General features: G+C 59.6%; 49 protein-coding genes (2 of these 49 cut by a window edge). 25 read left to right on the top strand and 24 right to left on the bottom strand.

Translation table 11 applies throughout. The features are described from left to right. On the bottom strand, positions 1-2,098 hold the 5' portion of the coding sequence (locus CKW38_RS23860; RefSeq protein WP_095114033.1) for a hybrid sensor histidine kinase/response regulator. Its footprint begins 257 nt before the window's first position; only the first 2,098 of its 2,355 coding nucleotides appear in the window; the start codon lies at positions 2,096-2,098; its stop codon lies beyond the left edge, outside the window. Positions 2,099-2,445: 347 nt separating this feature from the next. On the opposite strand from CKW38_RS23860, the gene CKW38_RS23855 reads away from it, so the two are divergent. The 4 genes from CKW38_RS23855 (at position 2,446) to CKW38_RS23840 (ending at position 5,964) form a co-directional block, all read left to right on the top strand. Beyond that, entirely contained in the window at positions 2,446-3,243 is a 798-nt protein-coding gene (locus CKW38_RS23855; protein ID WP_007909650.1) for a hydroxymethylpyrimidine/phosphomethylpyrimidine kinase, read from the top strand. An 18-nt stretch (positions 3,244-3,261) separates the two neighbouring features. Next, positions 3,262-3,885: a thiamine phosphate synthase gene (gene thiE, locus CKW38_RS23850; RefSeq protein ID WP_095114032.1), complete on the top strand. Its 624-nt coding sequence runs from the start codon at positions 3,262-3,264 to the stop codon at positions 3,883-3,885. A 15-nt stretch (positions 3,886-3,900) separates the two neighbouring features. Then, complete coding sequence (gene hemL / locus CKW38_RS23845; RefSeq protein ID WP_095114031.1) at positions 3,901-5,184, top strand: glutamate-1-semialdehyde 2,1-aminomutase; 1,284 nt, start codon at positions 3,901-3,903, stop codon at positions 5,182-5,184. 225 nt (positions 5,185-5,409) lie between these two features. Continuing rightward, entirely contained in the window at positions 5,410-5,964 is a 555-nt protein-coding gene (locus CKW38_RS23840; RefSeq protein ID WP_003228518.1) for a tetratricopeptide repeat protein, read from the top strand. Positions 5,965-6,088: 124 nt separating this feature from the next. On the opposite strand, the gene CKW38_RS23835 is transcribed toward CKW38_RS23840, so the two are convergent. Further along, on the bottom strand, positions 6,089-6,418 hold the full coding sequence (locus tag CKW38_RS23835) for a DUF1820 family protein (RefSeq protein ID WP_003185742.1): 330 nt from the start codon (positions 6,416-6,418) through the stop codon (positions 6,089-6,091). A 133-nt stretch (positions 6,419-6,551) separates the two neighbouring features. Here CKW38_RS23835 and miaB point away from each other — a divergent pair, with 133 nt between their 5' ends. The 5 genes from miaB to lnt all read left to right on the top strand — a co-directional run bounded on the left by miaB (position 6,552) and on the right by lnt (position 11,926). Then, complete coding sequence (miaB, locus tag CKW38_RS23830) at positions 6,552-7,880, top strand: tRNA (N6-isopentenyl adenosine(37)-C2)-methylthiotransferase MiaB (RefSeq protein WP_007909647.1); 1,329 nt, start codon at positions 6,552-6,554, stop codon at positions 7,878-7,880. 177 nt (positions 7,881-8,057) lie between these two features. Then, positions 8,058-9,056, top strand: a complete 999-nt coding sequence (locus tag CKW38_RS23825; protein WP_042704951.1) for a PhoH family protein — start codon at positions 8,058-8,060, stop codon at positions 9,054-9,056. Next, positions 9,049-9,543, top strand: coding sequence for an rRNA maturation RNase YbeY (gene ybeY / locus CKW38_RS23820; protein WP_007909643.1), 495 nt, complete (start codon positions 9,049-9,051; stop codon positions 9,541-9,543). The genes CKW38_RS23825 and ybeY overlap by 8 nt, the downstream gene beginning before the upstream one ends. Positions 9,544-9,548: 5 nt before the next feature. Beyond that, positions 9,549-10,388, top strand: coding sequence for an HlyC/CorC family transporter (locus tag CKW38_RS23815; protein ID WP_007909641.1), 840 nt, complete (start codon positions 9,549-9,551; stop codon positions 10,386-10,388). 14 nt (positions 10,389-10,402) lie between these two features. Further along, positions 10,403-11,926 carry an apolipoprotein N-acyltransferase gene (gene lnt / locus CKW38_RS23810; RefSeq protein ID WP_095114030.1) on the top strand — a complete coding sequence of 508 codons (1,524 nt, stop codon included), beginning with the start codon at positions 10,403-10,405 and terminating at the stop codon, positions 11,924-11,926. An 87-nt stretch (positions 11,927-12,013) separates the two neighbouring features. On the opposite strand, the gene CKW38_RS23805 is transcribed toward lnt, so the two are convergent. Continuing rightward, a complete protein-coding gene (locus CKW38_RS23805; protein ID WP_095114029.1) occupies positions 12,014-12,775 on the bottom strand; it encodes a YdcF family protein in 762 nt (253 codons plus the stop codon). 104 nt (positions 12,776-12,879) lie between these two features. Then, the gene (locus CKW38_RS23800) at positions 12,880-13,203 is read right to left on the bottom strand and encodes a hypothetical protein (protein WP_007909621.1); all 324 of its coding nucleotides are present in this window, start codon (positions 13,201-13,203) and stop codon (positions 12,880-12,882) included. 255 nt (positions 13,204-13,458) lie between these two features. On the opposite strand from CKW38_RS23800, the gene leuS reads away from it, so the two are divergent. The 5 genes from leuS to CKW38_RS23775 all read left to right on the top strand — a co-directional run bounded on the left by leuS (position 13,459) and on the right by CKW38_RS23775 (position 19,558). Continuing rightward, positions 13,459-16,065: a leucine--tRNA ligase gene (gene leuS / locus CKW38_RS23795; protein ID WP_095114028.1), complete on the top strand. Its 2,607-nt coding sequence runs from the start codon at positions 13,459-13,461 to the stop codon at positions 16,063-16,065. An 87-nt stretch (positions 16,066-16,152) separates the two neighbouring features. Then, positions 16,153-16,758 (top strand): LPS assembly lipoprotein LptE, encoded by a 606-nt coding sequence (lptE, locus tag CKW38_RS23790; protein ID WP_007909616.1) that lies wholly within the window; start codon positions 16,153-16,155, stop codon positions 16,756-16,758. A 39-nt stretch (positions 16,759-16,797) separates the two neighbouring features. Continuing rightward, on the top strand, positions 16,798-17,835 hold the full coding sequence (holA, locus tag CKW38_RS23785) for a DNA polymerase III subunit delta (RefSeq protein WP_007909614.1): 1,038 nt from the start codon (positions 16,798-16,800) through the stop codon (positions 17,833-17,835). 175 nt (positions 17,836-18,010) lie between these two features. Beyond that, a complete protein-coding gene (arfA, locus tag CKW38_RS23780) occupies positions 18,011-18,175 on the top strand; it encodes an alternative ribosome rescue factor ArfA (protein WP_007909612.1) in 165 nt (54 codons plus the stop codon). A 60-nt stretch (positions 18,176-18,235) separates the two neighbouring features. Next, the gene (locus CKW38_RS23775) at positions 18,236-19,558 is read left to right on the top strand and encodes a lytic murein transglycosylase (RefSeq protein ID WP_007909611.1); all 1,323 of its coding nucleotides are present in this window, start codon (positions 18,236-18,238) and stop codon (positions 19,556-19,558) included. A 103-nt stretch (positions 19,559-19,661) separates the two neighbouring features. On the opposite strand, the gene CKW38_RS23770 is transcribed toward CKW38_RS23775, so the two are convergent. The 13 genes from CKW38_RS23770 to CKW38_RS23710 form a co-directional block, all read right to left on the bottom strand. Next, a complete protein-coding gene (locus CKW38_RS23770) occupies positions 19,662-20,609 on the bottom strand; it encodes an LD-carboxypeptidase (protein ID WP_095114027.1) in 948 nt (315 codons plus the stop codon). 171 nt (positions 20,610-20,780) lie between these two features. Beyond that, complete coding sequence (lipA, locus tag CKW38_RS23765) at positions 20,781-21,779, bottom strand: lipoyl synthase (RefSeq protein WP_162130178.1); 999 nt, start codon at positions 21,777-21,779, stop codon at positions 20,781-20,783. Positions 21,780-21,804: 25 nt separating this feature from the next. Next, positions 21,805-22,452, bottom strand: a complete 648-nt coding sequence (lipB, locus tag CKW38_RS23760) for a lipoyl(octanoyl) transferase LipB (RefSeq protein WP_008087909.1) — start codon at positions 22,450-22,452, stop codon at positions 21,805-21,807. Continuing rightward, on the bottom strand, positions 22,452-22,727 hold the full coding sequence (locus CKW38_RS23755) for a DUF493 domain-containing protein (RefSeq protein WP_007909603.1): 276 nt from the start codon (positions 22,725-22,727) through the stop codon (positions 22,452-22,454). The genes lipB and CKW38_RS23755 overlap by 1 nt, the downstream gene beginning before the upstream one ends. An 85-nt stretch (positions 22,728-22,812) precedes the next feature. Continuing rightward, on the bottom strand, positions 22,813-23,970 hold the full coding sequence (locus CKW38_RS23750; RefSeq protein WP_007909601.1) for a D-alanyl-D-alanine carboxypeptidase family protein: 1,158 nt from the start codon (positions 23,968-23,970) through the stop codon (positions 22,813-22,815). Between the two features lie 187 nt (positions 23,971-24,157). Then, positions 24,158-25,168, bottom strand: coding sequence for a septal ring lytic transglycosylase RlpA family protein (locus CKW38_RS23745; protein WP_095114026.1), 1,011 nt, complete (start codon positions 25,166-25,168; stop codon positions 24,158-24,160). After that, the gene (gene mltB, locus CKW38_RS23740; protein WP_007909597.1) at positions 25,168-26,178 is read right to left on the bottom strand and encodes a lytic murein transglycosylase B; all 1,011 of its coding nucleotides are present in this window, start codon (positions 26,176-26,178) and stop codon (positions 25,168-25,170) included. Before mltB ends, CKW38_RS23745 begins: the two co-directional genes overlap by 1 nt. A gap of 17 nt (positions 26,179-26,195) precedes the next feature. Then, positions 26,196-27,299 carry a rod shape-determining protein RodA gene (gene rodA, locus CKW38_RS23735; RefSeq protein ID WP_042704880.1) on the bottom strand — a complete coding sequence of 368 codons (1,104 nt, stop codon included), beginning with the start codon at positions 27,297-27,299 and terminating at the stop codon, positions 26,196-26,198. A 31-nt stretch (positions 27,300-27,330) separates the two neighbouring features. After that, positions 27,331-29,226 carry a penicillin-binding protein 2 gene (mrdA, locus tag CKW38_RS23730; protein ID WP_095114025.1) on the bottom strand — a complete coding sequence of 632 codons (1,896 nt, stop codon included), beginning with the start codon at positions 29,224-29,226 and terminating at the stop codon, positions 27,331-27,333. A 10-nt stretch (positions 29,227-29,236) separates the two neighbouring features. Continuing rightward, positions 29,237-29,704, bottom strand: coding sequence for a 23S rRNA (pseudouridine(1915)-N(3))-methyltransferase RlmH (gene rlmH / locus CKW38_RS23725; RefSeq protein WP_095114024.1), 468 nt, complete (start codon positions 29,702-29,704; stop codon positions 29,237-29,239). Between the two features lie 9 nt (positions 29,705-29,713). Further along, entirely contained in the window at positions 29,714-30,205 is a 492-nt protein-coding gene (gene rsfS / locus CKW38_RS23720; protein ID WP_007909591.1) for a ribosome silencing factor, read from the bottom strand. 72 nt (positions 30,206-30,277) lie between these two features. After that, a complete protein-coding gene (gene nadD / locus CKW38_RS23715) occupies positions 30,278-31,000 on the bottom strand; it encodes a nicotinate-nucleotide adenylyltransferase (protein WP_007909589.1) in 723 nt (240 codons plus the stop codon). Beyond that, entirely contained in the window at positions 30,969-32,240 is a 1,272-nt protein-coding gene (locus CKW38_RS23710) for a glutamate-5-semialdehyde dehydrogenase (protein WP_095114093.1), read from the bottom strand. The genes nadD and CKW38_RS23710 overlap by 32 nt, the downstream gene beginning before the upstream one ends. Positions 32,241-32,417: 177 nt before the next feature. Here CKW38_RS23710 and CKW38_RS23705 point away from each other — a divergent pair, with 177 nt between their 5' ends. The 6 genes from CKW38_RS23705 (at position 32,418) to CKW38_RS23680 (ending at position 44,498) form a co-directional block, all read left to right on the top strand. Beyond that, the gene (locus tag CKW38_RS23705) at positions 32,418-33,113 is read left to right on the top strand and encodes a DNA-3-methyladenine glycosylase (protein WP_007909587.1); all 696 of its coding nucleotides are present in this window, start codon (positions 32,418-32,420) and stop codon (positions 33,111-33,113) included. Between the two features lie 37 nt (positions 33,114-33,150). Continuing rightward, positions 33,151-34,467: a bifunctional DedA family/phosphatase PAP2 family protein gene (locus CKW38_RS23700; protein ID WP_007909586.1), complete on the top strand. Its 1,317-nt coding sequence runs from the start codon at positions 33,151-33,153 to the stop codon at positions 34,465-34,467. Positions 34,468-34,817: 350 nt separating this feature from the next. Then, a complete protein-coding gene (locus tag CKW38_RS23695; RefSeq protein ID WP_095114023.1) occupies positions 34,818-36,848 on the top strand; it encodes a hypothetical protein in 2,031 nt (676 codons plus the stop codon). A gap of 52 nt (positions 36,849-36,900) precedes the next feature. Next, entirely contained in the window at positions 36,901-40,380 is a 3,480-nt protein-coding gene (locus CKW38_RS23690) for a calcium-binding protein (protein WP_095114022.1), read from the top strand. A gap of 330 nt (positions 40,381-40,710) precedes the next feature. Further along, positions 40,711-42,474 carry a hypothetical protein gene (locus CKW38_RS23685; RefSeq protein WP_256588445.1) on the top strand — a complete coding sequence of 588 codons (1,764 nt, stop codon included), beginning with the start codon at positions 40,711-40,713 and terminating at the stop codon, positions 42,472-42,474. A 155-nt stretch (positions 42,475-42,629) separates the two neighbouring features. Then, the gene (locus CKW38_RS23680) at positions 42,630-44,498 is read left to right on the top strand and encodes a hypothetical protein (RefSeq protein ID WP_256588444.1); all 1,869 of its coding nucleotides are present in this window, start codon (positions 42,630-42,632) and stop codon (positions 44,496-44,498) included. 336 nt (positions 44,499-44,834) lie between these two features. Here CKW38_RS23680 and CKW38_RS23670 read toward each other — a convergent pair whose 3' ends face one another. From CKW38_RS23670 to CKW38_RS23660, 3 genes are read right to left on the bottom strand one after another with little or no spacing between them, the layout of a single operon-like run. Beyond that, on the bottom strand, positions 44,835-45,425 hold the full coding sequence (locus CKW38_RS23670; RefSeq protein ID WP_007909580.1) for an LON peptidase substrate-binding domain-containing protein: 591 nt from the start codon (positions 45,423-45,425) through the stop codon (positions 44,835-44,837). 10 nt (positions 45,426-45,435) lie between these two features. After that, on the bottom strand, positions 45,436-46,152 hold the full coding sequence (locus CKW38_RS23665) for an LrgB family protein (protein WP_007909579.1): 717 nt from the start codon (positions 46,150-46,152) through the stop codon (positions 45,436-45,438). After that, on the bottom strand, positions 46,152-46,514 hold the full coding sequence (locus CKW38_RS23660) for a CidA/LrgA family protein (RefSeq protein WP_007909577.1): 363 nt from the start codon (positions 46,512-46,514) through the stop codon (positions 46,152-46,154). The genes CKW38_RS23665 and CKW38_RS23660 overlap by 1 nt, the downstream gene beginning before the upstream one ends. 194 nt (positions 46,515-46,708) lie before the next feature. Here CKW38_RS23660 and CKW38_RS23655 point away from each other — a divergent pair, with 194 nt between their 5' ends. The 3 genes from CKW38_RS23655 to CKW38_RS23645 all read left to right on the top strand — a co-directional run bounded on the left by CKW38_RS23655 (position 46,709) and on the right by CKW38_RS23645 (position 49,663). Next, positions 46,709-47,164: a MaoC family dehydratase gene (locus tag CKW38_RS23655; RefSeq protein ID WP_007909575.1), complete on the top strand. Its 456-nt coding sequence runs from the start codon at positions 46,709-46,711 to the stop codon at positions 47,162-47,164. Between the two features lie 102 nt (positions 47,165-47,266). Further along, entirely contained in the window at positions 47,267-48,994 is a 1,728-nt protein-coding gene (locus CKW38_RS23650; RefSeq protein ID WP_095114018.1) for a C13 family peptidase, read from the top strand. A gap of 27 nt (positions 48,995-49,021) precedes the next feature. Beyond that, on the top strand, positions 49,022-49,663 hold the full coding sequence (locus tag CKW38_RS23645) for an oxidoreductase (protein ID WP_007909571.1): 642 nt from the start codon (positions 49,022-49,024) through the stop codon (positions 49,661-49,663). A 127-nt stretch (positions 49,664-49,790) separates the two neighbouring features. Here the strand turns inward: CKW38_RS23645 and CKW38_RS23640 are convergent, their stop codons facing one another. The 4 genes from CKW38_RS23640 to CKW38_RS23625 all read right to left on the bottom strand — a co-directional run bounded on the left by CKW38_RS23640 (position 49,791) and on the right by CKW38_RS23625 (position 54,241). Then, positions 49,791-50,075, bottom strand: a complete 285-nt coding sequence (locus tag CKW38_RS23640) for a YceK/YidQ family lipoprotein (protein WP_007909569.1) — start codon at positions 50,073-50,075, stop codon at positions 49,791-49,793. Then, on the bottom strand, positions 50,068-50,715 hold the full coding sequence (ubiX, locus tag CKW38_RS23635) for a flavin prenyltransferase UbiX (protein ID WP_007909567.1): 648 nt from the start codon (positions 50,713-50,715) through the stop codon (positions 50,068-50,070). Before ubiX ends, CKW38_RS23640 begins: the two co-directional genes overlap by 8 nt. Continuing rightward, on the bottom strand, positions 50,712-52,061 hold the full coding sequence (gene mpl, locus CKW38_RS23630; protein ID WP_007909560.1) for a UDP-N-acetylmuramate:L-alanyl-gamma-D-glutamyl-meso-diaminopimelate ligase: 1,350 nt from the start codon (positions 52,059-52,061) through the stop codon (positions 50,712-50,714). Before mpl ends, ubiX begins: the two co-directional genes overlap by 4 nt. Before the next feature lie 266 nt (positions 52,062-52,327). Continuing rightward, a complete protein-coding gene (locus CKW38_RS23625) occupies positions 52,328-54,241 on the bottom strand; it encodes a sigma-54-dependent Fis family transcriptional regulator (protein ID WP_095114017.1) in 1,914 nt (637 codons plus the stop codon). Positions 54,242-54,542: 301 nt separating this feature from the next. On the opposite strand from CKW38_RS23625, the gene CKW38_RS23620 reads away from it, so the two are divergent. Next, positions 54,543-56,063 carry an aldehyde dehydrogenase family protein gene (locus tag CKW38_RS23620; RefSeq protein ID WP_034153748.1) on the top strand — a complete coding sequence of 507 codons (1,521 nt, stop codon included), beginning with the start codon at positions 54,543-54,545 and terminating at the stop codon, positions 56,061-56,063. Positions 56,064-56,241: 178 nt separating this feature from the next. Further along, positions 56,242-57,671, top strand: partial view of an ethanolamine permease gene (eat, locus tag CKW38_RS23615; protein ID WP_095114016.1) — the 5' portion only. The gene runs 22 nt beyond the window's last position; the window shows 1,430 of its 1,452 coding nt (coding positions 1-1,430); the start codon lies at positions 56,242-56,244; its stop codon lies off the right edge, out of view.

Here is a 57,671-nt window from a genome sequence, read left to right as displayed (position 1 = left end):
CGCCGTTATCGGCGGTACGCACGCGGAAGCCGAGCTTGAGCAACATGCCACGCATCACCAGTTGGTTGACGCTGTTATCGTCCACCAGCAACACCGTGCAGTCCTGTGGTGCGCGCACAAAATGGCGCGAAGGCGCCGGGATCGACGCCGGTTCAATTACCGGTAGTTCGAACTCGACATCCAGCTGGAAGCGGCTGCCACGCCCGGGTTCCGAGCGGTGCGTGAGCTTGCCGTCGAGCAGCTCGACCAACTGTCGGCAGATCGCCAGGCCGACGCCCAATCCGCCATATTCGCGGGTCATCGAGCCGTCGAGCTGGAAGAAGCGCTGATACATCGTCGCCTCGCCCAGATCGGTGAAACCGATGCCGGTGTCGATCACCGCAAACGACAGGGCCAAACGATTGCCCGTCGACGGTTTGCCGGTAACCCGCAGTGCCAGACCACCAACGCGGGTGAACTTGATCGCGTTATCCAGCAGGCATTCCAGGCATTGCGCGAGTTTGGCGCTGTCGCCATACAAGCGATCCGGCAAGGTCGGCAGTACTTCAACCTTGAAATCCAGCGACTTGCTCGCCGCGTTGCCGTCGAACTGCACGCGCAATGCTTCGACCACCGCACGCAGGCTGAAACTGCCCGGCGCGGCCTTGAGCTTGCCAGCCTGCAATTCGGTGAGGGTGAGAATGCCATTGACCATGCGCATCATGTCTCGCGCGGAACCGGCGGCGGTTTGCTGATATTGCTCAAGCTCCGGATTCAGATCGACGGTCTGCATCAGTTCCAGCGAACCGATCACACCGTTCATCGGCGTGCGCAGTTCATGCGTCAGGGTCGCGAGGAATTCATCCTTGAGCTTGTTGCTGTGGGCCAGTTGCTGGTTGAGCACTTCGAGTTTCTGCCCGGCGTCGTACAACGTCTGCGCCTGTTGCTCACGCATCGCGTTGATACGGTCGGCCAGCGCCAGCGACAGCAGCGCCACTTCGATGGCCGAACCGATCTGGCTGGCGTACATGGTCAGGAACACGTTCGGCAGCAGGCCGAGCACCATCAGGGTGTTGACGATGCCGCCAAGCAGGAACGCCGACCAGGCAATGATGAAGTAACGTGCCACCCGCAAGCCGCGCCACCAGGCCAGAATCCCGGCGGCGAAAATCACGACCGTAAAGGTCAGCGCCAGTATCGTCGCCAGACGCAGCGACAACGCGTAACTGGTCATCAGCGACAAACCAACCACCAGCGCGCCGAACGCGATCAGCGCAATCAGCAAGCGATCGAGCCAGCGGCTGTGGTTTTTGGTCTGCAGGAAGCTGCGGGCGAACTGACTGCCGAACAGCCCCGCACAGCCGATGAAGAATGGCGTCGCGGCGTTGGCCCACCATGGGTTGTCAGGCCAGAAGTACTCGACTGCAGCACCGTTCACCGACAGTTGATAGAGGCCGAACGAGGCAATATAGAAGATGTAATAGAGATAGCTGGTGTCGCGCACGCTGAGGAAGATGAACAGGTTGTAAACCAGCATCCCCAACAGCACGCCATAAATGATGCCCAGCACATACAGGCGCACCGGCTGGTCTTCGAGGTACGCAGTACTCGACCATAACGTCACCGGTGCCTGAATCGAGCCTTCGCTGGCCAGTCGCAGGTACACGGTTTGCTGTTGATTCGGCGTGAATGAAAGGTCGAACAAATAGTTGTTCTGGCGGATCTCGCGACTGGCGAACGGCAGGGCGTCGCCGGTTTGCCGGACGAGGCGGTAGTCGCCACTGGCGTCAGGCATGTAGAGGTCGAGATGGTCGAGCGGTGGATACGCCAGTTCCAGCAGCCAGGTGCGTTGGGCGGCGGGATTGCTCGGACGGTAATGCAGGTCGATCTTCAGCCAGAACGCCGAGCGCGAGTATCCGGCATTGAGCGTGGCTTTATCGTGAGGTTTGAAATTACCGGCGGCAGCCTGCGCGCGAACATCGGCAATGCTCGCCTGACCACTGGGGTCTTCGAACACCTGCAGTGATCGGCCCAGAGGGAGGCTCTGGGTAAATTCGTCGAATTCGACGGCGCTCGCCATAAAGGGCAAGCAGAACAGCAACATCAGCAAATAGCGCATTGAAGCCCCAGCGTGGCTCGTCCGGTTGTGTCAGGAAGCCCCCCATTCCCTTTGAGTAGACGTAAAACCGGTATTACCTGTTATTGGTTTGGATCCAGACTAGCATAGCCGTTGATGGCCATTGAGCACCATTGAAATTTTTCCTACAAAGGCTCTAGAACGGGCGTTCCAGAGCAAAGCGGCGAGCTAGAGCTGTTGGATCGGTCAGGTAGACAAAAAGATCGCAGACTGCGGCAGCTCCTACACTTGAATGCGCTCCCTAATAGGAGCTGCCGCAGGCTGCGATCTTTTGATCTTGCTGTTCCACCCACACCCGAAAATCAGCTTTGGTGGTAAGCTCGCGCACCATGAATATCTACAGCTCCCGCCCCGTTGTCCTCTGTCTCTCCGGCCACGACCCCAGTGGTGGCGCCGGCTTGCAGGCAGATATCGAAGCCCTGCTCGCGCAGGGTTGCCATGCGGCTCCGGCCGTCACCGCCCTGACCGTGCAAGACACCGTCAACGTCACTGACTTCCGCGTCCTCGACCGTGAGTGGGTACTGGCTCAAGCCAATGCCGTGCTCAACGACTCCGAAGTCGCGGCGGTCAAACTGGGCATGCTCGGTTCGCTGGAAATGGTCGACACTGTTGTCGAACTGCTTTCTGCACACCCGCACTTGCCGGTGGTCTGCGACCCGGTACTGCGCGCCGGTGGCGGCGGTCGCCTGGGCAAGGACGAAGTCGGTTATGCGATGCGCGAGCGTCTGCTGCCGCTGTCGATCATTGCCACCCCCAACCTTCCCGAAGCGCGCATCCTCGCCGAACTGCCCGAAGGCACCGCGGACGAGTGCGCAGAAAAACTCCTGCCGTTCGTCAAAAACCTGCTGATCACCGGCGGCCACGGCGACGAAACTGAAATCCATAACCGCGTGTACAGCCGCGACGGTCTGCGCGAAACCTTTATCTGCCAGCGTCTGCCGGGCAGTTATCACGGTTCCGGTTGTACCTTGGCCAGCGCATTGGCCGGTCGTCTGGCGCAGGGCGAACACCTCGCCAGCGCCGTGCGCAGTGCATTGGATTACACCTGGCGCACCCTGCGCGATGCCGAACAACTGGGCAAAGGCCAGTTCGTCCCGCGTCGCCTGCCGCTGGATTTCTGCTCGTAACGTCGTGAGGTCTGCCCGATGAAACTACGTGGCCTGTATGCCATCACCGACAGCCAACTGCTGGCGGGCAAGTTTCTGTCTTACGTGGAGGCGGCGCTGGAAGGCGGCGTCACCCTGCTGCAATACCGCGACAAGAGCAGCGACGAGGCCCGCCGCTTGCGCGAGGCCGAGGCACTGCGCGATTTGTGCGAGCGCTATAAGACGCAGCTGATCATCAACGATGACGCTGAACTGGCCGCACGCCTCAACGTCGGCGTGCACTTGGGTCAGACCGACGGTCCACTGTCGCCGACCCGCGCCCTGCTCGGTTCGAAAGCGATCATCGGTTCGACCTGCCACGCGCAAATCGCGCTGGCCGAACAAGCGGCCAAAGAAGGCGCGAGTTACGTCGCCTTCGGCCGCTTCTTCAACTCCAACACCAAGCCCGGCGCGCCGACCTGCAGCCTCGATCTGCTGGACGAAGCCAAGCGCACGCTGCATCTGCCGGTCTGCGCGATTGGCGGCATCACCCTCGACAACGCCGCGCCGCTGGTGGCCCATGGAGTCGACTTGCTGGCCGTGGTTCACGGTCTGTTTGGTGCCGAAAGCACCGCCGAAGTGACCCGCCGCGCCCGCGCGTTCAATGAATTACTGAAAGTCTGATTTGAGAGCCCGATCATGTCTCGTTCCGAAACGCTGTTTGCCAATGCCCAGAAACACATTCCCGGAGGCGTGAACTCGCCGGTTCGCGCGTTCAAAAGCGTGGGCGGCACCCCGCTGTTCTTCAAACACGCCGAAGGCGCTTACGTGACCGACGAAGACGACAAGCGTTATGTCGATTACGTCGGCTCGTGGGGTCCGATGATCCTCGGCCACAGCCACCCGGACGTGCTCGACGCGGTGCGCAATCAGCTGCAACACGGCTTGTCGTATGGCGCGCCGACGGCGATGGAAACCGAGATGGCCGACCTGGTCTGCTCGCTGGTGCCCTCGATGGACATGGTGCGCATGGTCAGCTCCGGCACCGAAGCGACCATGAGCGCGATCCGTCTGGCCCGTGGTTACACCGGCCGCGACAGCATCATCAAGTTCGAAGGCTGCTACCACGGTCACTCCGACAGCCTGCTGGTCAAGGCCGGTTCCGGCGCACTGACCCAGGGCGTGCCGAGCTCCGCCGGCGTACCGGCAGCATTCGCCAAACACACCCTGACCCTGCCGTTCAACGACATCGACGCGGTTGAAAAGATGCTCGCTGAAGTTGGCAAGGACGTGGCGTGCATCATCGTTGAACCGGTGGCCGGCAACATGAACTGCGTGCCGCCAGCGCCAGGTTTCCTCGAAGGTCTGCGTTCACTGTGCGACAAGCATGGCGTAGTGCTGATTTTCGACGAAGTGATGACTGGTTTCCGCGTTGCCCTCGGCGGTGCCCAGGCGTACTACGGGGTCAATCCTGACTTGACCACTTTCGGCAAGATCATCGGCGGCGGCATGCCGGTCGGCTGCTTCGGCGGCAAGCGTGAAATCATGGAACGCATCGCGCCGTTGGGTCCGGTGTATCAGGCCGGTACGCTGTCGGGTAACCCGCTGGCCATGGCCGCCGGTTTGACCACGCTGCGTTTGATCAGTCGTCCAGGCTTTCACGCCGAGTTGACCGACTACACCACGCGTCTGCTCGACGGTCTGCAACAACGCGCCGATGCCACGGGCATTCCGTTCGTGACCACTCAGGCCGGCGGCATGTTCGGTCTGTACTTCAGCGGCGCCGATGACATCGTCACCTTTGAAGACGTGATGGCCAGCGACGCTGCCCTGTTCGGTCGCTTCTTCCACCTGATGCTGGAAGGTGGCGTTTACCTGGCACCGAGCGCCTTCGAAGCCGGTTTCACCTCGATCGCCCACGGTGAAGCCGAGTTGCAACTGACGCTGGACGCTGCCGAGCGCGCCTTCGCCGCACTGAAATAATCGCACTGCCGCTGACGTTGGCTATCGCCAGCGTCAGCATTCACCTACATCCGCGCTGTTTTTCCGATGCTCCTGCTAAAAATCTCCCCTAAAGTGGGCGATATATTCCCCGTGCAGCAGAAAAACGAGTAAAGACTTTGTAAGGTTGGCCCTGCTTATTTCATAATGCGCGCTTATTGGATCCCTCGATGGGTCCGCGTGCCCTTCAGAGGTAAGTCGATTCCCATGAACCGCACCGGCCGCACCCTTGCCTTGGGCTGCCTGTTGCTCCTTCAGCCCCTGCTCGCGCATGCACAAGCAGGCGGCAACTCGTTGTTGATCCCGGCGATGGGTCGTTGCACCCTCAATACTCAGCCGCAAGACGTCACGCAGGCACTGGCCGCCTGCCAGAAAGCGGCGGACGAAGGGGATGCGCAAGCGCAATACGAGTTGGGTGAGTTCTACTACGACGGCAAGAATGCGCCGCGCGACCTCAATCAAGCCCTGAGCTACTTCGAAAAGGCCTCGCTGCAAGGCCACGCTCAGGCACAGTTCAAACTCGGCACGATGTTCTTCCACGGTGAAGGCGTGCAAGCCAACAACATTCAGGCGTATATCGTGCTGAAGATGGCGGCGGTCAACGGCGCTGAAGATGCGCTGGACACGGCCGACGAAGTCTCCGAAAAAATGTCCCGCGAAGACCTTGAGACTGCCACTCAGGTGCTTGGGCAAATTTTCCGTAAATACCTGATGGAACTGCAGAGCGCCGATGGGCGTACGCCGTTCTCGCCTCTTCCCTGACCGCCGATAGTTCCCACGCTCTGCGTGGGAACTCATCCCGTTACGCTCCACGTCACCGACGCAGAGCGTCGAAGGCGGCATTCCCACGCAGAGCGTGGGAACGATCAAAAATCCAGATCCGGTTTTACTTCTCAGGCATCGGCATCGGGAACGGCATCACGTTGCCGACCGCGCCACGTGCTTCGCTGATTTTCGGGGTACCCAGACGCTCAACCTCGTCGATGCGCACAATCGAATGCATCGGCACAAAGCTGCGCACCACGCCTTCGAACTGCGCCTTGAGCTTTTCTTCGCTCGGATCGACGACCACTTGCGTGCGCTCGCCAAAGACGAACTCTTCCACTTCCAGAAAACCCCACAGATCACTTTGATAGATCTGCTTGGCGTACATTTCGAACACCTGGCCCTGGTTGAGGAAAATCACCTTATAGATTGGAGCTTCGCGTTTGGTCATGGCGGGGGGATAACATCGGGGATAAAAATGAGGGCGCAAACTATAGCATAGCCTCCGGACGCACAGCGGTAGGAACCTGCGGGCTTGTTCCCTATAATGCCGGGTTCTTTGAATCACGTGACGACACTAATCCATGGCCAAGAAGCTTTACATCGAAACCCACGGTTGCCAGATGAACGAGTACGACAGCTCGCGCATGGTCGATCTGCTGGGTGAACATCAGGCCCTGGAAGTCACCGCTCGCGCGGAGGACGCCGACGTGATTCTGCTCAACACCTGCTCGATCCGCGAGCGCGCCCAGGATCGCGTGTATTCGCAGCTCGGCCGCTGGCGCGAACTGAAACTGGCCAACCCGGAGATGGTGATCGCCGTTGGCGGTTGCGTGGCCAGTCAGGAAGGCGCAGCGATTCGTGATCGCGCCCCATACGTCGATGTCGTGTTCGGCCCGCAGACGCTGCACCGCCTGCCGGAAATGATCGACGCCGCGCGCATCACCAAGCTGCCGCAAGTCGACGTGTCGTTCCCGGAAATCGAAAAATTCGACCACTTGCCCGAGCCGCGCATCGATGGCCCGAGCGCTTATGTGTCGGTGATGGAAGGCTGCAGCAAGTACTGCACGTTCTGCGTGGTGCCTTATACCCGCGGCGAAGAAGTCAGCCGGCCGTTCGATGACGTGATCGCCGAAGTCATCCACCTCGCCGAAAACGGTGTGCGTGAAGTGACGCTGCTCGGGCAGAACGTCAACGGCTATCGCGGCACCACCCATGACGGGCGCCTGGCGGATCTCGCTGAGCTGATTCGCGTTGTCGCCGCCATCGACGGCATCGACCGCATCCGCTACACCACTTCGCACCCGCTGGAATTCTCCGACAGCCTGATTCAGGCCCACGCTGACGTGCCGGAACTGGTGAAACACCTGCATTTGCCGGTGCAATCGGGCTCCGACCGGATTCTCGCGGCAATGAAGCGCAACCACACCGCGCTTGAGTACAAATCCAAGCTGCGCAAACTGCGCGCCGCTGTGCCGGGAATCTGCATCAGCTCGGACTTCATCGTCGGTTTCCCCGGCGAGACCGAGAAAGATTTCGAACAGACCATGAAGCTGATTGCCGACGTCGGTTTCGACTTCTCTTATTCCTTCGTTTATAGCCAGCGCCCGGGCACGCCGGCGGCCGATCTGGCCGACGAGACCCCGGAAGAGCTGAAGAAGGAACGCCTGAACGCGCTGCAACATCGCCTGAATCAGCAAGGCTTCGAGATCAGCCGACAAATGGTCGGTTCGATCCAGCGCATTCTGGTCACCGATTACTCGAAGAAAGACCCTGGCGAGCTGCAAGGGCGCACCGAGAATAATCGTATCGTCAACTTCCGCTGCGACAATCCAACCCTGATCGGTCAGTTCGCCGACGTGCACATCGACGCGGCACAGCCGCACTCGCTGCGCGGCTCGCTGATCCAATAAATGCAAAAGATCGCAGCCTTCGGCAGCTCCTACAGGGGAATGTAATCCATGTAGGAGCTGCCGAAGGCTGCGATCTTGACGGTCTCGACGCCGAGAATATTTAAGAGCTTTCGCACCCAGGCCTCTGGCGTTATCCTTGATTTCATCTTAATTGCCCCAGGGCGGCTAAATACGACCTTGAACGCTCCCATAGAACCACATCGTTTTATCCTCGAGCCCTTTGAGGCTCGCCGCTTCGCCAATCTGTGCGGGCAATTCGACGAGCATTTGCGCTTGATCGAACAGCGCCTGACCATCGAGATCCGCAACCGCGGAAACCAGTTCGAGCTGATCGGCGACCCCAAACACACCACGTCTGCGGAAAATCTGATTCGTCGCCTGTACCGGGAAACCAAAGGTTCAGAGCTGTCGCCAGATACGGTTCACCTGTTCCTGCAGGAATCAGCCGTGGTCGAGCTGGACAATCACGCCCCCGCCGAAGCCTCCGTCGCCCTGCGCACCAAGAAAGGCATGATTCGCCCGCGCGGCTTGAATCAGTTGCGCTACGTGAAGGAAATTCTCGGTAACGACATCAACTTCGGCATCGGCCCCGCCGGTACCGGCAAGACCTATCTGGCCGTGGCGTGCGCTGTCGATGCCCTGGAGCGCGAGCAGATCCGCCGCATCCTGCTGGTGCGTCCGGCGGTTGAAGCGGGTGAAAAACTCGGCTTCCTGCCCGGCGACCTGTCGCAGAAGATCGACCCGTACCTGCGCCCGCTCTACGACGCGCTCTACGAGATGCTCGGCTTCGAATACGTGGCCAAGTTGATCGAACGTCAGGTCATAGAAGTGGCGCCACTGGCCTATATGCGCGGCCGCACGCTGAACAACAGCTTCATCATTCTCGACGAAAGCCAGAACACCACCGTCGAACAGATGAAGATGTTCCTGACCCGAATCGGCTTCGGCTCTACAGCAGTCATCACCGGTGACATCACCCAGGTCGACCTGCCGAAAGGCACCAAGTCGGGTCTGCACCACGTGATTGAAGTGCTCAAAGACGTTCCGGGCATCAGCTTCACGCACTTCCAGCCTAAAGACGTCGTGCGCCATCCTTTGGTCCAGCGGATCGTCGAAGCCTACGAGCGCTTCGAAAACCGTGATGACGCCCCCAAGGACACTTCGCGAAATGCTTGAGCTAGACCTGCAAATCGCGACTGAAGCGAGCGCGCCGAGTGAAGCCGACTTCCGCCTGTGGTGCGAACTGGCCCTGCGCCAGCGCACCGCCGACTCGGAAATGACCATTCGTCTGGTCGACGAGGAAGAAGGTCGCGAGCTCAATCACACCTGGCGTCACAAGGATTACGCGACCAACGTCCTGTCGTTCCCGGCGGAAGTACCCGACGAGTTTCTCGATATCCCGTTGCTCGGCGATCTGGTGATCTGCGTGGCCGTGGTCGAGCGTGAAGCCGCCGAACAAGGCAAGGAACTAAAGGCCCACTGGGCACATCTGGTCATTCACGGCTGCTTGCATCTACTGGGTTACGACCATATAGATGACGAGGAAGCCGAAGAAATGGAAGCACTGGAACGCGAGTTGCTTGCCGAATTGGGCTATCCCGATCCGTACGCGGACGACGAACCCGAAACATCCCCTATCGTTACAACAAAGGATTCAGAGTAATCGCTATGAGCGAAGATCGATCGAGCAACGGGCAGAAGTCATGGCTGGGCAAACTGACCCAGGCTTTTGCCCACGAGCCGAAGAACCGTCAGGAGCTGCTTGAGCTACTGCGTGATGCACATCAGAACAAACTGCTGGACAGCGAAGCGCTGGCCATCGTCGAAGGTGCCATTCAGGTGGCTGACCTGCAAGTACGCGACATCATGGTGCCGCGCTCGCAGATGATCAGCATCAAGGCGACCCAGACACCGCGTGAATTTCTCCCGGCCGTGGTCGACTCGGCCCACTCGCGCTATCCGGTCATTGGTGAAAGCCATGACGACGTGATGGGCGTGCTGCTGGCCAAGGATCTGCTGCCGCTGATCCTCAAGGAGAACGGCGACAGCTTCAACATCAAGGATCTGCTGCGCCCGGCCACCTTCGTGCCGGAATCCAAGCGTCTGAACGTGTTGCTGCGAGAATTCCGCGCCAACCACAATCATATGGCCATCGTCATCGACGAATACGGTGGTGTGGCCGGCCTGGTAACGATTGAAGACGTGCTGGAACAGATCGTTGGCGACATCGAAGACGAGCACGACGTCGAAGAAGACAGCTATATCAAGCCACTGCCCAGCGGTGACTTCCTGATCAAGGCCCTAACCCCGATCGAGAACTTCAACGAGTTCTTCGACAGCGAGTTCTCCGATGACGAATTCGACACCGTCGGCGGTCTGGTGATGAGCGCGTTCGGGCACTTGCCAAAACGCAACGAAATCACTGAAATCGGCGCCTATCGTTTCCGCATCCTGAACGCCGACAGCCGTCGGATTCATTTGCTGCGACTGACGCCAATTGCTCGTTAATCCTAAGGACTGAAATGCGCTGGACAACCCGCCCCGGCTGGCCCGGTAACCTGCTGGCCGTGGCGGCCGGTGCAATCACCACCTTCGCTCTGGCACCTTTCAACATCTGGCCGCTGGCTTTGCTGGCGGTCGGCTTGTTCTATGCCGGTTTGCGCGAGCTGAGCCCGCGTCAGGCGCTGGGCCGAGGCTGGTGTTTCGGTTTCGGCCTGTTCGGCGCCGGTACCAGCTGGATCTATTACAGCATTCATCATTTCGGCGGCGCTTCGGTGCTGCTGGCCGGGTTCCTGATGCTGCTGTTTACGGCGGCGATTGCCTGGTTCTTCGCCCTGCCCGCCTGGTTATGGGCGCGCTGGTTGCGCCGTAACGAGGCGCCGGTGGCCGATGCCTTGGCATTTGCTGCATTGTGGGTCGGCCAGGAAGCATTTCGTGGTTGGTTCCTCACCGGTTTCCCGTGGCTGTACTCAGGTTACAGCCAGCTCGACGGCCCATTGTCCGGACTCGCGCCAGTCGGTGGCATGTGGCTGGTGTCGTTCGTACTGGCGTTGACTGCGGCGCTGATTTACAACGCGCCGCGTCTGTTGCAAACCGGCCGCAAAGGTTTTGTCGTTGCCGGTCTGGTGCTGCTGGCTGGCCCTTGGGTGGCCGGCATTGCGCTCAAGGGCCATGCCTGGACAAGTCCGTCCGGCGCGCCGCTGAGTGTTGCCGCGATTCAAGGCAACGTCGCACAAAGCATGAAATGGGACCCGGCCGAGCTCAACGCGCAGCTGGCCCTGTACCGCGATTTGAGTTTCCGTTCGAAACCGGTGGACCTGCTGATCTGGCCGGAAACCGCCGTGCCCGTGCTCAAGGAGTCCGCCGAGGGCTACCTGAACATGATGGGCACCTTCGCCGCCGAGCGTAAATCGGCGCTGATCACCGGCGTACCGATTCGCGAAACCGTTCGTCATGAAAAACGCTTCTTCAACGGTATTACCGTGGTCGGCGAAGGCGACGGTACTTATCTGAAACAGAAACTGGTGCCCTTCGGCGAATACGTGCCACTGCAGGATGTATTGCGCGGGCTGATCGCCTTCTTCGACCTGCCAATGTCCGACTTTGCCCGTGGCCCGGCGGATCAGGCACTGTTGCAGGCCAAGGGTTATCAGATCGCACCGTTTATCTGCTACGAAGTGGTGTATCCGGAGTTTGCCGCCAGCCTGTCGGCGCGCAGTGATCTGCTGCTGACGATCAGCAACGACACCTGGTTCGGCACCTCGATCGGCCCGCTGCAACATCTGCAGATGGCGCAGATGCGCGCACTTGAGGCCGGGCGCTGGATGATCCGCGCGACCAACAACGGCGTGACCGGGTTGATCAATCCGTTCGGTCAGATCACCGAGCAGATTCCGCAGTTTGAACAGGGCATTCTGTACGGCGAAGTGGTGCCGATGCATAACCTGACGCCGTACCTGCAATGGCGTTCGTGGCCGCTGATCATCCTGTGCGTGCTGTTGTTTGGCTGGGCACTGATGGCCAGCCGGATGTCGAAAACCCTTTAAAGCAAAAGATCGCAGCCTGCGGCAGCTCCTACAGGGAAAACGCAAATCCCAATGTAGGAGCTGCCGCAGGCTGCGATCTTTTGATCTTCAGCGATAAAACAACGAATACCCCACCTGCCCCACCGCTTCATTCAACAGTTGCCCGCTCTGCCAGATCGACTTGAACTCCGGAAGCCAGCCACCAAACGGTCTTGCGTTATCCGTGCCCAAAAAGCCCACCGGCGCCGGCACCACTTCAAATCCTGCCTGTTCAAAACTCCAGACTGATCGCGGCATGTGCCAAGCCTGCGTCACCACAACCACGCGCTTGATCCCCTGCGGCAATAGAATGTCAGCGCTGAACTTGGCGTTTTCCCACGTCGTACGACTCTCGCCTTCCTGCCAACGCACCATCACGCCAAAATCGTCGCGCAATGAATCCGACATCAGTTTCGCCTCGGTCGGCGGTGTACCGTAATGCAAGCCACCCGTGGTCAGAATCGGCAAACCGGACGCTTTCGCCAGCCGCGCCGCGTAACGTTGACGCTCAAGCCCCACGCCGGTCGGCTGATCCTCACCCCAGGCCAGATCGCCGCGCTCGCGCCCGGAACCCAGCACCACAATCGCGTCCGCGCGCTGCGCCAGCGTCGCCCATTCTTCACGTGCCAGCGGCGGCTCGCGCTCCAGCGCTTTGGCGCCCCATTGCACGACGACAGGCAGGCTCATGAGCCACAACCCGCCAAAACCAAGGGCAAAACACACGCCAGCCAGTCGCGGCCGTGAGCGGCGTAACCACCACGCAGCCAGCAACAGCAGCAAAAGAATGCCGGGCGGCAATAAAAGTTGTTTGATGAAATAACGAAAGGGCATCGAGCATCTCCAGAGATGCCCGAAGCCTAAGAGTGTTAATAAAGCGTTACAACCAATAGGTGGGATCCTGTTGAAAAAGATCCGGTTCTTGACCTGCCATGCGCTTACTTGGCCTGCAAAGCACGTACTTTGACGGTGTCTCTGCCGGGCGCCTTGTCCTTGAGCCAGATGACCTTGGCCGAATGTGCTGCATCGAGCTGCTTCACTGCCTGTGACAGGCATCCATGCGATTCACGTTCACTACGATCCAGATAGGCCTTGACCAGTTTGAACTCGGCGGGGCTCAAGCCACGCAATTCCAGTTCCAGGGGGCGCTCGTCGCGCAGCCGGTCAGCGGTTTTTACAGCGTCCAGGGCCATCCCCAGACGATCGATCAACCTTTCGTACAACTCGGGTTTCGTCACGTTTTTTTGCCGTTGCTCCACCATCCCTCACCTCATTGAAGATAAGACTCACTCCCCAGTTAGAGCTTAGCTTCGCTGCACAAACCGGCTGCACGCCGCGACCAACGGCCCTCGCCAAGGATTGACCGGGCCAAACTGCTGTAATCAGGGTTTCCCTAGGCCAAGCGCGGTCATGTATGCTACGGCGCTTCCTGTAATTCCACTTCCAGCTCGTCCGGGCCAACCCCGGAACCTGCGTTGAAGAGGATTAGGCCACCCCTATCCAGTACAAAAGTAGCCATGCACGAACAATATCAGCCCCGTGAAATCGAAGCCGCCGCCCAGTCGTTCTGGGACGAGCAAAAGTCCTTTGAAGTCAGTGAACAGCCAGGCAAGGAAACTTACTACTGCCTGTCGATGTTCCCTTACCCCAGCGGCAAGCTGCACATGGGGCACGTGCGCAACTACACCATCGGCGACGTGATCTCCCGCTACCAGCGCATGCTTGGCAAAAACGTTCTGCAACCAATGGGTTGGGACGCGTTCGGCATGCCGGCGGAAAACGCCGCGATGAAGAACAACGTCGCCCCGGCCAAGTGGACCTACGAAAACATCGCCTACATGAAAACCCAGCTGCGCAGCCTGGGTCTGGCGGTCGACTGGTCGCGCGAAGTCACCACTTGCAAACCGGATTACTACCGCTGGGAACAATGGCTGTTCACTCGCCTGTTCGAAAAAGGTGTGATCTACCGTAAAAACGGCACCGTGAACTGGGACCCGATCGACCAGACCGTTCTGGCCAACGAGCAGGTAATCGACGGTCGCGGCTGGCGTTCCGGCGCGCTGATCGAAAAGCGCGAAATCCCGATGTACTACTTCAAGATCACCGCTTACGCGGATGAGCTGCTGGAGAGCCTCGACGAACTGACTGGCTGGCCTGAACAGGTCAAGACCATGCAGCGCAACTGGATCGGCAAATCCCGTGGCATGGAAGTGCAGTTCCCGTACAACGTCGACTCGATCGGCGAAGCCGGTACCCTCAAAGTCTTCACCACCCGTCCGGACACCCTGATGGGCGCGACCTATGTCGCCGTGGCTGCCGAGCACCCACTGGCCACCCTGGCCGCGAAAAACAACTCCGAGCTGCAAGCGTTCATCGCTGAATGCAAGGGCGGCAGCGTGGCTGAAGCCGACGTCGCCACTCAAGAGAAAAAAGGCCTGCCGACCGGCCTGTTCGTCGAGCACCCACTGACCGGTGAAAAACTCCCGGTGTGGGTCGCCAACTATGTGCTGATGCACTACGGCGACGGCGCGGTCATGGCAGTACCGGCGCACGACGAGCGCGATTTCGAATTCGCCCACAAGTACAACCTGCCGGTTAAATCGGTCGTACGTACCAGCTCCGGCGACAGCAACCCGGCCCCGTGGCAAGACGCCTACGGCGAGCACGGCACGCTGATCAACTCCGGTGAGTTCGACGGTCTCGACTTCGCGGGCGCGTTCGACGCCATGGAAGTCGCCCTGATCAAGAAAGAACTGGGCGCCTCGCGCACTCAGTTCCGCCTGCGCGACTGGGGCATCAGCCGTCAGCGCTACTGGGGCTGCCCGATCCCGATCATCCACTGCGATGCCTGCGGTGACGTGCCGGTGCCGGAAGATCAACTGCCTGTCGTCCTGCCGGAAGACGTGGTGCCGGACGGCGCCGGTTCGCCGCTGGCACGCATGCCTGAGTTTTACGAGTGCAGTTGCCCGAAATGCGGCCAGCCTGCCAAGCGCGAAACCGACACCATGGACACCTTCGTCGAGTCGTCGTGGTACTACGCCCGTTACGCCTCGCCGCACTTTGAAGGCGGCCTGGTGGAAAAATCCGCAGCCGATCACTGGCTGCCGGTCGATCAGTACATCGGCGGTATCGAACACGCGATTCTGCACCTGCTCTACGCGCGCTTCTTCCACAAACTGATGCGTGACGAAGGTCTGGTCAGCTCCAACGAGCCGTTCAAGAACCTGCTGACCCAAGGCATGGTGATCGCCGAAACCTACTACCGTCGCGAAGCCAATGGTGCTTACACCTGGTTCAACCCGGCGGACGTAGAACTCGAGCGCGACAGCAAAGCCAAGGTCATCAGCGCCAAACTGAAATCCGACGGTCTGCCGGTGGAAATCGGTGGCACCGAGAAAATGGCCAAGTCAAAAAACAACGGCGTCGACCCACAGTCGATGATCGATCAGTTCGGCGCCGATACCTGCCGCCTGTTCATGATGTTCGCGTCGCCGCCAGACATGAGCGCCGAGTGGTCCGATTCCGGCGTTGAAGGCTCGCACCGCTTCCTCAAGCGCGTCTGGCGTCTGGCGCAAGCCCACGTGACACAGGGCTTGCCGGGCAAACTGGACATCGCCAGCCTGAACGACGAACAAAAAGCCGTTCGCCGCGCGATCCATCTGGCCATCAAGCAGGCCAGCCACGACGTCGGCCAGAACCACAAATTCAACACCGCCATCGCTCAGGTGATGACGCTGATGAACGTGCTGGAAAAAGCCGCACAAGGCACCGAGCAGGATCGCGCGCTGATTCACGAAGGCCTGGAAGCCGTGACGCTGTTGCTCGCACCGATCACGCCGCACATCAGCCACAACCTGTGGAATCAACTGGGTCACGCCGACGCAGTGATCGACGCCGGTTGGCCAGCAGTGGACGAAAGCGCCTTGGTGCAAGACAGCCTGACCCTGGTTATCCAGGTCAACGGCAAGCTGCGTGGCCAGATCGACATGCCAGCCAGCGCAACCCGTGAAGAAGTGGAAGCGGCAGCACGCGCCAACGAAAACGTACTGCGTTTCGTCGACGGTCTGACCATTCGTAAAGTGATCGTAGTGCCCGGGAAACTGGTCAATATCGTCGCCAGCTAATTGGATCGGGCGTCAGGTTCGCCTGGCGCCAAGTAAAACCTTTCGGGCCGCTCGATCGGCCCACCTGGTTTCAAGGGGAGCAACACAATGATCAAACGCAATCTGCTGGTGATGGGCCTCGCCGTTCTCTTGAGCGCCTGCGGTTTCCAGCTGCGCGGCACCGGCACCAACGAGCTGTCAATCAAGGAACTTGATTTGAGCGCCCGCAACGCCTACGGCGAGACGGTCACGCAACTGCGTCAGGTGCTGGAGTCGAGCGGCGTCAAGGTTTACAGCGGCGCTCCGTACAAGCTGTTCCTGGCTGACGAGCAGGAAAGCCAGCGCATCCTCAGCTACGCCGGTGCCGGCCGTACGGGCGAATATCAGGTCAATACAGTCCTGAACTACGAGATCCGTGGCGACAAGAACCTGCAACTGCTGAGCGACAAGCTGGAAGTGCAGAAAGTGTTCATTCACGACGGTAACAACCTCGTGGGCTCCGATCAGGAAGCCAACGACGCCCGCCGCGAAACCCGCCGCGAACTGGTTCAGCGCATGATGCTGCGTCTGCAGCAACTGACGCCGGGCCAACTGCAACAACTGCAGCAAGCGGCCAATGATCGCGCCAAGGCAGAAGCCGATGCACTGCAAGCGGCGCAAAAGGCTGAAGCGGAAACCCCGCGTCAGTCGCCGCTCGAAATACCGCAGCAGTAAGACGTTCGGGGCGCTCAGGCGCCCCGTTCGACCTTTCTTATGAAGCTCGCTCCCGCCCAACTCGGTAAACACCTGCAAGGTGCTCTCGGCCCCGTCTACATCATCAGCGGCGATGACCCGCTGTTGTGTCAGGAAGCCGCCGACGCCATCCGCAGTGCTGCGCGCCAGCAAGGTTTCGACGAACGCCAGGTCTTTGCCGCCGACGCCAATTTCGATTGGGGCACGTTGTTGCAGGCCGGCGCCAGCATGTCGTTGTTCGCAGAAAAGCGTCTGCTGGAACTGCGCCTGCCTTCGGGCAAGCCTGGTGACAAGGGCGCTGCCGCACTCATCGAATATTGCTCGCGTCCGGCTGAAGACACTGTGCTGCTGATCAGCTTGCCCAAACTCGATGGCAGCGCGCAGAAGACCAAGTGGGGCAAGGCGCTGGTTGAAGGCCAACAGACCCAGTTCATTCAGATCTGGCCGGTGGATGCCAATCAGCTGCCGAACTGGATTCGTCAGCGCTTGTCTCAGGCCGGATTGTCGGCCAGCCAGGACGCGGTCGAATTGATTGCTGCACGTGTCGAGGGCAACTTGCTCGCTGCCGCGCAGGAAATCGAAAAGCTCAAATTGATGGCCGAGGGTGGCCAGATCACAGTCGAAACCGTGCAGGCCGCTGTGGCGGACAGTGCACGTTTTGACGTGTTCGGTTTGACCGACGCCGTGCTCAACGGCGAGCCGGCCCATGCCTTGCGCATGCTGGAAGGCTTGCGTGGTGAGGGTGTCGAGCCACCGGTGATTCTCTGGGCACTGGCGCGGGAGTTGCGTCTGCTGGCCAATATCTCGTTGCAGTACAGCCAGGGCACGCCGCTGGACAAGTGCTTCAGTCAGGCGAAACCGCCGGTCTGGGACAAGCGCAAACCGTTGATGAGCAAAGCCCTGCAACGCTACTCGGCACAACGCTGGGCGCAGTTGTTGCTTGAGGCTCAGCGTATTGACGCGCAGATCAAGGGCCAAGCTGCCGGGTCGCCGTGGATGAGCTTGAGTCGTCTGGCTCTATTGATGGCTGGCCAGCGACTTTCACTGCCTGCCGAATAAGATCAAAAGATCGCAACCTTCGGCAGCTCCTACACAAATCCCTGTAGGAGCTGCGGCACGCTGCAATCTTTTGATCTTGTTTCCTACAATGCACGCCTGCATTTGCACTATAGACAGATGCCCAACATCGGCAGATTATTTCCCCCGCAAAACCCACTCACTCGAGAGAACCCTCATGAGCAAAAAGCCATCGAAACATGGCCCCAACAAGGCCAAATCCATTGTCGCCCAACCCCTGTTCCGCAGCCGCCAGGAACGACCAATCAAGGGTAAAGGCAGCTACCGCCGCGAAGCCTTCCAGTCTGACAGCTGGGAGGCTTCTTACTTTCTGGCCGCTTAAAGCGCAGTACCCCCCGGTCATGTTAAGGTCTGCACCTGATTCGTTTTCCTGGAACTGTGCATGCCCCTAAGTCTTTCCCGTCGTTGGCCTGTTCGCCAACTGATCGCTGCCTCCAGCTTCATTCTGCTTGTCGCTTGTGCGGAAAAACCGACCGCAGCCGATGCGCAACCTCTTCAAGCCGCTCCTGTCGCCACGGCCCCAGCGATCATCCCGCCGGTAGTGCCGTCCGCCGACCCTCTCGATCTGCAGCCAACGCAGACCTTTGCCGAATGGCAGGCGAGCTTTCGCAAAGATGCCCTGGCCGCCGGGATTCGTGCCGAGCTGTTTGATCAGGCGTTTGCCAATGTCAGCTTCGACGCCAGTGTGATTCGTGCCGATCGCAGTCAGCCGGAGTTCTCCCGCCCGGTGTGGGAATACCTCGACGGCGCCCTGTCGCCACTGCGTGTGCGTAAAGGCCAGGCACTGATCAGTCAGTACGCCGATATTCTGCAAAGCATCGAACAGCGATATGGCGTCGACCGCCAGGCGCTAGTGTCGGTGTGGGGCATGGAAAGCAACTTCGGCCAGTTTCAGGGCAGCAAGTCGGTGATCAACTCGCTGGCCACCCTCGCCTACGAAGGCCGCCGCCCGGGCTTTGCTCATGCACAGCTGATCGCCGCCCTGCAGATCCTGCAACAAGGCGATATCACGCCGGAGAAGATGCTCGGTTCCTGGGCTGGCGCGATGGGTCAGACCCAGTTCATTCCGACCACCTACAACACTCATGCCGTGGACTTCGACGGTGACGGTCGCCGCGATATCTGGGGCAGCCCTGCTGACGCACTGGCATCGACCGCGCACTACCTGCAAAGCTCCGGCTGGCAGCGTGGTCAGCCGTGGGGGTTTGAAGTGCAGTTGCCGAGCAGCTTCAACTACACACTGGCTGATGGTGCGATTCGCAAGAGCGTCGCCGAATGGCGTCAGTTGGGCGTGACTCTGCCGAATGGCGGTCAGGTGCCAGCAGGTTCTGAACAGCTTTCTGCCGCACTGCTGCTGCCGGCTGGTTATCGTGGGCCGGCGTTCCTGATCCTCGACAACTTCCGCGCGATCCTCAAGTACAACAACTCCTCGTCGTACGCGCTGGCAGTGAGCCTGTTGTCCGAGCGTTTCAGCGGTGGCGGTTTGATCAACGGCAGTTGGCCGAAAGATGACCTGCCGCTGAGCCGCACCGAGCGTATGGAATTGCAGACATTGCTGAGCGCTCGCAATTACGATGCCGGCACAGCGGACGGGATCATCGGCGCCAATACGCGCAAAGCGATTCGCAGTGCCCAGCAGTCGTTTGGCTGGCCAGCGGATGGGTATCCGACGCACAAGTTGCTGGAAAGCCTGCGCAACCAATAAAGTAAAAATCAAAAGATCGCAGCCTTCGGCAGCTCCTACAGGGCAAATATCAATCCCCTGTAAGAGCTGCCGAAGGCTGCGATCTTTTTGCTTCACCCACACACTATCGGGTGACGACATCCTGCTCCAGCATCAACTCCTGCTTCCCCGCATCCAGCCGCACCAGCGCGCCCATTGGCAACGTCAGGTTCGGATCGCAATGCCCGCTGCGCCACCCCGACAACACCGGAATTCGTAAAAGCTCGAACGTCTGCTTGAGCAGGCGGTTCAGCGCTGCGACATCCACGCCGGCAATGTCCCCGACCAACACCCCCCGCAACTTCGCCAACTTGCCGGCCAGGCGCATCTGGGTCAGCAAGCGATCAATGCGATACAGCGGCTCGTTGATGTCCTCGATCAGCAGAATTACCCCCTCGACATCGATTTCGTAAGGCGTACCCAACGTCGCAGCGATCATCGCCAGATTACCGCCGAGCAATCGGCCGTGCGCGATACCAGGCTCGACAGTGGTCAACGGATACGCCACCGGATGGCTGAACACACTCCCCGCCTTCAATTGCCCACGCAGCATGGCGAAGAACGAAGTAACGGTCGGCGGCTCCTTGTCACCCAACAGGTCGGCGTTGAGCAGTGGCCCGTGAAAGGTCACAAATCCTGCGTATCGACTGATAGCCAGGTGCAGCGCGGTGATATCGCTGTAGCCGACGAACGGCTTGGCGTTGCGGCTCAGCAGGTCATAGTCGATGCGGTCGAGCAAGCGCGGCGTACCGTAACCGCCGCGCAGGCAAATGATCGCATCGACCTCGGGATCAGCGAACGCTGCGTGCAGGTCACGCAGGCGTATATCGTCACTGCCGGCCAGATAGCCGTCCTTTTCATAAACACCGGGAAACACCTTCAGCCCATAACCACGGGCGCGCATCCATTGCAGCGCTTTCTCGGTGTCCAGAGCTCCGGGGCCCGCCGGCGCAATCACGCCGATCAACCCTTCCGAGGGCAGTGCAGGCACGGCTCTGTGTGGGCAAAGAGTATGGGTCGGTCGAACGGTCATCCTTGGATCTCCCTGTGAGTCATGCACACACAGTAGTCAGGAACGGCGGCAAACAGAAGAGGGTCGGCCACGCCGCAGGTTGCAGGAAAAATCAGCATCGAATGTAAGACGGGCAAAAAAATGCCCGCCGGGCGTTAAACCTCGGCGGGCAGTTTTTCATTCAGCGCCGGATCAGGAACCCAGCAGCTCAGCCTTGACCAACTTCGCTTGCTCGTCGGCATGGTACGAAGATCGTACCAGCGGGCCCGAGGCAACGTTCTTGAAGCCCATCTTGTAACCTTCCTCGGCGAACCAGGCGAAGGTGTCCGGGTGCACGAAACGCTGCACCGGCAAGTGGCTGCGCGACGGCTGCAGGTACTGGCCCAGGGTCAGCATGTCGATGTCGTGTTCGCGCATGCGTTTCATGACTTCGATGACTTCGTCGTCGGTCTCGCCCAGACCCAGCATCAGGCCGGATTTGGTCGGAATGTGCGGCATCATCTGTTTGAAGCGTTGCAGCAGGGTCAGCGACCACTGGTAATCCGAACCTGGACGCGCGGCCTTGTACAGACGTGGCACGGTTTCCAGGTTGTGGTTGAACACATCCGGCGGCTCGGCGGCGGTGATTTCCAGGGCGACGTCCATGCGACCACGGTAGTCTGGAACCAGGGTTTCCAGCTGTACGTTCGGCGACAGTTTGCGGATTTCGCGGATGCAGTCGGCAAAGTGCTGGGCACCGCCGTCACGCAGGTCGTCGCGGTCAACCGAGGTGATCACCACGTACTTGAGTTTAAGGTCAGCGATGGCGATGGCCAGGCTTTCCGGCTCGTTGACGTCCAGTGGCTTCGGACGACCGTGGCCAACGTCGCAGAACGGGCAGCGACGGGTGCAGATGTCACCCATGATCATGAAGGTCGCGGTGCCGCCGGAGAAGCACTCGCCGAGGTTCGGGCAGGACGCTTCTTCGCAAACACTGTGCAGCTTGTGTTTGCGCAGCAGGCTCTTGATCCGGTCGACTTCCGGGGAAACCGGGATGCGCACACGAATCCAGTCAGGTTTCTTCGGCAGCTCGGTGGTCGGAATGATCTTTACCGGAATGCGTGCAACCTTCTCGGCGCCGCGCAGCTTGACGCCGGCTTCTACCTTGGGACGCGGGGCCGGGCGCTCGGTCACGTCGAGCGTCGGGATCATGGTTTGCACTGCATCAGTAGTCATATCAGTCGATTCCGCCCGTCAGGGTCGTCTGCTCAGCATAGTCGAGGTGTTTGACGAGCTGCGCACGCAGCCGGGCACTTACCTCGGCAAATTCAATCGATCCTGCGTGGTCGCTCAGCTGGGTCATCGCCAGCCCGGCGTAGCCGCAGGGATTAATCCGTCGAAACGGTTCCAGGTTCATATCCACGTTCAGGGCCAGGCCATGAAAGGAACAACCGTGGCGAATCCGCAAACCCAGAGAAGCGATTTTCGCCCCGTCGACGTACACGCCGGGAGCGTCTGGCTTGGCCGCTGCGGTTACCCCGTAACTGGCCAGCAGTTCGATCAGGCAAAGCTCCATGCGGCTGACCAGATCACGCACGCCGAAACCCAGCTTGCGTACATCCAGCAGCAGGTAGGCCACCAACTGGCCGGGACCATGATAAGTCACCTGCCCGCCGCGATCGACCTGCACTACCGGGATATCGCCCGGTAGCAACAGGTGTTCGGCCTTGCCGGCCTGGCCCTGAGTGAACACCGGCGGGTGTTCGACGAGCCAGATTTCGTCGGCGGCATCGCTGCCGCGTTCGTTGGTAAAACGTTGCATGGCATGCCAGACCGGCTCGTAAGCCATCTGGCCGAGCTCACGAAAGCCCAGCGTGCCCGGCATCACAACACCATGTGCACGAAGCCGGTCGCCCGCAGTTCGCTGTTGATGTTGTACAGCTGATCCTGATCGGTCGCGACGATGTGCAACTGAATGGTGGTGTATTTGCCGTTGGTGCTTTGACGCTCGTCGATGCGTTCATCATTGATGGTCGCGTGTTTCTTGACGATGTCGATGATCTTGTCTTTGTTGCCAACGCCGGTATCGCTGATCACCTTAACGGGATAATCAACCTGGGGAAATTCGATCTTTGGCGCCTTTACTTCGGTATCGGTCATGGCGTAACGGCCTCTAGAGCGCAAGCCGTGGTAACGCACATGGCCCCGCACCGGATCGGGGCGGGGCCATGCAGGTCAACACAAATCAGTTGAACAAGCCGTAGAAGAATAGACGGATGCTATCCCACATGCGGCGGAAGATACCACCCTCCTCGACGCCATCCAGAGCGATCAGGTCGGCGCTGTGCACGACCTTGTCTTCCAGTTTGACTTCGACTTTACCGATCACGTCGCCCTTGGCGATTGGCGCGGTCAGTTGCGGGTTCATGGTCATGCTCGCAGCGAGCTTCTTCAGCTGGCCTTTTGGCAGGGTCATGGTCAGGTCTTCAGCCAGGCCGGCCTTGACTTGATTGGTGGTGCCTTTCCACACCGGGGCCTGAGCCAGTTCGGTGCCCTTCTGATAGAAGGTCTGGGTTTCGAAGAAGCGGAAGCCGTAAGTCAGCAGCTTCTGGGTTTCAGCGGCGCGAGCCACTTCGCTGTTGGTGCCGAACACCACGGCGATCAGGCGCTGGCCGTCACGTACAGCCGAGGACACCATGCAGTAGCCGGCTTCATCGGTGTGACCGGTTTTCAGACCGTCGACGGTCTTGTCGCGCCACAGCAGCAGGTTGCGGTTAGGCTGCTTGATGCCGTTCCAGAAGAACTCTTTCTGCGAGTAGATCGCATAGTGAGCCGGGTCTTCGTGGATGATCGCACGGGCCAGGATCGCCATGTCGTGAGCCGACGAGTAGTGCTCAGGGTTTGGCAGACCGGTCGGGTTCATGAAGTGGGAATTGGTCATGCCCAGATCAGCGACTGTCTTGTTCATCAGGTCGGCGAACGCGTCTTCGCTGCCGGCGATGTGCTCGGACAGCGCGACGCTGGCGTCGTTGCCGGACTGGATGATGATGCCGTGCAGCAGGTCGCTGACAGTGACCTGCGAGCCGACTTTGATGAACATCCGCGAACCGCCGGTACGCCAGGCGTTTTCGCTGACGGTCACCGGATCGTTTTCACCGATCTGGCCACGACGGATTTCCAGGGTCGCGATGTACGCGGTCATCAGCTTGGTCAGGCTGGCCGGTGGCAGACGCTGGTCGCCATTGTTCTCGACCAGCACGTTGCCGCTGCTGGCATCCATCAGGACGTAGGCTTTGGCGGCCAGTTGCGGTGGCGACGGCATCATCTCGGCCGCGAAGGCGGCTGGCGAGAGGAGCAGCGGGACTAGCAGACACAGGCGTTTGGCAAAGGTGGTGATGTTCATCCGTCTCTCGAAATCGCTAATGGAAACTGTCCTTGCGGACAAAATTTAATCAGATGACTTTCTAACGAGCCATCGCGTGTTCAGTTGCTCACTCCAGTCACCCTTGCCGGGCTTTTGTTCTTCGACGAGCCAACAACCTGGTTCACCCCCCAATACTGCAAGTGAACCGTCAATCAAGTTCTACGTATTACTCGGTGACCACACTTGGCGAACCAAGGTTGGCCAGGCGCACGCTGTTCTGCACCTGGGCAATTTCACCCGGCGAGCCGATCGGCCCCAGTCGCACCCTGTGCAGGGTCTGCTGATTGCGCACGATCGAACTGATGAACACCGGAGCGCTCACCATCCCGCTGAGCTTCGACCTCAGGAGTTCTGCAGCGTCCGGGTTGGCGAACGCGCCCACCTGCAGATACTGGCCAGTTGCTGTTGCAGAAGCGTTTTTTTTTGCACTCATCGGCACGGGGACGGTGTCGGAGGCATGTTGCTGCGGCGGTGGCGTCCATTGCTCGACGGTGCCAGCCGAAGCCGTGATCACCGGAGCGCTGTTCTGCGCGACCTGTGGCTCGTTGAGCATCAACGGTGCCGGACGGCCCTTGGCGGCCCAGTATTGCTGCGGATCGATGCCTTCAACCTTGACGCGCGCAGTACCGGTTTCGGCGTAACCGAGTTTTTTCGCGGCGGCGTACGACAAGTCGATGATGCGATCGGAATAGAACGGCCCACGGTCGTTGACGCGCAGGATCACCGTGCGGTTGTTGTCCAGGTTGGTCACCCGAACGTAACTTGGCAGTGGCAATGTCTTGTGCGCGGCACTCATGCCGTACAGGTCGTAAACCTCGCCATTGGCGGTGTTCTGGCCGTGAAACTTGGTGCCATACCAGGACGCCGTGCCGGAGGCGACGTAGGTCTTGGATTCCTGCAACGGGAAGTAGGTTTTGCCCAGTACGGTGTACGGGTTGGCCTTGTACGGACCGGTGTGCAGGGTTGGTGTGGCATCAGGAATGCGCGAAACATCGACGTCCCACCACGGCGCGCCATCTTTGTGCGCGCGGTTGATATCCAGACCCGGCTGCGCTCGCACAGCGGTATTGGAGGTTTTCGGCGTCGGGGAACGGCTGGTCGTGCAACTGGCGACCAATACCGCCAACACAGCGAATGCCACCAGCTTCAGGGGTTTATTGTTAGGCAATGCCCGCATTACTTGACGCCCCGTGCTTGTACCAGCTGTTCAGACAGTTGATGTACGGCCATGGCGTACATCACGCTGCGGTTATAACGCGTGATCGCGTAGAAATTCTTCAGGCCCATCCAGTATTCAGGGCCGTTGTCGCCTTCGAGGCGAAATGCAGTCACCGGCATATCATCGCGCAGCGCATCATGACTTGACCAGCCCAGCACCCGCAACTCTCCAACGGTTTTCGTCGGTTCGATGCCGGTGGTCAGGCCTTCATCAACCTGCTCGCCACGCACATCGGCACGGCTGACTACCGGCTCACCGGCAACCCAGCCATGACGTTTGAAATAGCTCGCTACGCTGCCAATCGCATCATCCGGGTTGTTCCAGATATTGATGTGGCCGTCACCGTCGAAATCCACCGCATACGCACGAAAGCTGCTCGGCATGAACTGCGGCAGGCCCATGGCCCCGGCGTACGAGCCTTTGAGGGTCAATGGATCGACCTGTTCTTCACGCGCCAGCAGCAGGAACTCACGCAGTTCCTTGCGGAAAAATTCGGCACGGGGAGGATAGTCGAAACCGAGCGTCGACAAGGCATCGATCACCCGGTAATTACCGGTATTACGTCCGAAAAAGGTTTCAACGCCGATGATCGACACGATGACTTGTGCCGGTACGCCGTATTCCTGCTCGGCACGGGCCAGCGTGGCCTCATGCTGACGCCAGAAATCCACACCACGGGCGATACGCGCGTCGGTGATGAACATCGGGCGGTATTCTTTCCACTGCTTCACGCGCTCGGCAGGTCTGGAAATGGCGTCGAGAATCGCCTGTTTACGCTGAGCCTCGCGGAACACCGCCATCAATTGCTCACCGGCGAAACCATAGTCGCGGGTCATTTCACCGACGAACTCGGCCACCTGAGGCGAGCCTTCGTATTCGCCAGCCAGCGCTTCCTGCACACTGCCCAGCAGGCCCATCAGGCCAACCAGCGGCGCGCATCGAGTCGCCCAGCCACGCATTACTTGCATTGAACTCTTCACCTTATTCAAACCTGTGCGATCCACTTGCGATGGGTATGGATCGACATCAAAACCCCAAACGCTGACAGCAGCGTCACCAGCGAAGTTCCTCCGTAGCTAATGAACGGCAACGGCACCCCTACGACCGGCAACAGGCCACTGACCATACCGATGTTGACGAAAACGTAAACAAAAAACGTCATGGTCAGCGCACCGGCGAGCAATTTGCCGAACAGCGTCTGGGCCTGAGCGGTGATCACCAGTCCTCGGCCGATCAGCAATAGATAGATCAGCAACAGCGCACAGATGCCCACCAGGCCGAACTCTTCGCCGAGTACGGCAATGATGAAGTCGGTGTGGCTTTCCGGCAGAAAATCCAGGTGTGACTGGGTGCCGAGTAGCCAGCCTTTGCCGAACACGCCGCCGGAACCGATCGCGGCTTTCGACTGAATGATGTTCCAGCCCGTGCCGAGCGGATCACTTTCCGGGTCGAGGAAGGTCAGGATTCGCTGCTTCTGGTAGTCGTGCATGATGAAAAACCACATCGCCACCGACACTGGAATCGCCGCCGCCAGCACGCTGAGAATCCAGCGCCAGCGCAGCCCGCCCATGAACAGCACGAACGCACCGCCCGCGAGAATCAGCAGCGAAGTACCGAGATCAGGCTGGCGGACGATCAGGATGAACGGCACGCCGATCAGCATCAAACTGATGCCGACGTGCTTGAGTTGCGGCGGCAACGTGCGTTTGGACAGATACCAGGCGATGGTCGCCGGCATCAGGATTTTCATGAACTCCGAGGGCTGGAAGCGGATCACTCCGGGGATGTTGATCCAGCGTGTGGCGCCCATGGCGTTGTGGCCCATGATGTCCACCACCAACAGCAGCACCACGCCGATCACATAACCAAGCGGCACCCAGCGCGCCATGAAACGCGGCTCGAACTGGGCGATGACGATCATCGACACCAGACCGATGCCGAACGAGGTCGCCTGTTTGGCCAGCAGGTCCCAGCTCTTGCCGCTCGCCGAATACAGCACGAACAGGCTGCCGGCGGCGAGGATCAGCAGCAGGATCAGCAACGGGCCATCGATATGCAGTCTTTGCAGCAGCGTCGCGCGGCGACGCATCACATCCTCACTGGAGAGCATGCGATCAAAGTTATTCATCACGGGCCGTAGCCTCCGCACTGATTGGGCTGGCGTATTCGGCCTTCAAACGTCCGTCCTGATCGAGCAGCCAGGCGTCCATGACCTGACGCACAACGGGTGCGGCAACGCCGGAACCGGACTCACCGTTCTCGACCATCACCGACACGACGATGCGCGGGTCATCGGCCGGAGCGAAACCGACGAACAAGGCGTGGTCGCGGTGACGCTCCTGAACCTTGGAGCGGTCGTACTTCTCGCCCTGCTTGATCGCGACGACCTGCGCCGTACCCGATTTGCCGGCGATACGGTATTGCGCGCCGATGGCCGCTTTGCGCGCGGTACCGCGAGCGCCGTGCATCACTTGCTGCATGCCGTGGTTGACCTTGGCCCAGTCTGACGGATCACGCAGGACGATGTCCGGCATCGGATTCTCGTCCACCGGCTTCACCCCTTCGAGGGATTTGGCCAGGTGCGGGCGATTCCAGATGCCTTTGTTGGCGACCAGCGCAGTCGCCTGGGCGAGTTGCAGCGGAGTCGATTGCATGTAGCCTTGGCCGATCCCGAGGATCAGGGTTTCGCCGGGGAACCACGCCTGCTTGCGCGTCGCCCGCTTCCATTCACGGGAAGGCATCAGGCCGGGGGATTCTTCGAACATGTCCAGCGAGACCTTCTGGCCGATGCCGAACTTGTTCATGTAGGCCGAGAGCCGATCAATGCCGAGCTTGTGCGCCAGGTCATAGAAGTAGGTGTCGTTGGACCGCATGATCGCCGTGTCGAGGTCGACAAAGCCGTCGCCCGTGCGGTTCCAGTTACGGTATTTGTGATCGTAGTTGGGCAGCATGTAGTAGCCCGGGTCGAACACTCGACTGGACGCCGTCACCACACCGGAATCAAGACCGGCAATCGCCACCGCAGGCTTGATCGTCGAACCCGGCGGATACAGACCGCGCAGCACGCGGTTGAACAATGGCCGGTCGATGGAATCACGCAACTCGGCGTAGGCCTTGAAGCTGATGCCGGTGACGAACAGGTTCGGGTCAAAGCTCGGCTGACTGACCATCGCCAGCACCTCGCCGGTCTTCGGATCCAGCGCAACCACCGCGCCACGACGCCCGCCCAACGCTGCCTCGGCCGCTTCCTGCAACTTGATGTCCAGACTCAGGACGATGTCCTTGCCGGGAATCGGATCGGTGCGCTTGAGCACTCGCAGTACGCGGCCACGGGCGTTGGTCTCGACTTCTTCGTAACCGACCTGACCGTGCAATTCCGGCTCGTAGAAACGCTCGATGCCGGTTTTGCCGATGTGATGGGTGCCGCTGTAATTGACCGGATCGAGGCTCTTCAGCTCTTTCTCGTTGATCCGCCCCATGTATCCCACCGAATGCGCGAAATGCGCGCCCTGCGGATAGTGACGAACCAATTGTGCAACCACTTCCACGCCCGGCAGGCGGAACTGATTCACCGCGATCCGGGCAATCTGCTCTTCGCTCAGTTCGAACAGGATCGGCACCGGCTCGAACGGCCGGCGCCCCTGACGCATGCGTTTTTCGAAGATAACCCGGTCTTCAGGCGTCAGCTCCAGCACTTCGACGATAACGTCGAGCACTTGCTGCCAGTCGCCGGAGCGCTCGCGGGTCATGCTCAGGCTGAAGCTCGGACGGTTGTCCGCCACCACCACGCCGTTGCGGTCGAAAATCAACCCACGGGTCGGCGGAATCGGCTGCACGTGGACGCGGTTGTTTTCCGAGAGCGTCGAGTGGTACTCGTACTGGATCACCTGCAAGTAATACAGCCGCGCGATCAGCACGCCGATCAGCAACATGATCGCAATGGCCCCGAACACGACGCGGCTACGCACCAGGCGTGCGTCCTTTTCGTGGTCCTTGATGCGGATCGGCTGAGACATGAGGGCTGGATTACTTGTGGTAAGGGTGACCGGACAGCACGGCCCAGGCACGATACAACTGTTCGCCGATCAGGATCCGCACCAGTGGGTGCGGCAACGTCAGCGGCGACAACGACCAACGCTGATCGGCACGGGCACAGACTTCCGGCGCCAGCCCTTCCGGGCCACCAACCATGAAATTGACCGTGCGCGAATCCAGCCGCCAGCGATCAAGTTCGACCGCCAGCTGCTCGGTGCTCCAGGGTTTGCCGTGGACTTCCAGCGTGACAATCCGCTCGTTCGGCCCGACCTTGGCCAGCATGGCTTCGCCTTCCTGGCGGATGAAACGGGCCACGTCGGCATTCTTGCCACGGGTATTGAGCGGTATTTCCACCAGTTCCAGCGCCAGCTCGGACGGAAGACGCTTGGCATATTCATGCCAGCCTTCTTCCACCCACTTGGGCATGCGTGAACCGACGGCGATCAGGCGCAGTCGCACAGCAATCCCTTACAGCTGGTCTTTGTTGAGCTTGGTGAAGTGCTCGTGGGTGTTTTCCGGGCTGTGGTGCTTGGCGTCGGCCGCACGGCTTTGCTCGGCACCGGCCCACAGGCGCTCCAGGTCGTAGAACTGACGTGCCGAGGCGGTCATCATGTGCACGATCACCAGGTCCAGGTCCAACAGCACCCAGTCGCTGTCGCCCTTGCCTTCTTCGCCCAGCGGCTTGGCGCCCTGCTTTTTGACTTCTTCGCGAACCTTGTCGAGCATCGCGTTGATCTGGCGGTTGGACGTACCGGTAGCGATGATCATGTAGTCAGTGATGCTCTGCTTGTCGCGGACATCAATGATCTGGATATCTTGCGCCTTGACGTCTTCCAGTGCCGCTTCGGCAAGCTTGACCAGCTGATCGCCAGTCAGTGGCTCATTGGTGTTGATCGGCTCAGGCAGCGGAGCGCTCTTGAATGTACCTTTGCGCTTAACTTTCTTTTCGTTGTCAGTCATATAAAACTCGTTTTGCTCATATATTCGGCGGCTTGGCGATACGTGGATTCGTATCAGTGAAGCACGCCTTGCTCAGTTCGACGCACGGTACAGACCGTGCGCATCGATGTAGGCCAGGACCGCGTCGGGCACCAGGAAACGTACCGACTTACCGCTGGCCAGCAGTTGACGGATCTGGGTGGCGGAAACCGCGAGCGGTGTCTGCCAGACGAATGCAATCTGTCCGCTCGGCCCTTTCAGGGCCAGCGGGTCGCTCACCGAACGCGCTGCCAGCAGGTTGCGCAAGGCATCCGGCGGTTCGCTGTCGGCGTCCGGGCGCTGTAGCACCAGGATGTGGCAATGCTGGAGCAACTCCTCCCAGCGATGCCAAGTGGGCAGGCCGCAAAATGCGTCCCAGCCCAAAAGCAGAAAAACCTGGGTCTCGGCGGGCATTTCAGCCCGCATCGACTCCAGGGTATCAATGGTCCAGGACGGTTTGTCCCGCTGCAATTCGCGGGCGTCCACCACCAGCGGCGGCATTCCGGCCACCGCACACTCGACCATCGCCAGCCGATCCTGCGCCGACACCTGCGGCGTACCGCGATGGGGCGGGCGCGCGTTCGGCATCAGGCGCAACTCGTCGAGCGCCAGCGCTTCGGCGACTTCCAGCCCACCGCGCAGATGACCGATGTGCACCGGATCGAACGTGCCGCCCAGAACGCCAATGCGCCGAGGGCGGGACTCGCTGCCGGGTGCCGGCGCTGTCAGGTCGAGGTCGGTCAAGTCAGACCGTCGCCTGGCCGCGCAACTGGCCATCACCGACCACGACGTACTTCTCGCAAGTCAGTCCTTCGAGGCCCACCGGGCCGCGGGCGTGCAGCTTATCAGTAGAAATGCCGATCTCGGCACCCAATCCGTATTCAAATCCATCGGCGAAACAGGTCGGGGTGTTGATCATCACCGACGCCGAGTCGACTTCCGCGACAAACCGACGAGTGTCGGCGAGGTTTTCGCTGACAATCGAGTCGGTGTGATGGGAGCCGTAATGGTTGATGTGTTCAATGGCCTGGTCCAGACCGTCGACCACGCGAATCGACAGAATCGGCGCCAGATACTCGGTGCTCCAGTCGTCTTCGCTGGCGGCAACGGCGTCGATGATCGCCCGCGTACGTTCGCAACCACGCAGTTCGACGCCTTTTTCGCGGAACTGGGCGGCCATCGACGGCAGGAAATCCTTGGCAACAGTTTGATCGACCAGCAACGTCTCCATCGCACCGCAAATACCGTAGCGATAAGTCTTGGCATTGAACGCAATGCGTTGGGCTTTCGGCAAGTCGGCATGGGCACTGACGTAAACGTGGCAGATGCCGTCCAGATGCTTGATCACCGGCACACGGGCATCGCGACTGATGCGTTCGATCAGGCCACGGCCACCGCGCGGTACGATGACATCGACGTACTCGGGCATGGTGATCATCGCGCCAACAGCGGCACGGTCAGTGGTTTCGACCACTTGCACCACGGCGGCGGGCAATTCGGCCTCGGCCAGACCGCGTTGAATGCACGCGGCAATCGCCCGGTTGGAATGAATCGCCTCGGAGCCGCCGCGCAGGATGGTCGCGTTGCCGGACTTCAGGCACAGGCTCGCGGCATCGATGGTCACGTTTGGCCGGGATTCGTAGATGATCCCGATCACGCCCAGCGGCACACGCATTTTGCCGACCTGAATCCCCGACGGACGGAAGCTCATGTCGCGGATCGCACCAACCGGGTCCGGCAGTGCAGCGACCTGACGCAGACCGACGATCATGCCATCGATACGCGCCGGGGTCAGTTCCAGACGCTCCAGCAATGCCGGTTCCAGACCATTGGCGCGGCCGGCAGCCAGATCCTGCTCATTGGCGGCGGCAAGCTCGGCACGCGCGGCGTCCAGGGCATTGGCAGCAGCCTGCAAGGCGCGGTTTTTCTGCGCAGTGCTGGCACGGCCGATGACCCGGGAGGCTTCACGGGCGGCGCGACCCAATCGGGTCATGTAGTCAAGAACGGACTCAGTCATGGTCTGCTGGGGTCTTGGCAAAGAGGAAAGCGGCAGATTATAGCTGTCGCGTCCCGGGACTAACAGCGGTGACGGGCGGATGGTCGAAATGAACGCGGATTCGCCGGTGTTCAGGCCCAATTAAGCCACGCGTTGTTATCATCACGACCTCCTGAGCCTGGATAATAATTGAATGCCATGTCCGATCTGACCGTTCGCAACCGCGCCGAACGCCTGCCGCTGGGGCTGCCCGACGCCTTTTTCGACCGAGATGCGCAAGTGCTGGCGCAGGACCTGCTCGGCAAAGTCATCCGGCACCGGGTTGGCGATCTGTGGCTGAGCGCGCGAATCATCGAAACCGAAGCCTATTACTGTGCCGAAAAAGGCAGCCATGCCTCGTTGGGCTACACAGAAAAACGTAAGGCTTTATTTCTGGATGGCGGTCACATCTATATGTATTACGCCCGAGGCGGTGATTCGCTGAACTTCAGCGCGCAGGGGCCGGGCAATGCGGTACTGATCAAATCCGCTTATCCGTGGGTCGATGAAGTCAGCGGGCCGGCGAGTCTGGCGCAAATGCTGCTGAACAATCCCGACGCACAGGGACGTGCGCGTCCTTCGCAAAAACTCTGCGCCGGGCAAACCCTCTTGTGCAAAGCGTTGGGACTGAAAGTGCCAGTGTGGGACGCCAAGCGTTTCGATCATGAAGTCCTTCTGGTAGAAGACACCGGGCCGGCACCTTCGCACATCATTCAAACCACCCGCCTGGGCATTCCCCGCGGCCGCGACGAACACCTGATGTACCGCTTTGTCGACGCAAACCATGCGCAATGGTGCACGCGGAACCCGCTGCGACGCGGTCAGGTCGAAGGCCGGGATTATTTCTTGCTGTAACCCCCACAGGGTTAATCAACGATTGGAGTTTTTCTGTATGGGCCCATGGCTCGATAGCGTTACCGGGTGGCTGGCGGCGAATCCACAATGGCTGGCTGTGGCGGTGTTCATTGTTGCCTTTGTGGAGTGCCTGGCGATTGCCGGTTTGATCGTGCCGGGCACCGTGCTGCTGTTTGCCGTCGCCGTACTGGCCGGCAGCGGCGCTCTTTCGCTGAGCGAGACGCTGTTGCTGGGTTTCCTCGGCGGGATTCTCGGCGATGCCGTTTCGTACTTCCTCGGCCGCCATTTCCACCAGAACATTCGACGCCTGCCGGGGCTACGGCATCATCCGGAATGGATGGCCGGTGCCGAGTCGTATTTCCAGCGCTACGGCATCGCCAGTCTATTGGTCGGCCGCTTCATCGGGCCGTTGCGGCCAATGCTGCCCATGGTCGCCGGCATGTGCGACATGCCCTTCCCGCGTTTCGCCGCTGTCAGCCTGCTGGCGGCTGCCGGCTGGAGTCTGGCCTATTTGCTGCCGGGCTGGGCCACCGGCGCGGCCTTCCGCCTGCCATTGCCAGAAGGGTTCTGGCTGGAAGCCGGAATTGTCGCCGGCAGCATCGCCGTGATGGTCGGCCTCAGCGTCAACAGCAGCCTGCGCCGGCACCGCCGCGCGACGATCTGGATCAGCAGCATGAGCCTGTTGATTCTGATTGGCCTGTTCATCGGCTACCCGTACCTGACCGCGCTCGATCAAGGCGTAATGACGCTGGTGCAGGAACATCGCCAACCAATGCTGGATGAAATTGCGGTCACGCTGACCCTGGTCGGCGAGTTCCGCAACATGCTGTTGTTCAGCGCCCTGCTGACCGGTCTGTTGCTGCTGTGCCGGCAATGGCGCCAGGCGATCTTCGTCGGCGGCACGCTCCTGGTGACCGCACTGGCCAACACCGGAACCAAATATTTCTTTGCCCGGGTGCGCCCGGAAGTGCTGACCGATCCATTGACCACCTACAGCATGCCCAGTGGCCATGCCTCAGGTTCGTTCGCGCTGTTTCTGACCCTGGCAGTACTCGCCGGCCGTGGCCAGCCGCCACGCATGCGCCTGACCTGGTTGCTGATCGCCTGTATTCCGGCTCTTTCCATCGCACTGTCGCGGGTCTATCTGGGGGCTCACTGGCCAACCGACGTATTGGCCGGCGCTATGCTCGCCGCCTGTGTCTGCGCTGCCGCCCTGTGGCTGAGTCAACGCAAAACCGCACTCAATCCCATGCCGTACAAGATCTGGTGGTTGATCTTGCCGGCCATGTTGGCGCTGTTTGGCTTTTTCGTCCTCAGGCATCTGCCTCATACGCTGTTGCGTTACGCCTATTGAACGAGGCAATACACAAGGCTTATTTCCTTCGCGCTGCTCTTTTAAGAAACTTCCGACATGAGCGGCGCACTTCTCCCATTCAAACTTTCTCGCAGCCGGTAAAACTTCCCGCCTGACCAACCGACAACTTCATACATTTAAAAGACGCTATAACAAAAGTTACACTTCCAACAAGAATTAGAACAACAATAACTTTCGCCACGCCGAAAATGCGCTAGATTAAATTCACAAACATTAAAACCCGTCAAACTCACCCCTTCAACTTCAATTCGACGGGCCGCATTGCTGTTACAAAAATTTCACCACTTACATCAGGCTTTTAAACTCTTTAATATTATTTCGAGCATTCCATGAGTCCGAAGATTCCCCGCAAACCGCCCCTGTCTTCCTCGCAACAACCTGATCCGGTCTCCCTACACCATCAGCACGTTGCTCCGGGCGTTCCGCCAGCCTACCGATTGCCGGGTTTTGCGCACCCATCGGATCCCGCTCGCCCCACCGGCACGCATTCAACTTCGCAGAGCATCACTCCCCCCTCCGTGGTCATTCATGCCATGCCGACGCAAAATCCGGCCCATCTCGCGAATGACGGTTCGGTGGAAAGCTACTGGCTTTCCGATGAATTTCTGGTAGGCATGCGACCGGCTGACGACAACGGTTTCCGCTGGATCGTCAATCGCCAGTTTGTCGACGTCGAATATGCAGGTGGCCTGCAAACCACCCACGTCGGCCTTGATGAAGCGGGCCACTATCGAAGCAAGTCGCTGTTCGAACGCGTGCCGTCCGGCCCGCGGCTTTACAAAAACGAAGGCCAGGCGACCTGGCGCCTGACAGAACGCCCCTCAGAGCCCGCGCTATCGACAAAGCGCCCCGCCCTGCCAACGGCCGAGCACTCCGGTCTTGCTCCCGTCGCCAAGCGACCGCGCCCCGCCCCCGCCTATCTCAACCAAAGCCATTACGCGGCAACACCGCGCTCACCGGACCCTCAGGGCTATTACGAACTCAAACCGTCTCTCGATCGCCACAGCGCCGACATACAATTTGCCTTCAGGGATCAATTCGGCAACTGGGTTCAAGTCGATCCACCCGCCGCCGGATTCGGCGCACAACACGCCCTGTTAAAGCACTGGACCGATCACGAGATCTGGCAGACATACGGCATTCATGGCCAGGAGATCGCGCGGTTTCGAGCTGACGCCCAGGCACTTGGCAAACCGCCACAGTGGGTCGAATCCGTGACCACGAACAATCCGCTCACCGATTTGCTGGGCGACTCCCTGCGCTGGCTACATCCCGACATGAATCTCCAGCAGCGCGAAACCCTACTGCAGTCCTACAACTTGCTGCCGAGTCAATTGACGCGCTTGCGAGATGACCTGCTCAGCGAACTGGCCATCCCGCAATGGGCTCAGAAACACAAGCACCTGACAGAGAACCTCGATAACCCGCAGCGTCTGGAGCAACTGAGTCGGGACGCGAGCGAAGAACTCAATCTCAAACGCGGTGCTCAACATGACTGGTACAACCCCAAAGCCAGCATGACCCCTGAAGTGCTCGAAGCACTGCTGAATAAACTCGGTTATCAGCGCAACCAGAACAATTGCCTGTACCGCACGGACGTGCCGGCCCTGTTCCGCGGCGATGATCGTACGCCTTTCGAACTCGCCAATGACGAGGCGATGCTCCCGCGCTACCACCACGAACCCGGCGCGACGACTCACAAACCGATGAGCGCCACCTTCAGCCTGAATGAAGGTCAGGTGTATGCCCGGGCACCCGACCCCGAGTACTTGCGCTTCAACAGCCAGACCAACAAGCACCCGGGAGGGGACGTTGACGGCCAGGCCACAGACAGCGATGCCAGTGACACGCCAAGTACCTCGTCTTCCGAGTGGTCCGAAGCCACAAGCCCGATCCCGTGGGATCACGATCGTCACTACGAGTCCACACGTACGCGCCAGACAGTCATGTTTCTGTATGCGCTCGACACCCGCCGTCTTGAGGTGGTCCCCCATGAAGAAAACATTCGCTTCAACTCAGCGGCCCGCGATACCTCCACGACCTGGTTTCCCTCCGATGATTTCGAAGGGCTGATTTCGGTCACCCGAAGCGGGCTGAATGCCGACCGCGTCTGGCTATTGAACACCGCCCTGACCAAAGGGGTGAAAGTCGACGACATCAGGTACCAGGCCGGAGATCGCGCTGAACGGATCGAGGCCGCCACCCATGCCGGGCACGCCAACAAATTCGAATACGACCTGCTGATCGACCAGGTCGAGGCCGCAGGCAAGCCCGTGCTCAGACTGTCCGGCAACGGCAACGAATTCGCCTACGACATCACTTGGCCCGAAACGGACAAACCACCAACTCAAGGCCAGTGATACGCCGGTAAGGACACCGGATCCATGGGCTTTACATTAAAGGATTAATGACATGTCAAAAATCATCTCCCCACCTATGCAGATTGCCAACGTCAGCCCCGTTCAGGTCGTGCCTCTCAACGTTTCGGCCAATCCTCATACACCGCTGGCGAGCACGCTCCACGACGTCACGCCGTCAGACGACGCTGACGCCCCCTATCGACGCACGCTCAAATCCCTCGACAAACATTTCGGGCGGCTACGTTTCGGCGAAATACTGACCAGCCGCGTCGAACTTCAGGCATTGGGCGCGACGGTCCATGGCCAGCCCATCAGCCCTGCGAACGCAGGCATGCAAACACCGGATCAAACATTTCTCGACGGGCTCAATTTCGAGGAGACCAGAGTCAAGGACCGACTGCGTTCGGCGCATACCCCGGACAGCGACACCCCGGCCATGCTGTTCTTCGAGATCGCCTTGATGCGTTCGGTAGACGCCCCTCCTCTGTTCATCAGCGATACACCGCAGGCTCCAGGCAGCGCGATGGATCGCATGAATCAGTTGGGCAAGGCCGCGCAGAAACTGGATATCCACCGTGCCGACTCTTTCGAAAACGCCCCTGGCTGGATCAGTAAAAACAAAAGCTATCTGATGAGCGGCGCAGGCGTAGGCATGCAGGCATTCGGCATCTACAGCGGCTACAGGGCAATGATCGACGCGATCAGACAAGGCGATGCGCTGGAAGCGATTTTCCAGGGAGGTTCGATCGCTGCCGAATTTGGCTCATTGATCATCGAACGAGGCCTGACCAAGACCGGTGAGGCGATGCTCACGAATGGCGCGACCGCGTTCAAGTATTTCCCGCTGACTTCGGTAGGCAAATACATGAGCCGGGGCGCCGGATTGTTCGCCAGCGTGATCACCCTTCCGTTCGACATCATCGATGCGGTCAAATCGTTCAACGCCGCCGCTGCAGCGCAAGGTAAAGAAGCTCAGGATCACTATGTCAGTGGTGGCCTGAGCGTCGCCGGCGCAGGTATCAGCCTGGTGCTGGGCATCGCTGCACTGGCAGGCTTCGGCAGTACCGCCGGGCCGCTCGGCCTTGCCGCCGCCGGTTTGCTCATCGCCGCCTCGGTGATTTACCAGGCCGCAAGGGTGGTGGATGACATTGATGATTACATTGAACTGACTTTCCACGAACGCTTGCGCTCTGGCTGGTTCGCCTTCACCCGCCAGGACCTGGACACGCAAGTCATGGATCGCTTCAAACTTTCCAAAGGCTTTATTGATCACGAGAAGCAGCTGGAACTGTCGGCTAAGGACCTGCTTGAAGGCGCCTACAAAAACGCCATCGAGCACGTAGTGAATGGCATTTTCAGCGTCGAATTGAAGCCGGTTGAACTCTGGCGCTATCAATGGAATGAAAGCACCGGCGAGAAGCCGTTCAAACTCGACAGTCAGGCGGTCATCGTCGGCGGTGACGACATCGTGGATGCCAGTAATGGCTTGCCCGCTGATCTCAAAGGCAAGGTCAGCGGCAGTGCAGGCGATGACAAAGGCGTGCTCTGGCGCCTCGGGGATGGAAATGACCGGGTCGTCGGCGTCAGGGCGAAAACCAACCTCTTCACCTACCGCGAAGGACACAAAGCGCTGACCGGGGGTGACAGGAACGATGCGTTTCATCAGGAGATCAACGAACAGGCTTTGAATCTTGCTACCCCACCGGCTCATCTCAATGTGCTGGATGGTGGCGGCGGCTCAGACACCCTGGCCTTTGAAGGCATTCGCCCGCGTTCTGATACTCGTCACATTGGCCACGACATCAATCTGCAAACGGGCCGAGTGGCTTTGCGAGGAATTGATCTCGCTGCTGATGCGGTGGAAGTCGCACACCTCACCTCGTTTGAAAACGTCTCGACATTGCACAAGGGGACGAGCCGGGTCATCGGGACTGATGAGGCCAACCGGATTGTCGCCAACGGTTACGACCGCATCAGCACCGGCGCCGGTGACGACACCATTGCCATCTACGGAACTGACTGCCGGGTTGAGGGCGGGGCCGGCACAGATCGGTACTACATTGCCAACACCAATGCACGGACGACGATTGTCGAGGATGGCGAGCAGTCGAGCCTGGTCGAGTTCGGTTGGCCAATGGAGGTCATTCAGCAATGGGAGATCGTCGGCACCTCGTTGATCGTGCGCTCCTTGCGCGACGAAGATGGCAAAGATCCCGAACATGTCCTGACCATCGAAAATGTCTACCAATGGATCGAGAACAAACGCCACCTGAGGAACGGCCAGTGGCGATTCATGACGGAGGACGGTTATGAGCTGATGGCGCTGCTGCCAGCGCAACCGGACGACACGGTGAATCAACGCATCGAGATGGCAATAACCGTCAGTGGTCAGGCCGCCCTGCCCCCCCAAATCGTCAACGACGGCACCGTCATCATTGCCGCAGAAGGGTTGAAGCGGCATTTCGTGTCACGCACTGAGCGCAATGTCGAGTTTGTGGCCAAGCGCAATACACCTGAAACCTCCAGAAACGTTTACCTGGATTTCACGGATTCGGAAATTGTCGACGTCGTCGTCAGCTATGAGGTCGAAGTGCGCAAAGGCGTTTCGGGTTACACCTACCTGATTTATAAAGATATCGATCTTTCAATCCGGCTGCCGGAAAAAGTCGTGGCATTCAAAGGGGTGATCCAGCCAATCGCTGCCGCTACGGGGTACGGCGGGAGAAACAGCCTGAAAGTCACCACTGCACACCTTGCACAAAACATCGCCCTGATCCTGCAGGATGAAGTTTCATACCGACTTCAAGTGCCCGACCTGGACTACGAAGACGATGTAAAAAATCCCGGCCGCAGGGTACGTCGCACCCGCAGTTGCCTGATAAAGCGCAATGGCAGATATCTGTTTACCCGACCACAACCCGGCGAGAAGACTCCGCTTCCGGCGTATAACAGCACCGTTGTGATCGACGCCAGGCCTCATACCGGCATTTATCTGCTCGAAGGAAAAGGTGCCACTTACGACATCCACCTTGCGAGCAACTCGATCATTCGCCTCTCCACTCCCGGCGCAACGGCAAAAACAAGCAATGCGTCTACCTGGAATCTTTTCAGCCATACGCTGAAAGAAACCGTGTCACGCAACGACATTCAGTTGAACGCCAACCGCTTGCGAGTCGCCAGCGTCACAATTGAATTGCCCGATATCGAAGACGACGTGCCGGTGGAGTTCATCAGCGTAGCAACTTCATCCGGCAACATTTATGAGGTTTCCCTGCTGTTTGAAGTGTTTCAGCTTTACGTCATAGACGCCCGCAGTCATGCCAGCGTCGAGGCGCTTCTGGCCGAGATCACTGCACATCAGCAACGGAACGAACTGGCGGCAGTCGTTTATGTCACCCACATCGCTCCGACGTCTGGAGAAAGCGGCACAGTGCTTTACAACTCGAAGAGGAAGTATTGGGGGCGTGTTGGCGATCCGGCAGCGCGAATCAAACCCGAAGACCTGCTGATCGAAGCGGCCGTCACTCTCTGAACATTTTCAGCCAATGATCAACAAGCCCGGACGATGCCACTCATTGTCCGGGTGCGTGCATCACTCAGCCAAGGAAAGGCTGTGTCAAACATAAAGGAGATTCACTGCATGCGACAAAAGCAGGGGTCACGTCCCCCCTCACCGACAGTCGACACGCCGGCCACCACAACACGCGCGTCTGCAGATCACTCGGCGAACAAATCGGCAACTCCCACACTGGAAAACATTCCCGGCCATTTTCCACTCCAATCGCCTTCTTCCTCCAAGCGGCCCCGTGTGGATGAGCCAGGCAGCTCCCGACAAGAAACCTCGCCAATCGAAGTCAGCGTCATGTCGCCCGACCGTGCCGACATGCCATTTTTTTCGGCAACCTCACTCGAAGATTTCGTGCAACCCTACTTCGGCGATCTGCCTACACCCAATGCAACCGGTATCAGGCGTTATCTCACCAAAGAGTGGGTCGATGTCCAGCTTCCAGGCACGCAAGGCCGGCAGCACGTTTGCGTTAAATACGATGCCGACCTCAAGGCATATCGAGTGATGTCCTTCAGACGCCTGGCCCCTGGCCCACCGATATACCGAACCACGCAGGACAATCTGTGGAGCCTGAATCGTCACCGCACGTTCCTGAATGGCGATGATTATGCGTTCTCCGCGACCGCAAACGCTGATGGCCACTACGCATTCCGCGCACTCGGATCGAGCAGTGATTCAGCCATTCTCGGCTATGCCATCAATCACCCGGAGCATCACTGGATTGCCATCGATCCGGCGCAAGCAAAACACGAGAGACTGGCCGACAGGCCGCTGGTGCAATGGTCGGATCAAGACATCCAGCGAATGTACATTCTGGATGACACCCGGATTGCCGCCTTCCGCACTGAAGCGCAAGCCTCCGGCAAGGCACCGGACTGGGCACCCCGGGCGCAGAACAGCGAAGACTATCTGTTTGTCGCCGAGTCATTGAAGTGGCTGCATCCACAACTGCCTCTTGCCCAGCGTCTGGAATTACAGCGCAGCTATAACCTGACCCAGGACCAACTGTGTCGTCTGCGTACAGAATCGGGCGACGGCCAGATACCGGAATGGGCTGAACAGCATAAACGTCTGAGCCTTGACCCGAGCAATGACCAGCGCTTCAAACTGATCGCCGACGAACTGGAAAACTACGTTCAAGACTTGAGAACCCAAGGGCTGGCCTTCGACCATCACTGGCCCGCCACCCGGTACAGCGATGTTTTTTTAGCCGATTACGCGACCCACCTTGGCTACCAGCGAACCCGACACAACATGCTCTACCGCACGGACATTCCGGCGATGTTCCGGGGCGAAACCCGATTACCCTTCGAATTGGCCAGGGACGGGCGGATGATGTACCGCAAAGGCAATCCCACGGGCACCACGAACAAGCGTGCGCTGAGTGCAACGTTCGGGCTGCATGACGCCACTGCTTATGCGGCAACCAGGGGCGGCTTCTATCACGAGCTGCATTACAACTCGCAGGCCAATCGCTTTCCCGGCGTGAATCCACAGAGCTCCAAAGGACGCAGCAGTGAGCCCTCGGATTCCGGCGACAGTTCAGTGTCGGACGGTAAACGGACCGGCGACGAAGCCGACTCAGACAGCTCCTTCGTTTTCGATGACTCGAAAGGTTATGAATCCACTCGCCGCCAGCAAAACACGTCCTTTGTGTATGTCATCGACACACGCGGTCTGGAAGTGGTGCCGGGGGCGGAGAACAAGGCATTTAACCCCGGCAACAGTAAATTCTTCTTCGACGAACTGGAGGGGCATATCTCGACACCCACACGCGGCATCAGTGCCGAGCGTATCTGGCTGGTTCGTTCCGATCTGACGCGCGCCGCCCGGGTCAAGGATGTGCTGGAGCAGGCCGCTGACCGAGTCGCGGCAATCGAACAGGCCACCTGGGCAGGAACCGACAGTCAAACAGGCAGCTATTTTGGCAGCAACGCTTATGACCGCCTGATCGATGGAATCGCCGGTTCAGGCGGCCTGATTCTTGAACTCCCCAAGGGCGACAAGACGTTCGCCGACGACATCGTCTGGCCGGCTCCCGAGCATGACCGGCCCTGACTCATTCAGCCAATGGATGGCTGACTCAATCACATGGAGTGACTTTTATGCGCCAAAAACCCGGGCCACTGCGCCCATCCCCAACCACAGAGACACCCGCCACCTCGACACCCCGTCCTGCGCCCTCCGATCGTCCAGTCGATCTGGATCCCCGTTTGCCTGGCCGCATCAGACCGGACGGGACAAACGAATCACCGGGCATTAACGCCGACGGCCCTCACAGCAGCACCTCAAAAGTGGAATCCGCCATTTCGATTACGCAGATGCTCGAAACGCAAATGCCCCTGCCTTATACAACAACCTCGCCCCTCGAGCCCTATTTGCAGAACGTCGATGCGTCTTTGAGCCACGACGCAGACGGGCTGAAGGTTCACAAGGGTCGCACGTTCGCGGACATCGCCCAGGAAGATGGATCAGCCGCCGGGCTGACGGTGATGGTGGCGTTCCACGATCTGATGAAAGCCTACCGGGCCAGGTTGCCGAGTGAGCGGATGCCATCCGGACCTCCGCTTTATCGAGTCGCTGACAGCAACCTCTGGAGCTTGAAAAAGCCCATTGCGTACTACCCTCTTGATCGCTACACCGTGCATGAAAAGGGTAATACCTACTCTGTATATGTGCCAGATGCACAGGGCTACTACGCGGTACACGAATGGAAACATGTGCCGCATCACGGCGACTTTATCATGCGCCGTGATGTCGGCTTTGCCTTCAAGGATCGACACGGCCAGCTGGTTAAAGTCGACCCGAGCGAGGCTCGCGGAGATGCATCCGTACCCTTGAAGCTCGCGCACTGGACCGATCGCGAAATATGGGACGTTTACAACATCCACGGTGCAGAAGTTGTGGCCTTCCGAGCCGAGGCCCAAGCCAGCGGCAGAGCACCGGACTGGGCAAGACGCACCGATAATGACGATCACCACAAATCCCTCATGAACTCCATGAGATGGTCCTATCCGCAGAAATCCCGGAGCGAATGCGCCGAACTTCTGCGCAGCTACAACTTGACCATCGCCCAGCAAAAACGCTTGCTCCCGGACATGGATAACGGCTTTCCCGAATGGACCGAACAGCACAAACGATTAACTCAGAACACGCTGGACGAACGCCGCTTCGATCAGATTGCAGAGGAAATGCAGCCATTGATTCTAAGAATAAGAGAAGAAGGCGAGCTGCCTGATTTCGACTCACATCCCGTTGAACAACGCTATGAAGAAAGTTTTCTGAAAAGTTATCTGGAATATGCCGGCTACCAGTTCACCAGGCATGGCTACCTTTTCAGAACGGACATCCCGGCCATGTTCCGCGCCGATTTGCGCACGCCTTTCGAACTGGCGCGGGACAAACGACTGGTGAAATTGAGGGGCAACCCTTCAGACTCCACGAACAAATCGGCTTTCAGTGCGACATTCTCTGCGGCCAAGCTCAAGTCCTACATGTTTTTTGATTACTACTCCAACCCTCGGCATTACAACAGCCAGGCTAACCGTTATCCGGGGCATTTCTCTGACAGCGATTCGTCGAGCGGGAATCGACACAGCTCAGCTAACGATTCTGATACATCGTTTGAAATGGACAACTCGCGTGACTATCCATTGCTGCGGCGCAAACAACTTCTTGGCTTCCGTTACGTCATCGACACCCGCGGCATCGAAGTGGTCCCCCGAGATGAAAACATTTACCTGAACGACATGGATTTTGACGGTGATCCATTGGAAGGCCGGATATCAATGCCGACGCGAGGTATCAGCGCAGAAAGAATCTGGCTGGTGAGATCGGACCTGAGCCAGGCAGCCAGAGTCGAGGATATCTTGCGGCAGGCCGGTGACAAAGCTGAAGCTATCGAGAAAGCCACATGGGCAGGTACCGACGGGCACGATGTCTATTCTTATGGACTCACTGCTTACGACAAATTGATAGATCAAATAGCCAACTCCGGCGGTGTCGTGTTGAAGTTGCCAAAAGGCGAAAGCACCTACTCTAACGATGTGACCTGGCCAGTAGCCGAACATTACCGAGCCTGACAAAAGGCGCCATTCATTTAAAAATGAATGGCGCCTTTGTATTAATCAGCGGCTGGACGTTATTTGATCACCTTGATCACGAATGTTGCCGGTTTGCTATTGAACGCGTTATGCCCCGTCAGATGAGGGTCGACATTGAGGAATGATCCGTTTCGGCATGCTTCAGAATATACTTGCCGGCAATGTCATCCCAAAACTCCCACTCGTCTTCATATACAGTCATGATTTCATCCTTATTTTTATTCAAGTCGCCCGTCTCCTGCGGGCAACTTGAAATCAAGACAAAAACGAAAGCAAACAATGTTGGTGGATTCAATGGGTTAATTCAAAGTACAACTAGGCGAACAATTCACCCTGTAGCTCGTCAAGCAATGCCTGAATCGCATCCAACCGTTGCTGGGGATCGTCAAGTTGCAGCAGGTCGATCTTGTCTTCTTCTGCGAACGGCAGCAGATAGGCCAATTGATTAGCCAGCGATTGCTGACCCAGCGCATCGGTGCCCATGTTCAGCGCTTCGACCATCGGATGCTCGGCCAACGCCTTGAGCAGCGCCACCAGGTCAGCGTCTTCGTCCTGAAGCGGTTGCTCGGGCTCGTCATCCAGCCAGTCGACATCGGCGAGGATCAACTGGTCGCGCTGCACCTCGGTACGCGACACCGTGAACCGCCGCCCACCTTGGACACGAATGCCCAGCAAGCCGTTGTCCTGCTGCTGGAAGTCGGTGATGCGTGCTTCGCAGCCGACCAAGGCAAAACCTTGTGGTGCGACGCCGACTTCTTGGCCGTCGAGGATGCACACCACGCCGAAACCGCCGCCCTGTTTCATGCAGCGGCCGATCATGTCCAGGTAGCGCGCTTCGAAGATCTGCAAGTCGAGGTTGCAGCCGGGAAACAGCACTGTGTTCAGCGGGAAAAGCGGCAGACTCATAGACATTTCCTTACACCACCATCGACACCGCCAACGGCAGGAAGACTGCCGTGGCCACGCCCATCAGACTCATTGCCAGCGCCGCGAAGGCACCGCACTCATCACTTTCCTGCATGGCCACCGCCGTGCCGACCGCGTGGGCGGTCATACCCAGCGCCATGCCGCGCGCTTCGGGGCTGTGCACACCGAGGCGGTTCAACAGCGTCGGACCAAAGATCGCGCCAATCACCCCGGTGATCAACACGAATACCGCCGCCAGCGCCGCAACGCCGCCGATCTGTTCGGCCACCAGCATGGCGATCGGTGAAGTCACCGACTTCGGCGCCATGGTCATCAGGATCATGTGCTCGGCACCGAACCACCAGCCCAGCAACACGCCCATGCCCGTCGCCACCACCCCGCCTATCACCAGCGTAGTAAAAATCGGCCAGAACAATTGGCGAATACGCCGCAGATTGAGATACAGCGGCACCGCCAGCGCCACGGTCGCCGGGCCAAGCAGAATGCTGAGGATCTCGGTGCTCTTGCGATACTCGGCGTAGGTCAGGCCGCAGCCGACCAGAATGCCAATCACCAACAGCATGGAGACCAGCACCGGTTGCAGAAAGATCCAGCGGGTTTTCTCGAACGCCGCCAGCACCAGTTGATAGGCACCGAGGGTGATGCCGATGCCGAACAGCGGATGATGAATGACCGAAGCCCAGGCGCCCTGCCAGTCGAAAAGCATCAGGATTCCTCCGACGCTGGCGCGTGCCGTTTAACCAGGCGCTGCATCAATACCCCGGCGAACGCCATCGACAGCAGCAGCGACAGCACCAGTGCGCCGACAATCGCCCAGAAATCGGCGGCAATGGCTGTGGCGTAAACCATCACGCCGACGGCTGGTGGCACCAGCAGCAATGGCAGATAACGCAGCAGACTGCCGGCCGCAAGGTTCAGCGGTTCGCCGACTTCACCGCGAATGATCAGGAAGACCAGCAACAGCAGCAGGCCGATGATCGGCCCCGGCAGCACCGGCAACAGCAAATGATTGAGCGCCGTGCCGAGCAATTGAAACAGCACCAGCAAGGTCAGGCCACGTAGCAACATCCGACATCTCCGTCTTACTTTTTGCCCAGCAGGGGCTCGGCATTATAAGCACGCCTGCGCTATGGATCGGCATTCGCCAAAAGCATGGTCGGTTGACCGGAGCAAATCGCCATGATGATCTACAGTGGTTCGCAGGGAGGTCAAATCCCCCCACCTGAAAAACTATAAAACCGATGAACCCAAGGAGAGTCTCAATGCCCTATGTTCCCGTTGCAGAGCTCAAAGATTATGTCGGCAAGGAACTCGGACGTTCCGAATGGCTCACCATCGATCAGGAACGCATCAACCTGTTCGCCGAAGCCACCGGTGATTATCAGTTCATTCACGTCGACCCGGTCAAAGCCGCGCAAACGCCATTTGGCAGCACCATTGCCCACGGTTTCCTGTCGTTGTCGCTGATCCCGAAATTGATGGAAGACATCCTGATCCTGCCGCAAGGCGTGAAGATGGTCGTCAACTACGGTCTGGACAGCGTGCGTTTCATCCAGCCAGTGAAGGTCAATTCCAAAGTTCGCCTGAAGGTCGATCTGGGTGAAGTCACCGAGAAAAAACCCGGGCAGTGGCTGCTCAAAGCCACCGCGACCCTGGAGATAGAGGGTTCGGACAAACCGGCCTATATCGCCGAGCCACTGTCGCTCTGCTTCGTCTGATGGTTCCGGATGCGAAGCAGCGCACGCTGTTTCGCGTCACGTCTCTATATATGCGACGCATAGCTGCGGCATACTCGGTCGCCTAATTGCCCGGATCCCGCTATGCGCTCACTTGCACGTCTTGCACCCCTTGCCTTGACCCTGATGCTCACCGCTTGCGGCGACGGCGAATCGCTGTTGCCGCCGGATGCGCGCCTGCCCGACGGCGGTCGCTATCGCGGTGAACTGGTCGATGGCTTGCTGCAAGGTCAGGGCCGCGTCGACTACCCCAACGGCAGTTGGTACGCCGGCCAGTTCGACAAAGGTCAGTGGCATGGTCAGGGCGAATGGCATGGCAGCAATGGCGAGGTTTATCGCGGGCAGTTTCAGCAAGGTCTGTTCGACGGTCAGGGCAGCCTGGCCACCAACGCCAGCAGTTACACCGGCGGCTTCAAGCAGGGCCGCCGCGAAGGCGAAGGCACCCTGAAAGAAAACGCCATGACCTACCGTGGCGAGTTCAAGGCTGATCAATACTCCGGGCTCGGTCGTCTGGAAATGGACGACGGCAGCTCCTATCAAGGCCAGTTCGCCCACGGCAAACCGAACGGCGAGGGTCAGCGCGGCGACGCCAGCGGAAACTCGTTCAGCGGGCATTTCGTCAACGGTCAGCTGGAAGGCAACGGCACCTTCAACAGCGCGGACGGCGATATCTACGTCGGCGGTTTCAAGAACAATCAACTGCACGGCAAAGGTCGCTACGAAAACGCCGACGGCGATGTCTGGCTCGGCCAGTTCAAGGAAGGCGCGCTGACCGGCAAGGGCGAACTGATCGGCGCCGATGGCAGCCATTACATCGGCGTGTTCAGCGACTGGCGCTTCAGCGGTCAGGGCCGTTTGAACCTGCCTGATGGCAGTTTCTACATCGGCGGTTTCGACAACGACAGTTACTCCGGACGCGGCACCCTGGTGCTCACCGATGGCAGCGTCATGAGCGGCACCTGGATCAACGGCCAGCGCGTGCGCGACGCCGACGGCAAGTTGCTGCCCGATACGCTCGAACTCGGTTTGCTCGCTCAGGGCCGTCTGCTCGAGGACGCACTGGCCGCCATTCCCGCGTCGACCCCGGCAGTCGAGCTGTACACCCTGACCCTCGGCGGTGATGGCAAGCAAAGCGTGTTCCTGCGCGAATCCGACTATGTTGCCAACATGCTCAACACGCGCTTCGGCGCTTTTGGCCAGATCCGTCTGGTCAACCACCGTGACCACCTCGGCGACCGGCCGATGGCCACCCGCGAGAACCTGCGTCGTGCCGCGCAAACGCTGGCCGAACGCAGTGGCCCGGAAGATCTGCTGTTCATCTACCTGACCAGCCACGGCACCGCCGAACATGAACTGGTGCTCGACCAGCCGCGTATGGAACTGGCCGACCTGCCCGCCGACGAACTCGCCGCTGTGCTGGCGCCATTGAAAAACCGCGACAAGATCATCGTGATCTCGGCCTGCTACTCCGGCGGTTTCATCCCCGCGCTGAAAGACGAGCGCACACTGATCATGACCGCCTCGCGCGCTGACCGGGTGTCCTTCGGCTGCTCGGAAGAAGCTAACTTCACCTACTTCGGCGACGCGCTGTTCGCCCAGGCTCTGAATCAGACCGACGATCTGGAGCAGGCCTTCAAACTGGCCAAAGCCACCGTCGCCGAGCGTGAACTGGCGGACAATTTCGAAGCGTCGGAGCCGCAGATCTGGGCGCCGAAAACCGTGCTCTCGCACTGGCAACTGCTGCGCAAACAGCAAGCCAGAAAAGCATTGCAAAGTGCTGCGTTGAACGACGGAGCGATAAAGAGCAACTAAGCTGAACAGTATCAAGGGAGAGACACTATGTACTTGACGCCTCAGCACGTATTGCTTGCCGGAGCCACCGGTTTGACCGGTGAACATCTACTCGACCGTTTGCTCAACGAGCCAACGATTTCACGCGTGCTCGCCCCTTCGCGTCGACCCTTGGCGGAACATCCGCACCTGGAAAATCCGGTGGGCGATCCGCAGGCATTTCTGCCGCAGCTCAGTGGTCGCGTCGATATCGCCTATTGCTGCCTCGGCACCACCATCAAACAGGCCGGCTCGGAAGCGGCGTTTCGCGCGGTGGATCTGGACATGGTCGTGGCGTTCGCCAAGCGCGCGCGAGAGATGGGCGCGCGGCATCTGATTGTGATCAGCGCGATTGGCGCCGATCCGAAATCGTCGGTCTTCTACAATCGGGTCAAAGGCGAAATGGAGCAGGCATTGCGTGCGCAGGACTGGCCGCAACTGACCATTTGCCGGCCATCGCTGTTGTTGGGTGAGCGAACTGAACCGCGTCTTGCCGAGCAACTGGCCGGACCTTTGTCGAAGCTGATTCCGGGTAAATACCGAGGCATCGAAGCTTGCCATTTGGCGCGGGCGATGTGGCGCCTTGCCCTGGAAGAGCAGGATGGGGTACGGGTGATCGAGTCGGATGAGCTGCGCAAGCTCGGCAAATAATCTTCCGCCGCATGATCGTTCCCACGCTCTGCGTGGGAATGCAGCCACGGACGCTCTGCGTCCCAAAGCATGACGCAGAGCGTCGCCGGAGGCGTTACCACGCAGAGCGTGGCAACGATCTGTCTAACTACAATCCGCCCGTTGCCTGGAAGCTCACACCGATCACCGTCAGCAATGACAATGGCAACAGCAGCGTATCGAGCAACGCACTCGCTGGCAGGTCCACCCCCGGATAGCTCGGCGCCTCAGCCCCGAACCGATCCATCGCGCAACACCCGCCATTCAATGCATACAAATCCAGCCGCGTCCCGGAGTACACCACAGGCGCGCCCGGTTTGGCGGCGTCGAGGGTGCGCGCAGTGGCGCAGCCGGTCAGTTGCAGCGCCAGCAAAATCGCCAGCAGCTTATTCATCGCTGCTCAGATGATGCTCACCCCAACGCGGCAGCATGTCCTGAGGAATGCCGAGCAGATTGAGAATCCGCGCCACAACGAAATCGATCAGGTCATCGATGGTCTGCGGCTGGTGATAGAAACCCGGCGAGGCCGGCAGAATCGTCACGCCCATGTTCGACAGCTTGAGCATGTGCTCCAGATGAATGCTCGAATACGGCGCCTCCCGCGGCACCAGAATCAACTGGCGACGCTCTTTCAAAGTGACGTCGGCGGCGCGCTCGATCAGGTTATTGCAGGCGCCGGTGGCAATCGCCGACAACGTCCCGGTAGAGCACGGCACCACGACCATTGCTGCCGGTGCGCCGGAGCCCGAAGCTACCGGCGACATCCAGTCTTCCTTGCCGTATACGCGGATCTGCCCGGCGGCGGCCCCGGTGTATTCGGTGAGGAAGGCCTGCATCATCTGCGGCTTCGGCGGCAGCGTCACATCGGTCTCGGTGGCCATCACCAGTTGTGCAGCCTTGGAGATCAGGAAGTGCACTTCGCGATCTTCCCGCACCAGACAATCGAGCAGGCGCAAGCCGTACTGAGCGCCGGAGGCACCGGTCATGGCCAGTGTGATGCGTTCCGGGCCATTGCTCTCAAAACGAGTGTTCATTGCAGTGCCTCGGCGAGTTTGCCGTGCAGGCCGCCGAAGCCGCCGTTGCTCATGATCACCACGTGAGTGCCGGGCTGGGCCTGGCTCTTCACGCGCTCGATGATGCCTTCCAGCGAATCGCTGACAATCGACGGCACGGTGCACAGTGCGGCGGTGCCGGCGAGGTCCCAGCCGAGGTTGGCCGGGGCGTACCAGATCACCTGATCGGCATCGACCACGCTGTCGGGCAAACCATCACGGTGCGCGCCGAGCTTCATCGAGTTGGAGCGCGGTTCGATGATCGCGATCAGCGGTGCGTCGCCGATGCGTTTGCGCAAACCGTCGAGAGTGGTGGCAATCGCCGTCGGGTGGTGGGCGAAATCGTCGTAGATGGTGATGCCGCGCACTTCGGCGACTTTCTCCATGCGGCGCTTGACGTTCTTGAATGCGCTCAACCCGGCAATGCCCATCGATGGCACCACGCCAACATGACGCGCCGCCGCCAAAGCAGCCAAGGCGTTGGCGACGTTGTGCTGACCGGTCAGCTCCCATTCGACGGTGCCCTGCGACACGCCTTCGAACATCACTTCGAACGCCGAGCCGTCTTCGCTCAGCAGTTTGACCTGCCACTGACCGCCGGCACCGGTGGTTTGCACCGGGGTCCAGCAGCCCATTTCGATCACACGTTGCAAGGCCGGCTCGGTGGTCGGGTGGATGACCAGACCTTCACTTGGGATGGTCCGCACCAAGTGATGGAATTGCCGCTCGATCGCCGGCAGATCCGGGAAGATGTCGGCGTGATCGAACTCAAGGTTATTGAGGATCGCGGTGCGTGGGCGGTAATGAACAAACTTCGAGCGCTTGTCGAAGAAGGCGCTGTCGTATTCGTCAGCCTCGATCACGAAGAACGGTGTACCGCCCAAGCGAGCAGAGACCGAGAAGTTTTGCGGCACGCCGCCGATCAGGAAGCCCGGGCTCATGCCGGCATGTTCCAGGACCCAGGCGAGCATGCTGCTGGTGGTGGTTTTGCCGTGCGTACCGGCTACCGCCAGTACCCAGCGACCTTGCAGCACGTGGTCAGCCAGCCACTGCGGGCCGGAGACGTACGGCAGGCCTTTGTTCAGGACATATTCCACCGCCGGGTTACCGCGCGACATGGCGTTGCCGATCACCACCAGATCCGGTGCCGGATCGAGCTGCGCCGGGTCATAGCCCTGCGTCAGTTGAATGCCTTGGGCTTCCAGCTGCGTGCTCATCGGTGGATAGACGTTGGCGTCGGAGCCGGTCACGTGATGGCCCAGCTCTTTGGCCAACACCGCCATCGAGCCCATGAAAGTGCCGCAGATACCCAGAATATGAATGTGCATAGTCGACCTCGTAAAACATGGCCGCAGGTTAGCGTAGGGAGGGGGAAATCGCACTCTTTAGGTGAGGGGCGGGGATGGTTGGGCTTGGGGTTCAGGCTCGGCTGTAGATTGCGGCCCCTCACCCCAGCCCTCTCCCGAGGGAGAGGGAGCCGATCTACGTTGCTTTCAAATCCTGAGTTCGGCCCAATACTTCAGGTCGGCGTAGATCAGTAGACCGACTCGGTCAGTGCCCTCTCCCTCTGGGAGAGGGTTAGGGTGAGGGCCTTCTAACTGACTCGCCGCTCAATCCCGTGCTTACGCAGCTTTCTATAAAGAGTATTGCGGCTGACACCCAGTTGCTGCGCCGTGTGGGTCATGTGCCAGCGGGTTTGCTCCAGCGCATTGAGCAGAGCCAACCGTTCGGCGTCTTCCAGCGGATGATCGGACTCCTTAACCGCCAATACTGCCGGACTCCCCTGCCGAATCATTACCGGCAAATCCTCAATCCCGATCCGCCCCTCATCACACAACGCCGCTAACGTGCGCAGCACATTGCGCAACTGCCGCACATTCCCCGGCCAGTTGAAGGCCAGCAATGCCTGACGCGCCGACTCTTCGATCAGGATCGTTTCGCCCCCCGCCTCTTCAGCCAGCAGAAAATCCAGCAACTGCGATTTATCGCCACGTTCACGCAACGCCGGCAGCGCCACTTCCAGCCCGTTGAGCCGGTAATACAAGTCTTCGCGGAAGCTGCCATCGGCGACCCGCTCCAGCAGGTTGCGGTGGGTGGCGCTGATGATTCGCACGTTGACGGCCTCGGGCTCGCCACCGATCGGCACCACTTGCCGGTCTTCCAGCACCCGTAATAACCGGGTCTGCAAGGCCAGCGGCATGTCGCCGATTTCATCGAGGAACAACGTGCCGCCATCGGCCTGCTGCAACTTGCCGCGCATGCCGTCCTTTCTTGCGCCGGTGAAACTGCCGCCGCGATAACCGAACAACTCGCTCTCGATCAGGCTTTCCGGGATAGCCGCGCAGTTGAGGGCGACGAAAGCTTTGCGCGAACGCTGGCTGGCCTGGTGCACAGCCTTGGCGAAGGCCTCTTTGCCAGAGCCGGTTTCGCCGTTGATCAGCAGCGGTACATCACGTTCGAAGACGCGCAGGGCTTTACGGAAATCGGCCTGCAACGCCTCGTCACCGAGACAGATGCCCGACAGGCGCGGCGCCTCAGCCACCACCGGTGTCGCTACCATAGGCACCGGTTTGCGCGATTCCCCGCGCAACACGGCAAACAAATGTCGGCCGTCACGGGTGCGCAGCGGCCAACTGGCGCTGGCATGGGCACTGGCGCGGCCAAGCAATTCATCCAGCGAACAATCGAAAAACGCCTCGACCGGTTTACCGAGCAAGCCGCCACGAATATGCCCAAGCAAATTCAGTGCACTCTGGTTGACTGCGCTGATCCGCCCTTCGCCGTCAAACGCCAGCAAACCTTCGCTGAACAACCCGACCGATTCGGCCTGCAAATGAAAACGCAACAACCATTGATTATCGAAACAGCGCAGGAAGTAGCAACTCTCGATCATCTTCGCCGACAGATTGACCAGCGCCATGGTGTGAAACTGGCTCTGTCGCGAGACATCGTGGCGCGCCGACGACACGTCGAGCACCGCGAGCAGTTCGCCATGCGGGTCAAATACCGGGCTCGCCGAACAGGTCAGGCCGGTGTGGCGACCACGAAAGTGCTCATCCTGATGAATGGTCAGCGCCTGGCGCTCGACCAGGCAGGTGCCGATGCCGTTGGTGCCTTCGCAAGCCTCGCTCCAGTCCGCACCGAGCCAGAGGCCGGCGCGTTCGAAAATCTTGCGTTCAGCGGGCGCGGTGACGCAGTTGAGGATCACCCCGCGCGCGTCGGTCAGCAATACCGCGTGGCCGGCGCCGGAGAGCTGTTGATGCAGGCTGCTCATTTCATTGCCGGCGATCTGCAATACCTGCTGCAGACGTTCGCGGCTTTCGAGAACGCGGCCATGTTCGAGCACGGTCGGCGCCATGCTCAGCGCCGGGTCAAGGTGATAATCCTCAAGGCAGCGCAGCCACGAACGGGCAATCGATGGATCGGCACCGGGACCGTGCAGGTGCGGTTTGCCCTGGGTAGCGGTGAGAACCTGTTGGGCATGGCGACTCAAATGGTTGTCGTGCATTTCTTATTGTTCTCCCCGAGGCTCGACGGCCCAATGCTGAGGTGACGCCCAGCATCCTCCAGCCACCGCCGCATTGCAATGCTGGCAAGACTGCCCGGTCACCGGCTGTGCCGAAAGCGGTACAAACTGTCACCCCCTCTGTACCGAAACCATCACAGGCGCGATCCACTCGTCCGACAGAAATCACGCAACACCTTGATTTACCTGCCCTGCACGGCAGTGGCCCGACCTTTGCTCTACGCTTATAGCAAGCGCACTTGCGCGTTTCTCTAATAAGTACAAAGCCAAGGAGAACATCATCATGCGTTACGCTCACCCCGGTACTGAAGGCGCCAAAGTCTCGTTCAAAGCCAAGTACGGTAACTACATCGGCGGCGAGTTCGTCGCGCCTGTCAAAGGTCAGTACTTCACCAACACCTCGCCAGTGAATGGCCAGCCAATTGCCGAATTCCCACGCTCCACTGCCGAAGACATCGACAAGGCACTGGACGCCGCCCACGCCGCTGCCGATGCGTGGGGCGCGACCTCCGTGCAGGCGCGCTCGCTGATCCTGCTGAAAATCGCCGACCGCATCGAAGCCAACCTCGAATTGCTGGCGATCACCGAAACCTGGGACAACGGCAAAGCCATCCGCGAAACCCTCAACGCCGACATCCCGCTGGCGGCCGACCATTTCCGTTACTTCGCCGGCTGCCTGCGCGCGCAGGAGGGCAGCGCTGCCGAAATCGACGGCAACACCGTGGCGTACCACATTCATGAACCGCTGGGCGTGGTTGGCCAGATCATCCCGTGGAACTTCCCGATCCTGATGGCCGCGTGGAAACTTGCACCAGCGCTGGCCGCCGGCAACTGCGTAGTACTCAAACCCGCCGAGCAAACCCCGCTGGGCATCACCGTGTTGCTGGAACTGATCGGTGACCTGCTGCCACCGGGCGTGCTGAACATTGTTCAGGGCTATGGCAAAGAGGCCGGGGAAGCGCTGGCGACCAGCAAGCGCATCGCCAAGATCGCCTTCACCGGCTCGACCCCGGTCGGCTCGCACATCATGAAATGCGCGGCCGAGAACATCATCCCGTCCACCGTGGAACTGGGTGGCAAATCGCCGAACATCTTCTTCGAAGACATCATGCAGGCCGAGCCGACGTTCATTGAGAAAGCCGCTGAAGGCCTGGTGCTGGCGTTCTTCAACCAGGGCGAAGTCTGCACCTGCCCTTCCCGCGCATTGGTGCAGGAATCGATCTACGACGAGTTCATGGCCGTCGTGATGAAGAAAGTCCTGCAAATCAAACGTGGCGATCCGCTGGACACCGACACCATGGTCGGCGCGCAGGCGTCCGAGCAGCAATTCGACAAGATTCTTTCGTACCTGGAAATTGCCAAGGGCGAAGGCGCCGAGTTGCTGACTGGCGGCAAGGTGGAAAAACTCGAGGGCAATCTGTCGACCGGCTATTACATCCAGCCGACCCTGCTCAAGGGCACCAACAAGATGCGCGTGTTCCAGGAAGAAATCTTCGGCCCGGTGGTGAGCATCACCACGTTCAAGGACGAAGCCGAAGCCCTGGCGATTGCCAACGACACCGAGTTCGGCCTCGGCGCCGGTCTGTGGACCCGCGACATCAACCGCGCCTATCGCATGGGCCGCGCGATCAAGGCCGGTCGCGTGTGGACCAACTGCTACCACCTGTACCCGGCGCACGCTGCATTTGGCGGGTACAAGAAGTCCGGCGTTGGCCGTGAGACCCACAAGATGATGCTCGATCATTATCAGCAGACGAAAAACCTGCTGGTGAGCTACGACATCAATCCGTTGGGCTTCTTCTAAACCTGCAGCACTGATCGTTCCCACGCTCTGCGTGGGAATGCTGCCCGGTACGCTCCGCGCCCCACCAAAGCCGAACGCAGAGCGTCCGTTGAGGCATCCCCACGCAGAGCGTGGGGACGATCATGCTACCCACCGGCAAAAAAGCCGGGCCAATACAACAATAAGAAAGGTAAACCCTATGCCTAGCGAATCCCCGGCTGGCGCTCCGGCGACCGGCGCCTCCGTCGACTTTGAAAAAGTCGGATCGGATTACTTTCAACAACGCGAACTGAAAAAAGGTGCCGCCGGCTGGGTACTGCTGGTGGGTCTGGGCGTTGCCTACGTGATTTCCGGTGACTATGCCGGTTGGAACTTCGGCCTCGCTCAGGGTGGCTGGGGCGGCATGTTCCTGGCGACGCTGCTGATGGCCACCATGTACCTGTGCATGTGCTTTTCTCTGGCCGAGTTGTCTTCGATGATCCCCACCGCTGGCGGTGGCTACGGTTTTGCCCGCAGTGCGTTCGGGCCGTGGGGCGGGTTTCTCACCGGCACCGCGATTCTCATCGAATACGCCATTGCCCCTGCGGCTATCGCGGTGTTCATCGGTGCCTACTGCGAATCGCTGTTCGGCATCGGCGGCTGGATGATCTATCTGGCCTTCTACATCATTTTCATTGCCATCCACATATTCGGGGTCGGCGAAGCGCTCAAGCTGATGTTTGTCATCACCGCCGTCGCCGCGTTGGCGCTGGGGGTGTTTCTGGTGGCCATGGTGCCGCACTTCGACGTCGCCAACCTGCTCGACATTCCGGTCACTGCCGCGGCGGGTGCCAGTTCGTTTCTGCCATTCGGCTATGTCGGCGTCTGGGCGGCGATTCCCTATGCGATCTGGTTCTTCCTTGCCGTTGAAGGCGTGCCGCTGGCTGCCGAGGAAACCAAGAACCCAAAACGTGATCTGCCGCGTGGCTTGATCGGCGCCATGTTGGTGCTGCTCATGTTTGCCCTGTTGATTCTGATCGTCGGCCCCGGCGGTGCGGGCGCCAACTCGCTGCTGACCTCCGGTAACCCGTTGGTCGAAGCGTTGAGCAAAGCCTATGGCGGCTCGACCTGGATGGGCAGTTTCGTCAACCTCGTGGGGCTGGCCGGACTGATCGCGAGTTTCTTCTCGATCATCTACGCGTACTCGCGGCAGATTTTCGCGCTGTCACGGGCCGGCTACCTGCCACGCAAACTGTCCGAAACCAATAAAAGCAAGGCACCGGTCCTGGCGCTGGTGATTCCCGGCATCATCGGTTTTGGGCTGTCGCTGACCGGCCAGGGCGATCTGCTGATTCTGGTGGCGGTGTTCGGCGCAACCATTTCCTACGTGCTGATGATGGCCGCGCACATCACCTTGCGGATTCGCCGCCCCAAAATGGACCGGCCGTACCGCACACCGGGCGGCATCTTCACCTCCGGCGTGGCCTTGGTGCTGGCGTGCATCGCCGTGGTCGCGGGTTTCCTGGTCGATCCACGGGTGGTAATCGGTGCCGCCGTCATCTATGGAGTGTTAATTGCTTACTTTGCGTTCTACAGTCGACATCACTTGGTAGCAGGCACGCCGGAAGAAGAATTCGCGGCGATCCAGAA

It is taken from the genome of Pseudomonas sp. Irchel 3H7 (genome assembly GCF_900187605.1).
Lineage (GTDB): Bacteria > Pseudomonadota > Gammaproteobacteria > Pseudomonadales > Pseudomonadaceae > Aquipseudomonas.
The sequence above is the reverse complement of the archived record's forward strand: the minus strand, read 5'-3'. Positions and strand labels throughout refer to the sequence as shown.

What these genes read in the sequence shown, in the direction of transcription:
- thiE (WP_095114032.1), top strand. Translation starts at nt 3,262, where the DNA reads ATGAAACTACGTGGCCTGTATGCCATCACCGACAGCCAACTGCTGGCG.
- holA (WP_007909614.1), top strand. Translation starts at nt 16,798, where the DNA reads ATGAAGCTCGCTCCCGCCCAACTCGGTAAACACCTGCAAGGTGCTCTC.
- lptE (WP_007909616.1), top strand. Translation starts at nt 16,153, where the DNA reads ATGATCAAACGCAATCTGCTGGTGATGGGCCTCGCCGTTCTCTTGAGC.
- mpl (WP_007909560.1), bottom strand. Translation starts at nt 52,061, where the DNA reads ATGCACATTCATATTCTGGGTATCTGCGGCACTTTCATGGGCTCGATG.
- CKW38_RS23645 (WP_007909571.1), top strand. Translation starts at nt 49,022, where the DNA reads ATGTACTTGACGCCTCAGCACGTATTGCTTGCCGGAGCCACCGGTTTG.
- rodA (WP_042704880.1), bottom strand. Translation starts at nt 27,299, where the DNA reads ATGCGTCGCCGCGCGACGCTGCTGCAAAGACTGCATATCGATGGCCCG.
- CKW38_RS23700 (WP_007909586.1), top strand. Translation starts at nt 33,151, where the DNA reads ATGGGCCCATGGCTCGATAGCGTTACCGGGTGGCTGGCGGCGAATCCA.
- hemL (WP_095114031.1), top strand. Translation starts at nt 3,901, where the DNA reads ATGTCTCGTTCCGAAACGCTGTTTGCCAATGCCCAGAAACACATTCCC.
- ubiX (WP_007909567.1), bottom strand. Translation starts at nt 50,715, where the DNA reads ATGAACACTCGTTTTGAGAGCAATGGCCCGGAACGCATCACACTGGCC.
- CKW38_RS23805 (WP_095114029.1), bottom strand. Translation starts at nt 12,775, where the DNA reads ATGCCCTTTCGTTATTTCATCAAACAACTTTTATTGCCGCCCGGCATT.
- CKW38_RS23690 (WP_095114022.1), top strand. Translation starts at nt 36,901, where the DNA reads ATGTCAAAAATCATCTCCCCACCTATGCAGATTGCCAACGTCAGCCCC.
- CKW38_RS23705 (WP_007909587.1), top strand. Translation starts at nt 32,418, where the DNA reads ATGTCCGATCTGACCGTTCGCAACCGCGCCGAACGCCTGCCGCTGGGG.
- rsfS (WP_007909591.1), bottom strand. Translation starts at nt 30,205, where the DNA reads ATGACTGACAACGAAAAGAAAGTTAAGCGCAAAGGTACATTCAAGAGC.
- leuS (WP_095114028.1), top strand. Translation starts at nt 13,459, where the DNA reads ATGCACGAACAATATCAGCCCCGTGAAATCGAAGCCGCCGCCCAGTCG.
- CKW38_RS23835 (WP_003185742.1), bottom strand. Translation starts at nt 6,418, where the DNA reads ATGACCAAACGCGAAGCTCCAATCTATAAGGTGATTTTCCTCAACCAG.
- CKW38_RS23640 (WP_007909569.1), bottom strand. Translation starts at nt 50,075, where the DNA reads ATGAATAAGCTGCTGGCGATTTTGCTGGCGCTGCAACTGACCGGCTGC.
- CKW38_RS23775 (WP_007909611.1), top strand. Translation starts at nt 18,236, where the DNA reads ATGCCCCTAAGTCTTTCCCGTCGTTGGCCTGTTCGCCAACTGATCGCT.
- arfA (WP_007909612.1), top strand. Translation starts at nt 18,011, where the DNA reads ATGAGCAAAAAGCCATCGAAACATGGCCCCAACAAGGCCAAATCCATT.
- CKW38_RS23840 (WP_003228518.1), top strand. Translation starts at nt 5,410, where the DNA reads ATGAACCGCACCGGCCGCACCCTTGCCTTGGGCTGCCTGTTGCTCCTT.
- CKW38_RS23770 (WP_095114027.1), bottom strand. Translation starts at nt 20,609, where the DNA reads ATGACCGTTCGACCGACCCATACTCTTTGCCCACACAGAGCCGTGCCT.
- miaB (WP_007909647.1), top strand. Translation starts at nt 6,552, where the DNA reads ATGGCCAAGAAGCTTTACATCGAAACCCACGGTTGCCAGATGAACGAG.
- CKW38_RS23655 (WP_007909575.1), top strand. Translation starts at nt 46,709, where the DNA reads ATGCCCTATGTTCCCGTTGCAGAGCTCAAAGATTATGTCGGCAAGGAA.
- lnt (WP_095114030.1), top strand. Translation starts at nt 10,403, where the DNA reads ATGCGCTGGACAACCCGCCCCGGCTGGCCCGGTAACCTGCTGGCCGTG.
- lipB (WP_008087909.1), bottom strand. Translation starts at nt 22,452, where the DNA reads ATGCCGGGCACGCTGGGCTTTCGTGAGCTCGGCCAGATGGCTTACGAG.
- CKW38_RS23695 (WP_095114023.1), top strand. Translation starts at nt 34,818, where the DNA reads ATGAGTCCGAAGATTCCCCGCAAACCGCCCCTGTCTTCCTCGCAACAA.
- lipA (WP_162130178.1), bottom strand. Translation starts at nt 21,779, where the DNA reads ATGATCCCGACGCTCGACGTGACCGAGCGCCCGGCCCCGCGTCCCAAG.
- CKW38_RS23660 (WP_007909577.1), bottom strand. Translation starts at nt 46,514, where the DNA reads ATGTTGCTACGTGGCCTGACCTTGCTGGTGCTGTTTCAATTGCTCGGC.
- CKW38_RS23750 (WP_007909601.1), bottom strand. Translation starts at nt 23,970, where the DNA reads ATGAACATCACCACCTTTGCCAAACGCCTGTGTCTGCTAGTCCCGCTG.
- mrdA (WP_095114025.1), bottom strand. Translation starts at nt 29,226, where the DNA reads ATGTCTCAGCCGATCCGCATCAAGGACCACGAAAAGGACGCACGCCTG.
- CKW38_RS23710 (WP_095114093.1), bottom strand. Translation starts at nt 32,240, where the DNA reads ATGACTGAGTCCGTTCTTGACTACATGACCCGATTGGGTCGCGCCGCC.
- CKW38_RS23670 (WP_007909580.1), bottom strand. Translation starts at nt 45,425, where the DNA reads ATGAGTCTGCCGCTTTTCCCGCTGAACACAGTGCTGTTTCCCGGCTGC.
- ybeY (WP_007909643.1), top strand. Translation starts at nt 9,049, where the DNA reads ATGCTTGAGCTAGACCTGCAAATCGCGACTGAAGCGAGCGCGCCGAGT.
- CKW38_RS23855 (WP_007909650.1), top strand. Translation starts at nt 2,446, where the DNA reads ATGAATATCTACAGCTCCCGCCCCGTTGTCCTCTGTCTCTCCGGCCAC.
- CKW38_RS23650 (WP_095114018.1), top strand. Translation starts at nt 47,267, where the DNA reads ATGCGCTCACTTGCACGTCTTGCACCCCTTGCCTTGACCCTGATGCTC.
- nadD (WP_007909589.1), bottom strand. Translation starts at nt 31,000, where the DNA reads ATGGCCAGTTGCGCGGCCAGGCGACGGTCTGACTTGACCGACCTCGAC.
- CKW38_RS23665 (WP_007909579.1), bottom strand. Translation starts at nt 46,152, where the DNA reads ATGCTTTTCGACTGGCAGGGCGCCTGGGCTTCGGTCATTCATCATCCG.
- CKW38_RS23620 (WP_034153748.1), top strand. Translation starts at nt 54,543, where the DNA reads ATGCGTTACGCTCACCCCGGTACTGAAGGCGCCAAAGTCTCGTTCAAA.
- CKW38_RS23815 (WP_007909641.1), top strand. Translation starts at nt 9,549, where the DNA reads ATGAGCGAAGATCGATCGAGCAACGGGCAGAAGTCATGGCTGGGCAAA.
- CKW38_RS23625 (WP_095114017.1), bottom strand. Translation starts at nt 54,241, where the DNA reads ATGCACGACAACCATTTGAGTCGCCATGCCCAACAGGTTCTCACCGCT.
- CKW38_RS23800 (WP_007909621.1), bottom strand. Translation starts at nt 13,203, where the DNA reads ATGGTGGAGCAACGGCAAAAAAACGTGACGAAACCCGAGTTGTACGAA.
- mltB (WP_007909597.1), bottom strand. Translation starts at nt 26,178, where the DNA reads ATGCAAGTAATGCGTGGCTGGGCGACTCGATGCGCGCCGCTGGTTGGC.
- CKW38_RS23745 (WP_095114026.1), bottom strand. Translation starts at nt 25,168, where the DNA reads ATGCGGGCATTGCCTAACAATAAACCCCTGAAGCTGGTGGCATTCGCT.
- CKW38_RS23685 (WP_256588445.1), top strand. Translation starts at nt 40,711, where the DNA reads ATGTCGCCCGACCGTGCCGACATGCCATTTTTTTCGGCAACCTCACTC.
- CKW38_RS23755 (WP_007909603.1), bottom strand. Translation starts at nt 22,727, where the DNA reads ATGACCGATACCGAAGTAAAGGCGCCAAAGATCGAATTTCCCCAGGTT.